The following is a 48388-nucleotide window of genomic DNA, read 5'->3' on the forward strand; positions in this document are numbered from 1 at the left end:
GGCATGGCGGTCCATGGGAGCCAGCCGGCTCCCGGTCTTCCCTGCGCCCTCTTTCATGAGGGTGAGGCGACGAAGCAAAGCTCGGGCGCAACAAGCCGCGAGGATGCGAAGGTGTGCCAGTTGAATAATACTCTCGTGCCCCGGACGCAGCGCAGCACGAAGTGATGCGCTGCAGAGCCGGGGCCCATGCTGCAGCGACCCGTGTGGCTTCCTGGGTCCCGGCTCTGCGGAGCGTCACTGCGTGCCGCACCGCGTCCGGGACACGAGAGGGGGCGGGTGCCATCACCCACACTCCGTCATTGCGAGCGCAGCGGAGCAATCCAGAATCTCTCCGTAGCGGCAGTCTGGATTGCTTCGCTGCTCTCGCAGTGGCGATGCTGATGCAGTTGCGCAGCCAACGCTGCGGTCTCGTGCCCCGGACGCAGCGCAGCGCCTCTTCGGCGGTGCGCTGCAGAGCCGGGGCCCATGCAGCAGCGAGTTGCGCGGCATCCTGGGTCCCGGCTCTGCGCAGCAACGCCAAGAGCGTTGCAGCGCGTCCGGGACACGAGAGATGCGAATGCCGTTCCTCCACACTCCGTCATTGCGAGCGCAGCGAAGCAATCCAGAAATGTATCCGCGGAAAGATTCTGGATTGCTTCGCTGCGCTCGCAATGACGATGTTGATGCAGCTGCGCGCGATATCTTCCAGTGCGCCGAATAAAACCGTCATAGTCTCTAACGCACGCTAACCAACACCCGACTTAAAACTGTCATAATCGCCGAATGGAACCCGCGCCTGTGTGCTTTTTACACGCCATTAAGCCCGGCTGCATTGGATGCGCGGGGAAAGCGCGTTGGGGACTGCAATGAGTGCCGCGAAGAAAGCGTCGGGAAAACCGGCCACCGAAATGTTTGACGACATCCCGGTGCTTCGGCGCAAATGGCGAGCGGCGTTGAAGCCGGGCGAACGGCTGCCGCGCTACGAGGACGTGATGCTCGGCAGCCTCGGACGGCTCGCCGATCACATCGCGCTGCTCAAGGGCGATGGCGCACTCGAACTGTCGCGCAGCGGACGCTACGTGCAGAAATGGCTCGGCGAGGAACGCTGGGACATTCCCGTCGCCGAACTGTCGCCCGATTGCGCGACAGCGCTGTCGGAAGCAGTGGCGAGCGCGCTTGAGAACGGACGGCCGCACCAGGCGAGCGCGCATTGCGTGCGCGACGGCATGGTCAGGACTTACGACTTGCTGGCGCTGCCGACCGCCTCGCGCTGGGGCGCCACGCTGGTCGGTGCCTATGTCAATGAGCGCGGCGCGCAGTATAATCTCCTGGACGCGATCTTCTCCTCGACCGATGACGCCGTGATTTCGCTGGCGACGCTGCGCGACGCAAGCGGCAAGCCGTTCGATCTCCAGATCGTGCACCACAACAAGAGCGCGGGCGCGCTGCTGAAGGTCGCGAACGCAAGCCTGCTGTGGCGCCGGATCGGCGAGGGGAGCACGCTGCTGGCCTCGTCCGAGATCATGGAATTCCTGCTCAAGGCCGTCTCGGGCGGTCGCGGCGAGCAACTCGAGATCGAGAGCGACGGGCGGCACCTCCGGCTGAGCGCCACCGCCTTCGCCGACGTGGTCTCGCTCACGATCTCGGATGTCACTGCATTGAAGCGGCGAGATGCCTCGTTCCGCTTGCTGTTCGACAACAACCCGATGCCGATGTGGGTGTTCGACGCCGAGACCAAGCGGTTCCTCAGTGTCAACGACGCCGCGGTCCAGCACTACGGCTACAGCCGTGCCGCCTTCCTGCGCATGAAGCTGCACGAGATCTGGCCGGAGGACGAGTGGGACAGCCATGCCGACGCGCTCGAACGTATCGGCGAAACCTATCAATCCTCGCGCAACTGGCGGCATCTGCGTGCCGATGGCAGCGAGATCGAGGTACTCACCTTCGGCCGCCGTGTCAGTTTCGACGATCGCGACGGCTATCTGGTCGCGGTGGCCGACATCACCGAGCGGCGCAAGGCCGAGGCGCGGATCGCCTACATGGCGCACCATGATGGGCTCACCGACCTGCCGAACCGCGAATATTTCCAGGATCGCCTGAAGCAGGCGCTCGACCAGGCCGGTGGCAAGCGGGTCGGCGTGCTCTACATCGATCTCGACCTGTTCAAGAACATCAACGATTCCTTCGGGCACCCGGTGGGCGACCGCCTGTTGAAGGAAGTTGCCGAACGTCTGACCACCGCGGTCCGCGGCGCCAATCTTGCGGCCCGGCTCGGGGGCGACGAGTTCGCCGTGATTCTGGCAGCCGACGTCTCGCCGAACGAGGCGAGCGCCTGCGCGACGTTGCTGATCGACATGCTGAAGGCGCCCTATGAGCTCGACGGCCAGGAGATGGTGATCGGCGCCAGCATCGGCATCGCGCTGTCGCCGGGTGACGGCACGACGTCGGAAGAGCTGATGCGCAATGCCGACATGGCGTTGTACCGCGCGAAGTCCGACGGCGGTGGCGTGCACCATTTCTTCGAGCGCGAGATGGACCTCCAGGCGCAGAAGCGCCGCGACATGGAGCTCGATCTGCGTCGCGCCTTCGCCAATGGCGAGTTCGAGCTGCACTACCAGCCGCTGGTGTCAATCGCCTCCGACCGCATCTCCGGCTTCGAGTCGCTGCTGCGCTGGTGTCACCCGGACAAGGGCATGATCTCGCCGGCGGAATTCATTCCGGTCGCCGAAGACATCGGCCTGATCTCCCAGCTCGGCGAGTGGGTGTTGCGCGAGGCCTGTGCCGAGGCTGTGAAATGGCCCGCCGAGGTCAAGGTCGCAGTCAACCTGTCGCCGGCGCAATTCCGCAGCCGGAATCTGGTTCAGGTCGTGATCTCCGCGCTGGCGCAGTCCGGCCTGTCGCCGAAGCGGCTCGAGCTCGAGATCACCGAGTCGATCTTCCTGGCCGAGACCGATGCAAATCTCGCGATTCTGCATCAGCTGCGCGAGCTCGGCGTCGGCATCTCCATGGACGATTTCGGCACCGGCTATTCCAGCCTCAGCTATCTCCGCAGCTTCCCCTTCGACAAGATCAAGATCGACCGTTCCTTCGTGAAGGATCTGGCGCAGCGGCCCGATTGCGGCGCGATCGTGCGCGCGATCTCGGGTCTCGGCCGCAGCCTCAACATCACCACGACTGCGGAAGGCGTCGAGACCGAGGATCAGCTCGACTGGTTGCGCGCCGAGGGCTGCAACGAGGTGCAGGGTTTTCTGTTCAGCGCGGCGCGGCCCGCTGCCGAGATCGCAAAACTGCTCGCCGATTTCGGCGAGCGCGCCTCACGGGCGGCGTAGCTCGGGTGGGTAGCAGTCGTAGACCAGCGCCTTGAAGGCGGGCGTGATGCGGCTGCGCTCGTTCTGGGTCTGCTGCATCATGAGGTAGACCATGTCGAGCTTGGGATCGACGCCGAAATAGGTGCCGCTGCCACTGTCCCATTTCAACTCGCCAAGCGAGCCGGGCGGGGGCGGCTTTGCGTTGCCGGGATCGGTGCGCACCGCGAGGCCGTAGCCATAGCCGAAGCCGTCACCTGGAAAATAGAAGTAATCGCGTCCGACGCCGGAGCCTGGGCCGATGTGATCGGTCGTCATGGCCTTGAAGGCCGCAGGGCTCAGATAGCGCCTGCCCTCGAACTCGCCGCCGTTGAGCAGCATCTGCGAGAATCGCTGGTAGTCGGTGATGGTCGAGAGCAGCCCGCCTCCGCCGGACTCCCATTCTGGATGGGCGAGGCGGTCGCGCTCGCCAGCGAGCAGGATCTGGTCGCTCGGCAGCGGCCGCGCCATCCGCGCGCGCTCCTCCGGAGCCTTGAGCACGAATTTGGTGCTGCTCATGCCGAGCGGATCGAGGATGCGCCGCTTCAGGAATTCGTACAGTGTCTGTCCCGAGATGATCTCGATGATACTGCCGAGCACGTCGGTGGAATGGCCGTAGCGCCACAGCGTCCCGGGCTGACGCGTGAGCGGCAGCTTGGCGACGCGGTCGGCGAATTGTCTGTTATTGAATGGCCCCTCGAAAATATTGGCGGCCGAGTAAACCTGCTCGACCCATGGGGCGCCGATATAATCGTAGCTTATGCCCGACGTCTGTCGCAGCAGGTCCTCGATGTTGACGGGGCGGACCGGCGGCACGAGGTCGAGCTCATGCTTGCCGTCCGGCTTGGTGATCTCGATACCCACCTTGGTGCCGGCAAAGAGGGGGATGTATTTCGAGGCAGGGTCGTTGAGCGCAAGCTTGCCCTCGTCGATCAGCATCATCGCGCCAAGACACGTGATCGGCTTGGTCATCGAGTGGATGGCGAAGATCGTGTCCGCCGTCATCGCAAGGCCGGTCCTGGTGTCGCGCACGCCGAAGGTCTTCAGATAGACCGGCTTGCCGTGCTGCTGGACCAGGATCACGGCGCCCGGCAGCCGGCCGCTCGTTACCTCGTTGTTGAAATACGCCGTGATGCGTTCGAGTCCGTCGGACGAGGGGGCGGGAATGTCGGCGGCGCGGCTTCGCGCCATCGTGCCGGCCAGCAGCGCGGCCCCGACCAGAAATTCACGGCGCTTCATTCCGGGCTTCCTCCCTCGCCGGGAACAAAGCCGCAAGCCGTCCGAGGCGTCAACAAGACTTCGATTAAAACCGGGTCACGATGTCAGAAAGGACCGGTCGCGGGCGATCCTCGCTCGGCTTGGTCGGCTTGCCGATATGCACGAAGCCGGCAAGTTTCTCGTCCGGCTTGAGGCCGAGTCCGTCCAGCACGTCGCGATCGAAGGCGAACCAGCCGGTCAGCCAGCAGGCGCCGTAGCCGAGCGCGGTCGCGGCCGTGAGGATGTTCATGGCGCTGGCGCCCGCCGACAATTGCTGCTCGAAGGCCGGCACCTTCGGATGCGGCTTGGTGAAGCTGACGATGCCGATCACCAGCGGCGCATCCGTGAGGCGCTTGCGCTCGGTCTCGATGTCGGCCGCCGGCGCGCCGGGATGCTTGCGGGCAAAAACCTTCGCGATCACCTCGCCGGCGCGCTGGCGCGCATCGCCCTCGAAAATGATGAAGCGCCAGGGCGCGAGCTTGCCGTGGTCCGGCACGCGCGTACCGATGGTGAGGATCGTCTCGAGCTCGGCCGGGGAGGGCCCGGGCCCGGTCATCTCGCGCGGCTTGACCGAGCGGCGGGTCTTCAGGAGTTCGATGGCGTCGGGCACTGCGATGTCCTCTTCAGCTGGTCGTCGGGCGTGCCATGCCTAGATAGGCATGCACGCCCGCAACCGAAAGCGCGTTTGGATCGATTTCAGGTTCAGACCGCGCCGCGGGCCCGGCGGACATCCGGCGGTGTCGCTTCGTCGACCAGGGCGGCGATCGCCTCCGCTGTCGTCATCACCGTCTGGCCGTCGCTGCCGAGCCGGCGGACCGAGACCGAATGCGTCTCGGCCTCCTTTTTGCCGACCACGAGCAGTGCCGGGATCTTGGCCAGCGAGTGCTCGCGGACCTTGTAGTTGATCTTTTCGTTGCGCAGGTCGATCTCGACCCGCAGCCCGGCGCGCCGCGCCTGCTCCAGGACCTGCTTGGCGTACTCGTCGCCTTCCGAGGTGATGGTCGTGACCACCGCCTGCACCGGAGAGAGCCAGAGCGGGAAGTTGCCGGCATAGTGCTCGATCAGGATGCCGATGTAGCGCTCCATCGAGCCGCAGATCGCGCGATGCACCATCACCGGCGGTTTCTTGCCGCCGTCATGGTCGATATAGAACGCGCCGAACCGCTCCGGCAGGTTGAAGTCGACCTGCGTGGTGCCGCACTGCCAGTCGCGGCCGATGGCGTCGCGCAGCACATATTCGAACTTCGGCCCGTAGAAGGCGCCTTCGCCGGGATTGATCTCGGTCTTGATGTGATTGTTCTGCGACTGGATCTCGCGCAGCACCGTCGCCATCACGCGCTCGGCGTGATCCCACATCTCATCCGTGCCGACGCGCTTTTCCGGCCGGGTCGACAGCTTCACGGTGAGATCGCCGGTGAAGCCGAAGTCCGCGTAGGTCGACAGGATGAGATCGTTGATCTTCAGGCACTCTTCCGCGAGCTGGTCCTCGGTGCAGAAGATGTGGGCATCGTCCTGAGTGAAGCCGCGCACCCGCATCAATCCGTGCATGGCGCCGGACGGCTCATAGCGGTGCACCACGCCGAACTCGGCAAGGCGCAAGGGCAGGTCGCGGTAGCTCTTCAGGCCATGCTTGAAGATCTGGACGTGACCGGGGCAGTTCATCGGCTTCAGCGCGAACCAGCGCTTGTCCTCGGCCTCGTCGCCGGCCGACTGCGCCGCGAACATGTTCTCGCGATACCAGCCCCAATGGCCCGAGGTCTCCCACAGCACCTTGTCGAGGATCTGCGGTGCGTTGACCTCGCTGTAGTCGCCGGTCAGGCGGCGCCGCATATAGGCGATCAGCTGCTGGAAGATGGTCCAGCCCTTCGAGTGCCAGAACACGACGCCCGGACCTTCCTCCTGGAAATGGAAGAGGTCGAGCTCGCGCCCGAGCTTGCGATGGTCGCGCTTCTCGGCCTCCTCGATCTGCTTGAGGTAAGCGTCGAGGTCCTCCTGCTTGGCGAAGGCCGTGCCGTAGATGCGGGTCAGCATCGGGTTGTTCGAGTCGCCGCGCCAATAGGCGCCTGCCACCTTCATCAGCTTGAAGGCGTTGCCGACCTTGCCGGTCGAGGTCATGTGCGGGCCGCGGCAGAGATCGAACCAGTCGCCCTGGTAATAGATCTTGATCGGCTCGTTGCCGGGGATGGCGTCGACCAGCTCGACCTTGAAGGCCTCGCCCTTGTCGCGGAACACCTGCTTGGTCTTCTCGCGATCCCAGACTTCCTTGGTGAAGGGTTTGTCGCGCGCGATGATCTCGCGCATCTTCTTCTCGATCGCGGCAAAGTCGTCCGGCGTGAACGGCTCGTTGCGGAAGAAGTCGTAGTAGAAGCCGTTCTCGATCACCGGGCCGATGGTGACCTGGGTGCCCGGCCACAGCGATTGCACGGCTTCCGCCAGCACGTGCGCGCAGTCGTGGCGGATCAGCTCGAGCGCGCGGGGATCGTCGCGATTGACGAACTCGATCTTCGCATCGGTCTCGATCGGGTCGTTGAGATCGGTGACCTCGCCATCCAGCGCCATTGCCACCGTGCGCTTGGCCAGCGACGGCGAGATGCCCTTGGCGATCTCGAGGCCGGTGATGCTCTGGTCGAACTGGCGCTGGGCGCCGTCGGGGAAGGTGAGGGTGACTTTCGGGGAGGGGGTCACGGGCTTCAGATTGCTGAGGCTGTACTGGAAGCCGGATTCGGACTTGGGTTGATCAGACTTGGCTTGATCAGACTTGGGCTGGTCGGACATTGCTTTCTCCTGAAGCTCACTCCTGCGAACGAGCGCAGGTAAGCGGGAACGAGCGATATATCAGGCGATTCGGCCTGTGCAATCCGGCATTTCCAAGAAAATGGCGCGCAAAAGCCGGGACAGTGCACCAACTAATTCGGTTCGTGCCCTTTAACAGCCCACGCGTCCGCTCTAGATGCAGCTGCATGGAAAATCCGCCAATCGCTGGCCGTTTCACGCCAACCGCCCTGATGCTTGGCAATATCGTCACCGGCTGCTCGGTGCTGGCACCGGCGGGCATGCTGCCGGAATTGTCGGCGGGGCTGGATGTCAGCATTCACGCGGCCGGGCTTTTGATCACGTTCGGCGCGATCACGCTGTGCATAGGCTCGCCACTGACGGCCTGGCTGACCAGCCGTATCGAGCGGCGGACGCTGCTCGCAACCACGCTCGCCGTGCTGGCCTTTGGCAATCTCGCCTCGGCCTTCGCGCCTGACTACACGAGCCTCCTTGTCATCCGCCTGGTGATGCTCGCAGTCGGCGCGCTCTATACGCCGCAGGCTGCCGGCACGGCGGCGCTGATCGTGCCGGCCGCGCGCCGTGGCAGCACGATTGCCTATATTTTTCTTGGTTGGTCGCTCGCTGCCGCAGTAGGCCTTCCGCTGATCACCTTCATCGCGAGCCGCTATGGCTGGCGCGCGGCCTATGGCGAGATCGGCGTGCTCGGTTGCGTCAGCTTCCTGTTGCTGCTGATGCGCCTACCGGCCGGCCTGAAGGGAACGCCCGTCGATCTCAGGACCTGGGCGGAGGTTGGCCGCAGCAGGGCCATTTTGCTTCTGCTTGCGATCACCATGCTGCAAATCTCCGGACAGTTCGTGGTGTTCACCTTCATGGGTCCGCTCCTGAAGAAGCTCACTGACGCCGGTCCCGATGCGATTGGCATGGTGTTCGGCATCTACGGCGTTTGTGGCTTCCTCGGCATCGTCATCGCGACCCGCATCGTCGACACCTGGGGGCCTTATCGCACCTCGCTGCTGTTCACATGCCTGCTGCTTGCGGGCATCGCGGGCTGGGCGTTTGGCGCCGGCACGCTGGTGTTGATGGCGCTCGCGGTCGCGATCTGGGGCCTTGGTTTTGCCTCGACCAATTCGATGCAGCAGGTACGTCTGGTCGCGGCCGCGCCGTCACTCGCGTCGGCGACCGTCGCGCTCAACACCTCCGTCCTCTATATCGGCCAGGCCGTGGGCTCGGCCATCGGCGGGATGCTGTTCGCCCGCGAACTCCTGTATCCGCTCGGCTTCGTTGCGACCGGCTTCGTCGTGCTGGCGCTGATCCTGGTGATCCTGACCCGACCCCGGCCGGCTGCTGCTTCAGCCTGAAGCCAGCGTTTTCCTGTGCGCAAGGCGCTTGGCAAACCGCGCGCGAGAGCGTTAGAAACGAGGCATGGGGACCAAGGAGAGCTGACTGAAATGAGGATAGTTCTGGCGGTTGTTGCGGTGCTCTATTCAGCCTCCGCGTTTGCGCAAACCGACAAGCCGCCGATGGTTGGGGACAAACCATTGGTGCAGGTGAAGCCGAAGGGGACCAAAGAGGCAGCGGCCAAGCCGGCCGCGGCGCCGAAGGGCAAGCCGCAATCGATCGCGGTTCGGCTCCAGGCCTGCCTCGACCTCGATGACGGCACCAAGGATCGTCTCAATTGCTACGACGCGGTGATTCCGCCGACGCCGAAGCCGAAGCCGCCGAAGGCCAAGGGTGTCGCCGATTGCCGCTTCCTCAAGGAAGAGGACGAACGGCTGGCCTGCTTCAACGGCTTTGCCGAGAGCATTCCGAAGCTGCCGAAAACCTGAGGTCGAAGGCCGGACGGCTAGAGCGTTTTCGAGCGAAGTGGAGGCCGGTTCGCGTAAAGAAAACGCGTCAAAACAAGAATCTAGAGCCCCGTTCCGATTCCATCGGAACGGAAATGGCTCTAGTCGGCGATCCGGCTCAGCACCGCTCTGAAGGTAACGCCCGGCCCTAGCGGCTCGATGCCGACGGATTGGTAGATGCAACGCGCGTCAGCGCCAGCGACGGCGTCGCCGACATCTTCACCAGCACGTCCTTGAGCGGATCCCGAGTCCAGGCGCGCGTCACATAATCACGATGTGTGATGCCGTCGCCGGTTTCGACGAATACCACACTGCCGGGCCGCAACGGCCCATCCATGTCCTCGGAGACTCCGATGCCCTTCCGCCGCAGCGCGCTCATCAGCTCGCGGTCGCGGCGCGCGGTGTAGTGGGTGTAGGAGCTGACGAAGAAGCCGGTGCGATGGCTCTCGATCCAGGAGGCGAACTTGTCGAGCTCGCCATAGACAGCGTCCAGCAGCACGACGCCGCGGACGCGGTCGCTGACGCCGCCGACCTCGAGACTCCAGGCCGTCGGCAGGAAGCCGCCGCTATAGCCGACGATCACGATCGGCATGTTGGCGAAGGCGCGCGCGCTGTCGGGATCGCCGGTCAGGCGAGCAAGGTGATTGGCCGACTCCTCCATGAAGCGCTTGAGGCCGCCCGGCTGCCAGAACTTGCCGGCGCTGGAATCGGCGGCATCGACGGCCATCTGCGGCGCGAGCAGAACGACGTTAGCGCCGGAATCGGTGATCTGCTTCGGCACCAGTTGCCGGTCGCGCACGTCGCGCTCGAGCGTGGCGCCATTGCCATGGAAGAACACCACGATCACGCCTGGCTTGCGCACATCGAAATGCTCGGGCACGTGCACCAGCACGCGACTGTCATTGTAGGTCTCGTCCTGCCAGAACACGCGGCCCGAGTAGCTGCGGTGGCCGCGCCGGTCGCCCTTGGAGATGTTGAGGAACGGCGCGTCGGAGGCGGGGTTGTTGCCGAAATAGGGAAAGGCGGACGACTTCATGCTGACGAGCGTCGTCAGGTCTTCACGTGCCGGACGCTTGAAGGGGACCTGCGGCTCGAGCGAGGCCACCTTGTAGGGGGCCTGTTCCGGCGCAGGCTGCTGCTGTACGGCGCGCTTGGGCGAGAAGTCCGACATCTGCCGTTGCAGGAAACTCTCGCTCGCCGAGGGAAAGCGTTCCTTGAATTGCGGGGCAGAGAAGCGATCCTCGAACGTGTCGCTACTCGCCACTTGCGGATTGGTCGCTTGCGGATTGGTCTTGCCGACCACCTGGACATTGGCCTGCGAGCTCGCCGCGAGCGCCGCCGGGCTCGGCGCCCTGCCGCATTGAACTAGCGTGAGCGACAGCGGCACCAAGGCCAGGCCGATCCGGAGCGCGCGACCGCGTGCACCGGACGGCGTCCGATATGCACGAATGTCAGCTCTCACGTTCGGAACGGCCCCGACCATCCACCCACGACCCCAAGTCATGTCCACAAGCCTATCGGCAACCCTTGAGACAATTGAGCCGACTGGCGTTTAGGTGACGTTAAGCGTCCGGAGAAACTTCCCCACATCCGGATTGCTTAAAGGGACCATGCAATCGTGTCCTGATTGTGGGGAGGGGAAATGGGATTCTCCAGTGTTCGCGCGGGTTTATTGCCCGAGAGCATGCATAAATGGTGCTTTAATACCTATATCGCCGCCTCATTTAACCCTTGTTAACACTGCTTGAATTGACTTCCCATGAAGCGTGACGCCTGAGGTTAAGGACCCGATGACGGCATCTGATGCGGGTACCGCGTCTTGGACTGGCCGGCTGACCGGGAGCGGGCCCGGGGTCTCCGCTCTGGTCGCGACCGCCATCGTCGTAGCCGACATGATCGGGGTCGGCGTCTTCACCAGCCTCGGCTTCCAGGTCAAAGACATCCCGTCCGGTTTCTCGATCCTCTTGCTGTGGACCGTCGGCGGCATCGTCGCGCTGTGCGGAGTGTTCTCCTATAGCGAACTCGGTGCGATGTTTCCGCGCTCGAGCGGCGAGTATAATTTCCTTGGCCGCGCCTATCATCCTGCCTTCGGCTTTCTTGCCGGCTGGGTTTCGGCGACGGTGGGCTTCGCAGCGCCCGTCGCGCTCGCCGCGATGGCCTTCGGCGAATACGCCAAATCGGTCGTCCCCGATCTGCCGCCGATCCCGCTTGCCATCGGCGTGGTGTGGCTGGTCTCGCTCGTGCAGCTGACTGGCGTCAGGCACTCCTCGACCTTCCAGCTGATCTCGACCATCCTGAAGGTCGTGCTGATCGTCGCCTTCCTGGTCGCCGGCTTCGTCATCGGCGTGCCGCAGCCGATCGCCTTCACGCCGCAAGCAGGTGACCTGGCGCACATTGTCAGCGCGCCTTTCGCGATCGGCCTCGTCTTCGTGATGTACTCGTTCTCGGGCTGGAATGCCGCGACCTACATCATTGGCGAGATGAACACGCCGCAGCGCAGCCTGCCGCGCGCGCTGCTCGCGGGCACGCTGATCGTGCTCGTCCTGTACGTCGCGCTGAACGCGGTGTTTCTGTATTCCACGCCGGTGAGCGCGCTGGCCGGCCAGCTCGACGTCGCCAGCGTCGCCGGCCGTGCCATCTTCGGCGGCGTCGGCGGCCGGATCGTCGGCGCGATGATCTGCGTCGGCCTGATCTCCTCGATCAGCGCGATGATGTGGATCGGCCCGCGCGTGATGATGACGATGGGGGGAGGACATTCCGGCCCTGCGCGTGTTCTCGACGAGATCGGTGAGCGGCGCGCCGGCCTATGCCATCCTGTTTCAGCTCGCCGTCGCCAATCTGCTGCTGTTCACACGCAGCTTCGAGGCGGTGCTCGACTTTATCCAGTTCGCACTGCTGTTCTGCTCCTTCTTCACCGTGCTTGGTGTCATCAAGCTGCGCATCACCGATCCCGACCTGCCGCGACCCTATCGCGCCTGGGGATACCCGTTCACGCCGCTGGTTTTCCTGCTCGTGACCGCGTTCATGATGTACTACCTGTTGACCGAGCGGCCGGTGCAGTCGCTCTCGGGGATGCTCGTCATGCTCTCGGGCCTGCTGATTTATGCTGCTTTCCGTAGGCGGCCGGTCGCCGCTGGCACTTCATCACATCGCGAATAGACATGTTTCGACCCATGAGAATCGCGGCCGTCGCTCTTGCCCTGCTGGTTGCGGTCGTCTCGTCCGCGCATGCCGCCGACGTCACCTTCGACGACACGGCGCGCTTCCTTGCGGGCATGCAGCCTTCGGCGGACTCGCCGCTGGTGCCGCTCACGAACGACCCGGGCTGGCAGCGCCATGCAAGATTTTTCGACGGCGCCTTCGCCCAGCTCGAGCAGCGGCAGCTCTCGAGGATCCGCGCCTGGGCCGACGTCAACCTGGCCGCGCCGAGGCCAACCATGTTCTACCTGTTCAGCGGCCCGGACTTCCTCTACGCCAACGCCTTCTATCCCAAGGCCAGCACCTACGTGCTCGGCGCGCTCGAGCCGGCTGGCGCCGTGCCTGACCTGACGCGGCTGCCCCGCGGTTCGGTCGGTGCCGCGCTCTACAATGTCGAGCGTTCGCTCGGCTCGATCCTGAGCTTTTCCTTCTTCATCACCAAGCACATGAAGGTTGATCTGCGCGCCAACCAGGTCAACGGGACCTTGCCGATCCTCTATGTCTTCCTCGCGCGGTCCGGCAAGACGATCCGCAACGTCGAGGCGGTCGCGCTCGACGCCCAGGGCGGGATGCACGTAGGGAACGACAATCCAGGACGGAACGCGACGCGCGGCGTCCGCATCACCTTTGCCGGCAGCGACGGTGAGGCACGCACGCTGTATTATTTCTCGACCGACCTTTCCAATCCCAGTGCGCGCGCCACTGGCTTCCTGAAGTTCTGTGAGACGCTCGGCCCCGGCAACAGCCTGATCAAGAGCGCGTCCTATCTGCTGCACTCCGGAAACTTCACCGTCGCCCGCGACTGGCTGCTCGCCAACAGCGCGACCATCATCCAGGATGATTCCGGCATTCCGCTCGCAAACTACAATTCGCGGCAATGGCGGTTCTTCCCGTTCGGCCGCTATCTCGGACCGATCGACGAATTCCCCGGCCGATACCAGGAGCGCTACGCCGAACTGTTCACCCGCGCCCAGCCGATCGATTTCGGCGTCGGCTATCGCTGGCGGATGCACGAGTCGAATTTGCTGCTGTCGGTGAAGGTGCCGGGGACCGAGACAGTGCCGACGGCGGAGACCACCTCATCCGCCGAGCCGCCGCCCAGAGCGCCGCACCCGAAGCGGCCGCGTCCGCCCGAGCCGGTCCCGCCGCCGCCCGGACGTTTCTTCTGGTTTCGCTAGCTACCAGTGCACACTCTGGCTCGGCACGATGAACCCTGTCGTGCTGGGCGGGGTGGCGAGGCTCGTTGCCAGATACCAGCCGGAGCCGGCCGCGATCGCCAGCAGGGCGATGATCGCGAGCAGATCGACGGTTCTGGGGTCGTGATGCCCCCTGGAACTAGGATTTGAACCAAGCCTGAAGTGAAAATGAGGGCTGATTTTCCAGCGCATTGTTGTTTCCTCCCGTGGGAGCATCACAACAACGCGAGGAGAGAGTTTAAGGTTCCGCTCAGGCCAGCGATGGGCAAAGCACCGCAGCAACGTGAGCATGATTCGGAAAAGTGTGCAGCGGTTTTCCCTCGCGACAAACGCGGAACGCGTTTGCGCGGAGATCATGAATCTAAGGCGCGAGCATCGCGCTTTAGGACGCGTTGACGCCGCGCCACCGGCCGTAGCGCCAGGGCAGATACCAGCGTGCGCCTTGCGGCGCGGTGACGGGCACGTTGTCGATGCCTGACGTGCCGAATGGGTTGCAGCGAAGCAGACGCGCCAGCGTCATCCAGCCGCCGGCCCAAAGTCCGAACCGTTCGATCGCCTCGTCGCCATAGACGGAGCATGTCGGCAGGTGCCGGCAATTGTAGCCCACCAATGGCGAGAGCGTGTGGCGGTAGAGCCAGATCAGCGCGCGGCCAAATCTGCGCGGGAGACGGAGCGCGCCCTCGACGGAAGTGGAACAATGCTCGCAGGCTGAATGCTTCATGTGCGCTTTGCTGCGATCGTGGGCGAGGTGCTGCACGGTTCCGGCGCAGGGAACAACGAGATGTTGTTTGCGCGCCATATTTTGCATGCTTTTTGGGAGCAGTGCAGCAAGTGCCTATGGACGATCTGTATTCCCCCGGATACCATTTTTATGACGTCCATGTGTAGACTTGTGGAACGCAAAACGGGGCTTGCCTGAATCACCTTGGGGCTTGGGGAAGGGACCAGTTTGAAACGTCTGAGGTCGCTCAATCTTCGCGGCTGGCTGCTGGTGGGAACCGCTGCCTGTGGAGTCGCGCTGGCTGGCGCCGTCGCGACCTTTGGGTCGTCGGCCCGAGCCGGTGGCGCCCTGGAAGAGCGCAAGCTGCCGATGAAGTTCAGCTGGGTTGCCTGCGAGCCGAACTGCCGCGGCTGGGTCAGCGCGGTCGGCATCATCACCTCCGATACGCCGAAGGATTTCGAGGATTTTGCGCGGGGACGCCAGCTTGGCGGCGCCACCGTGGTGCTCGATTCCAGCGGCGGTTCCGTCAACGACGCGATCACGCTCGGCCGGCGCTTCCGCAATCTCGGCCTTTTGACCACCGTCGGCATCAGCCTGCAGAATCGCGGCGGGCAGAGTGCCCGCCCAATGGTCGCGCCCGAAGCCTATTGCGAATCCATGTGCGTGTTCCTGCTGCTGGCCGGCAAGAAGCGTTATGTGCCGGACGCCGCTCATGTCCGGGTTCACCAGATCTGGATGGGCGATCGGGCCGACGATGCGAAGGCGGCGAGCTACAGCGCGCAAGACCTGATGATCGTTGAACGCGATATCGGCCGGCTCGCCAAATACACGTTCGACATGGGCGGCGCCGGCGACTTGCTTTCGCTCGCGCTCAGCGTGCCGCCTTGGGAAGACCTGCACGAGCTGGACACCGGGGAGCTGAAGCTCACCAACCTCGTGACGACCGATCTGGTGGCTGACGTGCTGCCGCATGTGGAGGTCACGGCGCCGGCGATGGCGGAGCTTGCAACGAAGACGCAGGCGCGGTTCGGCGCGGAACCCGAGCCGCAGCAACCAGCCAAGTCGACCAAGACGGCGGAAGCCATGGTGCCGACGGGCGCGGCGCCGAGCGCGAGCCCGCCGAAGTAACAGCAGATCTTGGAAGGGCGTTCCGGGGCGCGCGCCGGCGCGGACCGGCACGACTGAGAGGGATCAGCCCTGCGCCGCGGCCGGCTGCTTGGTCTTCCCCTCGATTTGACCAATGGCATCGACCACAGCATCGAAGGTCAGGAGCGTCGAGGCATGCCGTGCCTTGTAGTCACGGACCGGCTCGAGGAATTTGATCTCTTCCCACTTACCTTCAGGAGGCGCGCCGTTCTCCTTGAGCATCTTGCGAACGGTTTCGCGTAACTCACGGAGTTCGCTCGCAGTCGAGCCGACAACGTGACTTGCCATGATGGATGAAGAGGCTTGTCCGAGCGCGCAGGCCTTCACGTCATGTGCGAAGTCGGTGACGGTGTCCCCACTCATCTTGAGGTCGACCTTCACGGTCGAGCCACACAATTTGGAGTGGGCGGTCGCGGTGGCATCGGCGTCCGACAGCCGCCCGAGGCGCGGAATATTCCCGGCCAATTCGATGATCCGCTTGTTATAGATGTCGTTCAGCATGTGATGGAGTCCAGCACTTCCGGGCGGGATCGGCCTTGGCGGGCGCCGTCCACGGTCCTATATAGGGGCGGAACTGGCGGAAAAACAGTCCAGCGATGCGGCGGCGGTGATCCAGATCTGCGCGGCCCGCGTTTTGACCTTGGGGCCTTTTTCGCCAAAATTGTTCTCTTCAGGCGTCCGGCGGCTTGCCGCCCCGTCTGCCGGTGACACTCCGGCCGCAAGGCCGTCGAACGGAGTAGACATGGACGCTACGATTAAATCCATCCGCCCCAACAAGTCTGCCGACAAACAGCCCGAGACCCGCCCGGCGGAGCTTGATCCTGCCGAATTTCTCGCGGTCGCCGTCCGCGCCGACCAGCTGCGCCCGGCGCGCGCCGAGGCCGAGCAGGCGGTGAAAACGCTGCTCGCCTATATCGGCGAGAACACCGAGCGCGAGGGTCTGCTCGACACGCCGCGCCGCGTGGTCGAAGCCTTCGACGAGCTCTATCAGGGCTACCACCAGTGCCCGGCCGAGGTGCTCGACCGCACCTTCGGCGAGACCGCCGGCTATGACGATTTCGTGCTGGTGCGCGACATCGAGTTCACGTCGCAGTGCGAGCACCACATGATGCCGTTCTATGGCAAGGCGCACATCGCCTATACGCCGGTGGAGCGTGTCGTCGGCCTGTCCAAGCTTGCCCGCCTGACCGACATCTTCGCCCGCAGGCTCCAGACCCAGGAGCACCTGACCGCGCAGATCGCCGCCGCCATCGACGAAATCCTCAAGCCCCGTGGCGTCGCCGTGCTGATCGAGGCCGAGCATACCTGCATGTCGGTGCGCGGTGTCGCCAAGCATGGCGCCTCCACGTTCACCAGCCGTTTCACCGGCATGTTCCGCGACAATCCGGCGGAGCAGGCCCGTTTCCTGTCCCTGGTGCGAGGCCTGCAGCGCTGACCTCGCAAAGGCTCATTGTTTGAGCATGACCTTTTCGGAAAACCGCTGCACACTTTTCCGGGTCATGCTCTTGCGAGGTCGTTGTGTCCGCTCACTCCCATGAGATCGAGGAAGGGCTTTCCTTCCGGCCCCGGTTCGACGCCGCCGGGCTCGTAACCTGCGTGGCGACGGACGTCGCCACCGGCGACGTGCTCATGGTCGCGCATATGAACGACGAGGCGCTGCACAAGACGATTGCGACGGGCGAGGCCTGGTACTTTAGCCGCTCGCGCAATGCGTTGTGGCGAAAAGGTGAGACATCGGGTCAGACCCAGCGCGTGGTCGAGATGCGTACCGATTGCGACCAGGACGCGGTCTGGATCCGTGTCGAGCAGATCGGCGCCGCCTGCCACACCGGCCGCCGGTCCTGCTTCTACCGCAAGGTCGAGGCCGAGGGCGGCGGTTCGAAGCTGGTCTTCGTCGATGCCGAGCGGTTGTTCGATCCGGACACGGTCTACAAGAAGTAGCCTCCTGTCATTCCGGGGCGCGCGCAGCGCGAGCCCGGAATCCACCGCAAGGCACCGCGTGCGGTGGAATGGATTCCGGGCTCGCACCTGCGGTACGCCCCGGAATGACGGCGAGAGCCGAATTAACCCCGCGTTAACCATACCTGTCCCACGGTGAGACGACAGGGCGCCTAATTGCTGGCGTCGCTCAATGCCGCGCGGGGCGGGCACTCCATCATGTCGGTCGACAATTCCAGTGCCTCTCAGACGGCGGTTCTCGATCCGTCACGGGCACGCGTCGCCGGCGCGATTAAGCAGGTCTCCAACCGGACCGGCGTCAGCTTCCAATACATGCTGACCACCGCCAAGATGGAATCGGATTTCGATCCGACGGCGGAAGCCACCACGTCGTCCGCGCACGGGCTCTACCAGTTCATCGACCAGACCTGGCTCGGCACCGTGAAGGAGGCGGGCACCCAGTTCGGCTATGGCAACTATGCCGACGCCATCACCAGGAGTTCGTCCGGCACCTACACCGTCGACGATCCCGTGATGAAGCGGTCGATCATGAAGCTGCGCGACGATCCGGAGGCTGCCTCGAGCATGGCGGCAGCGCTGACGCTGTCGAACAGCTTCAAGCTCACCGGGCTGCTCGGGCGCAGGCCGTCTGACAGCGAACTCTACATGGCGCATTTCATGGGCATCGGCGGCGCCGCAAAATTGATCGCCAATGCGGAGGACAATCCGCAAGCGGTAGGCGCGCGGCTATTTCCCAATGCGGCGTCCTCCAATCGATCGATCTTCTACGCCAGCGACGGCCGCGCCCGCAGCGTCTCCGAGGTCTATTCGGTGCTGGACGCGCGCTACGCCAGCGCGGCAAATTCGAAGATAACCCGCAGTGCGATCGCGATGTATGGCGACAAGCCGTCGACGACGCAGGTTGCGAGTGCCAACGGCATGCAGCCCATAGCGCCGGTGATCGACAATGCCGCTTATCTCCAGACCTTTCCGGATACGCGCGGCGTGACGCCGGTGAGTGCGGCGTCTCCAACGACGGTCGCGGACAGTGCCTCGAGTACGCCGGCATTCCGCTCGATCTACCAGCCCGGCGATGCCACGCAGCCGGTCTCAGCCACCGTGCAGAAATTGTGGGGCAACAATGCCTCGCTCACGTCTGTGGCCTCCACGACGCCGGACGTGCGTCCGCCGCAGCCGCTCGATCTCTTCAGTGATCGCAGCGGCACGTTCTCGAGCTGACGTCTGCTTTCGTGTCCCGGACGCGCTGCAGCGTGAAACGCTGCTGCGCAGAGCCGGCACCCATGCCGCGCATTTCGCTGTTGCACGTGCACCGGCTCAGCAGCGCATCACTTGCGTGCTGCGCTGCGTCCGGGGCACGTAAGGCGAGCGGCTTTGTTCCCTTAACAAAACGTCAATAAAACCAGCCAGTTATGGTGAACGCTTTGTTAAGCGTCGTGGTTTATTTTGTGTTGCAGGTGACAAGCCGTCGCCATTTCGTCGGGTTGCGTAAGCCGGAAGCACCATGATCGTTCGGCAGTTCATCAATTGGATCAGAACGGCGCCCGCTGGCGAGCGGGCGGAGGCAACGCGGGCATTGGCGCGGGCCTGGCTGATCTCGGACCTTTCCCATGACGACCGCACCGCCGCCGAAGGCGCGCTCTTGATGCTGCTCGACGATCCGTCGCCGCTGGTGCGGCAGGCGATGGCCGAAGCGTTCGCGCGCAGCACCGAAGCGCCGGCATCGATCGTCCGGGCGCTGTCGGCGGACCAGCCGACCGTCGCGCTGCCCGTGCTCGAACATTCCCCGCTGCTGATCGACGCCGATCTTGTCGACATCGTCGCGACCGGCAATGACGAGGTGCAGTGTGCGGTCGCCCGTCGCATCGCGCTGCCGGTATCGGTCTGCGCCGCCATCGCCGAAGTCGGTTGCGCGGCGGCAGCGCTGGAGCTGATCGAAAATCCCTACGCCGAGCTCGCGCCGTTCTCCTGGAATCGTATCGTCGAGCGTCACGGCCATCTCGCCGCGATCCGCGAGGCGATGCTGGTGCTGGAGGATCTGCCGGCCGCGACGCGCGCCGCGCTGGTGGCAAAACTCTCGGAGACCCTGGCGCAATTCGTCGTGGCCCGGAACTGGCTGAGTGCGGACCGCGCCGACCGCATCACCACCGAGGCGCGCGACCGTTCCACCATGAACATCGCGTCGCGCTCGCGCGGCGAGGATATGCAGGGCCTGGTGCATCATCTGCGTGTCACGGGCCAGCTCACCGCGGGCCTGATCCTGCGCGCGCTGTTGTCCAGCAATCTCGAACTGTTCGACGCGGCGCTGGCCGAACTGGCCGACCTGCCGCTCGCGCGCGTCACCGCGCTTCTGCACGATCGCGGCGGCGCGAGCCTGCACGCGCTGCTCCGCCGCGCCGGGCTGCCCGAGGCGACGTTTGCGGCGTTCCAGGTCGCGCTCGATGCCTGCCACGAACTGGGTTTTGTCGACAGCGACGACGGTGCGGCGCGGCTGCGCCGGCGCATGGTCGAGCGCGTGCTCACCCATTGCGAGACCGACCGCGGCGCCACCGAGCCGCTGATGGTCCTGCTCCGCCGCTTCGCCACCGAGTCCGCGCGCGAGGAAGCAAGGCTGTACTGCGACGAACTCCTCGCGGACGAGGCGATCGATCCGGTCTATGACGATCTGATCGCGGCGTAACGAGGTGCCGTAGGGTGGGCTAAGGCGCACAGCGCCGTGCCCACCATCTATCCGCTTAGTTCAGGTCGATTGGTGGGCACGCTTCGCTTTGCCCACCCTACGCATTCTGATCGTGTCGATAGGGCAGGCTCGACGCCAAACACTCCGTCATTGCGAGCGAAGCGAAGCAATCCAGGCTGTCCCCCCGGGGAGGGATTCTGGGTTGCTTCGCTGCGCTCGCAATGACGAGCGGAGAATTACTGCGTCGGCACGATGCTTGGCGCCAGGATCATCTCGAGATGCTCGGGGCGGTCGCGGTTGACGTGGGTGAGATAATCGTCGGCGACCTTGCGCAGGCGGCGGCTGAGCTCGGCGGAGACGCTGATGCTGTCGAGCTTGGTGTTTTCGTGCACGATGGCGAGGATGGCGTTGATGTGATGCGTGAACAGCTCGGCCGGCACCTTCTCAATATCCGGCGCGTGCTCGATGACGCGGCACAGGCTCTCGGCGATTCCCGCCGCTGCCGGATAGCCGAACGTCGCGGCGTCACCCTTGATGTCGTGCGCGGCGCGGAACAGCTCGTCGCGCCTGTCCTTGGTGAAGCCGTCATTGCGGATGACGACGTAGGCGGCCGACAGCCGGTTGACCTCGGTTGTCATCCAGTCCTTGAACTCACCGGAGAGGCCGGCCAGAGCCTGTTCGGCGCGGCCGACCGGATCGTCCATGTCCTTCTCTTCGACCCGGCGCAGCACCTTGCGCAGCGGGTTGGGCTGCGTGATGACGTGATGCGTGGCGAAGGCCGTGACCTCGATGTCCCTTGCGCTGTTCTTCGCCATGATACCTGCCGCGATCGTGTGAGACGTTGCGCTAGATGGAGGAGCGGGCCTTGTCGAGCAGCGAGGGCTGCTGGAGCACCTCGTGCTTTTCGCCGACGCGGCGCTCGGGGCCCATATAGGCCGAGTTGGTGTTGCGGCGCCGGTCCGGCCCGAAATAGGTCTTGGTCTTGATGAAGGGGCGGGGATTGGCGACCACGTTGAGGATGCGCTGATACAGCCCCTTGGCCGAGATCGGCTTGGCCAGGAATTCGGTGACGCCGGCGTCGCGCGCGATCGTGACGCGGCGCTTCTCGGAATGGCCCGTCAGCATGATGATCGGCGCGTAAGGGTTGCCCTTGGATTCCGGCTGCCGGATCATCTGAGCGAGTTCGAGCCCGTCGAAGATCGGCATCGCCCAGTCGGTGATGACGATGTCGGGCACATAATGGCTGTACATTTCGAGCGCGGTCGCGCCGTCCTCGGCCTCATAAACTTCGCGCGCGCCGAAGGAGTGCAGCAGCGTCCGCAGGATGCGGCGCATGTGCGGATTGTCGTCGCAGACGAGGAAGCGCAGCTTGTTGAAATCGATGCGAAACATGACGCCTGGGCCAAAGCAGTCAACCTTCGTTAACCATATCGCGCCGGGAGTTAACGAAGGGTTGCCGCCGCACTTGGCGGCACATCGGCGGCGAGGGCACTTCAATATCGTAATTCCGCCATTATTTATCGTGAAACAATAAAAATACTCAATTGAACGGGAGCTAGTCCGATGAGCGTGATCGCGTTTCCTTATCCTGTCCCGGCTGAGCCGCGGTTGCGGCGCATCGGGCGAGTCGTGGCCGTCGGCGCGCTCGTCTGCGTCGCGGGCGCGGTGCTTGCGGTGCCGCTGCTCTGGTCGAGCGACGAGATGCTTCAGCACTGGATCGCGACCCAGTCCCCATTGGGGGCGCGGCCCTTCACGCTCAGCCTCGGCACCCGCTTCGCCGGCGCGCTGATCAACCTTGTCGGCCTTGCGCCCGTCATCTACGCACTGTTGCAGCTCTCGATGCTGTTCTCCCGTTTCGCGCGCGGCGAGGTCTTTGTGACCGACAACGCCTGGCGTATCCGCCGCATGGGCCTCGCGCTGATCGTCAACGCGTTGATGTCACCGCTGGTGCAGATGCTCACAACGATCAACCTGACGCGGGCCAACCAGCCAGGCCAGCTCGTCGTGATGTTCGGCATCGAACAGTCGCACGTGCTGTCGGTGCTGAGTGGCCTTGCGCTCGTCGCGTTCGCAACCGTGATGGCCGATGCGGTCCGCGCGTGGCACGAGAACAGCGAGATCATCTGACCATGCCGATCATCGTCAATCTCGACGTCATGCTCGCCAGGCGCAAGATCAGATCGCGCGAGCTCGCGGCGCGCATCGAGCTCACGGAGGCGAACGTCTCCCTGCTGAAGTCGGGCAAGGTGCGCGGCATCCGCTTCGACACGCTGGAGCGGATCTGCGCCGTGCTCGATTGTCAGCCCGGCGATATCCTCGAATACGTCCCGGGTAACGCCGACGACGCGTTAGAGCATCGCGCGACCGGCCGAAGATCGGCCTAGCCACTCCTCGATCTTGAATCGGAGAAGCCTGCGATGAACCGCTTTGTGCGCGTTCTTGCGACCGCGGCCGCGCTCATGCTTGCCGGTTGCAGCTCGGTGCCGCTGACATCGATCCCGCCGCTGGCGCGCATCGATGCCAAGACGACGGATCTATCGATGCTGCGCGTCGCCGTGCAACTGCCCGATGCGCTGCGGCCGCGTTCGGGCGGCGTCAAGCTCGACGTCGTCACCAAATTGGCGGGGGAGGCCGAAACAAAGGCAAGCTTCGCCATGGCGGAGATGAGCCAAACGCGAGATCGCGCCGACTTGCCGGCGCCGCCGCGGGGCTTTTCAACCTACGCCTATCGTTTGTCGCCGGCCGATGCGACGCGCTTCGAGGCGCTGCGCGCGTCGATGGTCGAGCAGGGGAGGAATGGCAAGCGCGGGTCGATGGGGCTCGGCGTGGCAGCCAAGGAATTTTGCCGCGCGGATGCGGCGCCGCAGGCGTCGCTGCTTGTCACGATCTACCTGATGACGTCGGAGACGAAGGGCTTCGTTCCCGTCGTCAGGGACTTCGATCTGCTCGGGGATCCCGCAGTGGCGGCAGGCCTGGAATCGCTTCAGCCTTGCGGCCAGTGATCTGCGCCTGGACTCAGTACCCGAACTGCTCGCGCAGGATACGCTCTTCCAGGCTGTGACCGGGATCGAACAGCATGCGCATCGAGATGGTCTTGTCGGAGAGGACCTCGACGCGGCGGACTTCGCGCACTTCGTCGTGGTCGGCGACCGCCGCCACCGGACGCTTGTCGCCCTCGAGCACCTCGATCACGACGTAGGCCGTGTTGGGCAGCAGCGCGCCGCGCCAGCGGCGGGGGGCGGAAGGCGCTTATCGGCGTCAGCGCCAGCAGGGCGGCGTTGATCGGCAGGATCGGTCCCTGCGCGGACAGATTGTAGGCGGTCGAGCCGGCCGGCGTCGCCACCATGATGCCGTCGGCGATCAGCTCGGGCATGCGCTCGCGCTCGTCGATCAGGATCCGCAGGCGCGCCGCCTGGTAGGTCTGCCGAAACAGGGCGACCTCGTTGATGGCGTGGTGCAGGTGGACGCGGTCGTTGACGTCGGTTGCCCGCATCAGAAGCGGGTTGATCTCGGATTCATGCGCCGCCTCCAGCCGCGCGCGCAGGTCGTGCGTCGAGTATTCGTTCATCAGGAACCCGATCGTGCCGCGGTGCATGCCGTAGATCGGCTTTCCCGTGTGCATGTTCTGGTGCAGCGTCTGGAGCATCAGTCCGTCGCCGCCGAGCGCGACCACGACGTCGGCTTCCTTCGGGTCGCAATTGCCATAATCCCTGGTGAGCTGGCCGAAGGCGATCTGCGCCTCGCTGCTCGGGCTGGCGACGAAGGCGATCCGGTCGTATCGCGATGGCTTGGTCATGGCTTCCGGGCAGGCCGCTGGCTCGAGAAAGTTCCGCCGGGCTCGTCTATACGACCTGGGCCTCCATTGTCGAGGATGACCGCGCGTCAAAGCAAACGGCCAATTGTCCATCCCGATTCAGGTCAAAACCGGGGCGATTTTGGCCCGATCGGCCTGTTGAGGTGCTGCCGGTCTTTGTGATCCCCCAAACCGTCGTAATTTCTCGCTAGCCTTTGGGTAAACGCCGGCTCTCATAGCCAGGCAGGGAGAACGATCATGGTCAAGAGTTTGCCGGCGCTTCGCCGCGCGACCCTGGTGCTGGCGGTGTCGGCGTTCGCGCTCGCAGGATTTGCGCGCGCGGACGATCCGCCGCGGCCGCGGTCCGAGGCGGCGGCGCCAACCGGACAAAAGGGTGGGCGCAGCGGCAATGCTCAGAACGCATCGCCGACGTCACCGTCGGCGGCCGAGCCGCACCGTCTGCCGTCGGATTCGACCACGAAGCACACGCTCGATCTGCCCGGCCGGACGCTTGCTTTCAGTGCGACCGCCGGCTCGATCCGCGTGTTCGACGACAAGGGAGAGCCGCTGGCCGACATCGCCTATACCTCCTATGAGCTCGACGGTGCCGACCACGCCACGCGCCCGGTCACGTTCCTGTTCAATGGCGGGCCCGGCGCGTCCTCGGCATGGCTCCAGTTCGGCTCTGCAGGTCCGTGGCGCCTGCCGCTGCACGGCGAAGCCCTGTCGCCGTCGGCTTCACCTGAGGTGAAGCCGAATGCGGAGACCTGGCTCGATTTCACCGATCTCGTCTTCATCGATCCCGTCAGCACCGGCTACAGCCGTTTTGTCGCCAGCGGCGAAGACGCGCACAAGCGCCTCTATTCCGTCGATGGTGACGCCAACTCGATCGCGCTCGTGATCCGCCGCTGGCTCGAGAAGCACGACCGGTTGGTTTCGCCGAAATACGTCGCGGGCGAAAGCTATGGTGGCATCCGCGGACCGAAGGTCGTGCGTCAGTTGCAGGTCCAGCATGGCGTCGGCGTCAGGGGAATGATCCTGGTGTCGCCGCTGCTCGATTTCCGCGAGTTCACCGGCACGAGCCTGCTGCAATATGTCGCGACGCTGCCGAGCTATGTGGCGGTGGCGCGCGAAGCCAGGGGACCGGTCACGCGCGCCGATCTCGCCGACGTCGAGGCCTACGCGCGAGGTGAATTCCTGGCCGACCTCGTCAAGGGCGCGGCCGACAGGGAGGCCACCAACCGGCTTGCCGACAAGGTCGCCGAGCTCACCGGCATCGACCAGGCGGTGAGCCGCAGGCTCGCCGGCCGCTTTGATGTCGGCGAATTCCGCCGCGAGTTCGACCGCAAGAACGGCAAGGTGACGGGACGCTACGACGCTTCCGTGCGCGGGTTCGACCCTTATCCGGATTCGAGCAGTTCGCGCTTCGGCGACCCTTCAGGCGATGGGCTCCAGGCGCCGTTGACGAGTGCCGCGGTCGATGTCCTGACGCGCAAGCTCAACTGGCGGCCCGATGGCTCCTATGAAATCCTGAACGGGGCCGTCGAAGGCCACTGGGATTTCGGCCGCGGCATCAATCCGCCGCAGTCGGTGTCGGATCTGCGCGAGATTCTTGCGACCGACGCGAAGCTGAACGTGCTGGTCGGGCATGGCCTGTTCGATCTCGCCACGCCCTATTTCGGAACGAAGCGGGTGCTCGACCAGTTGCCGGCCTTTGCGGCGCAGCGGATGAAATTCGTCGTCTATCCCGGCGGCCACATGTTCTATTCGCACGACGGCTCGCGGCAGGCGTTCCGCGGCGAGGTCGAGGCGCTCATCAGGGAGTAGGGCGCCTCTTGCGCGGTGGGTAGCGCCGCGCGATCTCGCGCGCCACGACGCTCGCAGGCTTGATATTGGCGCCCGCGAGCCAGATGTCGCTGACCTTGCCGCGCTTGTCGCGGACGCGGCGCACCGGCTCGCCATGACTGGAATAGCCGGCGGCCCAGGCGAGCTTGCCGGTGTCGCGGCCGGTGACCTCGATCTCGGCGGCATCCATAAACGGGTTGTTGAACTGCGGATTGGCGACGAGCACCCGGTTGCCGATCGGCACGAGGTCTGTAGCGCCCCAGATCGTCCACCAGCGGCCGGTCCAGTCGCGCACGCGCCGGTCGGGTGCACCGCGGGTCTGGAACACGCGCAGGATCTGCATCGCGCCGTCCATCCAGAACGGCGCTGCGCCGTCGATGGAGTTGCTGAGGATGCTGATCGCAAGCTCGCAGGCAGGGATGGAGCAGGTCCGGGAGATGTAGCCCTGGAAACCGCCACCATGGCCGAACCAGTCCCAGCCGTCGGTTTTGCCGGCGCTGACGCCCAAGCCGTAATAGCCCTCGAAGTTTTGCGGGATGCGCCAATGGTTTCGCGTCATCTCGCGGCGGCTCGCGACCGACAGCACGCTTTTCCTTGCGTTGGGCGCAAGCTGCGCGAAGAAGCGGGCCGTATCGCCGGCGGTCGCGACGAAGCCCGCGGCCGATGCCATGGCGTAGGCGGGATTGTCGCCGGGGACGACGCATCGCTCGCCCAGCGGCAGTTTTCGCGTGTGGCCGCGCGCGAAGGGCGTGCCTTTGGCAAGCGGCGCATTCGGCTCGGTCTCGCGCAAGCCCGCGGGTTCGATGATCTCGCGCATGATCCAGACGGTGTAGGGCTCCTTCGTCACGGCTTCGATCACGAGACCGATCAGCCCAAAACCGTGATTGGAGTACTTGAAGCGCGTGCCGGGTTCGATCGCGGTCGGCAGCTTCAATTCCGCGAGCAGCTCCTTGGCGTTGAGATAGGGGCGGCTGTCGATGAACTGGCCGGAATCGGCGCCGTCGCGCGTCAGCCCGGCGCTGTGCGAGAGCACTTGCGCAATCGTCGTCCCGGCGACGCGCGGATGCAGGCCGCCGACATATTGACCGATCGGGTCGTCGAGCCGGAGCTTGCCTTGCTCGCGCAGCTTCATGATGCCGGCCGAGGTAAAGCTCTTGGAGTGGGAGGCGATGCGGAAACGGTGGCGCGGGGTGAGCTTCTCGCCGGTGTCGAGATTGGCGAGGCCGAATGCATGCTCGGCGACGACCTCGCCGCGATGGGCGAATGCGACGATGACGCCCGGCTGTTGTAATGTTGTCAGCTGGAATTCGATCCAGGAGCCGATGTAGTCGATCGCGGATCGTAGCCACGTGTCCATTGCGCACCAATTTGCGAGGTGAGGATCGGTGCGTGAGGCTAGCCGAGAAAGCGGAACGGGCACAACCCTGAGGTTGTACCCGTTCGCTTCATTCAAAGATGCGATGTCTCAGTAGACGAGCGTCGCGCCGGTCGGCTTGTCGAGCGCAGCGGCAAGCGAGCGATACTCGGAGCTGTCGGTGCCGGCGAGCGAAGCGATCTTGTTCAGATGATACTGCGCCTGTTCGCGGTTGCCCTGCTCGAGCTGCCAGAGGCCGTAATACTGCCAGGTGCGAACATGGTTCGGATCGTCCTTCAGCGCCAGCTCGTAATAGACCTTCGACGACTGGTAGTTGCCGAGCTTGCGATAGGAGTAGCCGATCAGATTGGCGACGTCGGCGACGTCGTCGCGCTTGAGCGACTTCAACTGGTCGATCGCGCTCGTGTAGTCGTGGCTATCGTAGATTGTGGCGTAGGCGGTGCGATAGGCGGCGAGGAATTTGGGATCACTGATGGAGGAGCTCTTCTTCTTCCCCTTTTTGGTGGAGGTGTCCGACTTCGGCGGCGACGAGGGCTCGTCGCTGCCCGCGGCGTAGGCGCTGGTCAGCGCCGGCGCGGCCGCCAGCGTCATGGAGACGAGTCCCGGCACCAGAAGCATTGAGAGTCTGCGCATCTAAGTTCTCCCGTATGGAATGTGGCGATCCTACACGATTGCCCGAAGACCGGAACACCCATCGGGCCAAAACATTCCCGGCTGGCCGGTCTATTCGCCCTGCCGCAGATGACAAACTTGTCATCGAGATGAACGGAAGCTGGCAAGGAGCTTCAGACTGGGTTCAGTGCGCACTGCCTAGGCTCACACCTACGATCGAAGGGTAGGCGAGAGGGCGCCGCCTCGAGATCCTTCAAGAGGAGACCAACCATGTTGAAGACCTTTTCCGCAGCCTTGCTCGCAGCTTCCGTGATCGCAGCCCCGGCCTTCGCCGCCGAGGCCGGCAAGACCACCACGACCGCGCCGGTGATCAAGGCGGACCAGAGCCAGACCAAGGTGTCGAACACCGCCGCGAAACCCGATGCCGGCGTCAAGGCCGACGCGAAGGCTGCCGACGTCAAGGCGGATGCCAAGGTGGATACCAAGAAGGCGATGAACGCGCACGCCGCCGTCACGCCCGACGAGCACAAGACCGTGCGTACGCATCGCCATCACCACAAGCATCTGTCGGCCAAGAAGTCGCCGAAGGCGCAGCCGGACGTCACCAAGCCGGCGACCACTGACAAGCGCAGCTGACGACTGATCCCGCGCGGCGGCATCCCTGCATTGCCCCCGCTGCCGCGTGCGGAATTCAGGCCCGGCCCGTTCGCCATGCCTTGCGCGAAAGCTCGAGGTGTCGGTGGCGGGCCGGTGCGCCATTCGCGCCGGCGCGGAGGGCGCAAGCGAATTCCCTTGACGCAACCTTGGAGCTAGAACATCCCCAAGTCTGTTCGAGGGGAGAGCGCGACCTGTGGGGCGATTGGCGAAACGTGCGGTGATCCTGGCATTGCCGCTGGCGCTTGCGGCATGTTTCGGCAGCGATGGCGACCGTCCGTCCCTGATGGAGGGGACGCAGGCCGGAGGCCCGCAGCCCTTTCCCGACAATTTCCGCAGCGACACACTCGGCTTGATGCGCTCCTATCTCAACAATCCGGTCGCCGTGCGCGACGCCAGCATGGCCGAGCCGGTGCAGCGTGAGGTCGGCGGGCGACAGTTCTATGTGAGCTGCCTGCACTTCACGCCGCGTGAGACCGACGGCAGCTACAAGGGCATGCGCGAGCGCGCCGTGATCTTCGTGAACGGGCGGGCCGACCGCGTCGTCGATCGCGCCAGCGAGCTCTGCGCCGGTGCGGTTTACGCTCCCTTTCCGGAACTGGAAAAGATGACGCGGTAGCGCAAAGCCCGCCTTCATCGCCTGGTGCTAGGAGAGAGGTCGCCGGAGCCGCTGGATCACATTTTGGCGAGCTTTGAACGGGGCCGTTTTGCCTTGCGACTAATCGTTACGGCAGGCCTTGCGCAAGCGACAGAAACAGTCGGTGCAAGGCAACGTGACGGAACAAATCGCGTTGTTGCCACCCCCGTCACAGTAACGAACGATCAACGTTCCGGCATCGCCGCGAGGCAACCAAATTCACGCCACGTTGTTTGGTTTGCTGAGGGTCGATCTTGAAAGAACGGGGATGAACATGAGGACGATTTGGCTCGGCGCCGCCGCTCTGCTTGCGCTGGCCGCGCCGGCCGCGGCAGCCGACATGCAGCCGCGCACCTACACCAAGGCGCCGGTCTACACGCCGCCGCAGGTGATCTACAACTGGACCGGCTTCTACATCGGCGGCCATGTCGGCGGCGCTTTCGCCGGCGACAGCAGCTTCCAGTCGAGCGACGCGCGCTTCCTGGGCGGCGTGCAGGGTGGCTTCGACTACCAGTTCGCGCCCAACTGGGTGGTGGGTATCGAGGCCCAGTATTCCTGGCTGCCGACCAACAACAACGGTGTATTGTTCCCGCTGGGTACGCAGGTGACATCCAACACCGACCAGATCGGGTCGGTGACGGGCCGCATCGGCTACACCTGGGGGCCAACGCTGCTCTACGCCAAGGGCGGCTACGCCTGGCGTAACAACAATCTCGGCGTCAACATTGCCGGCGTGCCCCAGGCCTTCACCACCACCGGCAACAGCAAGGACGGCTACACGGTCGGCGCCGGCCTCGAATACATGTTCGCGCCGAACTGGTCGGCCAAGGCCGAGTACCAGTACTACAATTTCGGCAGCACGACTTTCACCTCCGGCCCGGCCGACATCGCCGGTGTCCGCGGCCGGGAGGACGACCATACCGTCAAGGTCGGTGTGAACTACCGCTTCGGCTGGGGCGGTCCGGCAGCCTCGCGCTACTGACGCACCGTCAACGACCACGATCTGAGAAAGGCCGGCCGCCGCCGGCCTTTCGTTTGCCAGCCCCTCGTTTGCCTTGCGTGAACCATCCGGCGCATCATTTGCAGGCAAACATTCAGGCGCGCCCCTTCTCACGCGCGTCATGGGGCCGGGGTAAAGCAAAAATAATTTTTGCCGCTTACGGAACTCGCGCTCCGGAACGCGTTATATGAGAGCTACGGGTTGGTGGGACGACGGACATGCGTATTCTTGTGTCGGCAGTAGTGCTTTCGTGCTTCATCTCCCTGCCGTGCTCTGCACAGACAATCCTCAAATCCGAGCCGTTGGTGCTGGCACCCTATGAGGTGGCCTTCGTCAAGGACGCCTCCTGTCCGTCGGGAAAGGTGCTGAAGGTCACCGGGGCAATCCGCGGGCTGCATCGCCGGAAGTCCTGTGTGGTGCTGACGGGCGAGCAGGCTTCGCTGGCGACCGCGACGCCCTGAGCCCCCCAGGCTTCCGGCCGGATTTCACGAATTCAGGTTCAGCTCCGTCCTGGACTGCCGCTCGGCCTCGGCCTTGTTCTGGGCCGGGTCCTCGCCTTGGGCTGCCGGGCAGGGCCTGATCTCGTAGTCGTTGTCGAGCACCCGGCGTGGTCCGGGACGCTCGTCGTCGGCTGACACATCCACGACCAAGCCACTCCGCTCGGCGAGTTTCCAGACGTCGGCCTCGCCCGGATAGGCTTTGCTGATTTGGGCGTCGTTGCAAAACAGGGCGTAGGGCATTCTTCCTGCTCCCGGAAAGCGCGTTAACGACTTCGCTGGGGAGGGAGTTCCGGCTGGCAGTGTGATCACGGAGCCGTGATCGGGGCGTTTGGTGTCCTGAGTCGTAAACGAGTCCTGAATCCCAGAAAAAAGAATCCCTGGGACTCTCCGGCCGGAATCAGCGGATGTTTTTGGCCATGACGAGCGACCTCAAAACCTCCTGCGGGCACATGCTCCTGCCGTTGACGCTGGCGCTGTTCGGCGCCTGCGCGGCCAATCTCTGGCTGGTGTGGTCCTGGCTGTGAGGCGCTAGCCGCCTCGCTTTTCCGCCGGCGGGCGGGGGGAGGCGTCGCGCATGTCGGCGCGGAGCCGCGCGAAGGTCGCCGCACAATATTCCTCACGTTCGCGCTCGAACCGTTCCTGGTGCTTGCGGAAATTGGCAATGCGGGCCTGCATCTCGCTGCGAACGTCGCTCATCCGCGGCGGCGGGACCTGGACGGGGTGAGGTTGGGCGAGCGGCGGGGACTCGGGTGGTGATACGGCCGCTGGAGGCTCGGGTGGCGATACGGCGGCCGGAGGCTCGGCTTCGACCGCAACGGCCCGGACGGTAACAATCTCCGTCGTGACTGCGAACGCGGTCGTGGAGGGCTCCTCCGGTGGATGGAAGGCACCCCTTTTGCCGGTTACCGATTGGACGAAGGCCATTGTCTGCGCGATCAGCGCGTCGCGTTCCTTGATCCACTTCATGGTGCACCTCGGTTGGAGCTATTCCAGCAAAGCTGGTCGGCCGAATCAAGGAGGTGACCCCGCAGGGGATTGCATATTTTTCCCGAACGCCTGACAGTAGGGCATGGGTGCCAAGACCAAGACAGAGCAGTCGGACGAAGCGCAGGGCCTGAGGCTCGTGCGCGCCTTCTTGTTGCTGCCGCCCGACAAGCGCGCGGAGGTAATCGCGTTCGTCGAGGAATTGGTGCGTGCCCATGGCCGGCCCGAGGAGGGCACCGAGGTGTCCCCGCGTTGAGCGCTATCGCTCGCGCGGGTTGACGTTGGGCACGAAGGGCGCGCCGACCACCCGGATCGGCTCCCGAGTTGCCACTTCCATCGGCCTGCTGTCGGCGAGCTGTTTCTCCGGCGCCTGTCCAAAGACAGGCTCGAACAATGCAAGCGTGGCGGCCACCACAGCGTCACCGCCCCCAACAGAAACGCGTTTCGATTTTCTTCTCTGATCCGCATCGGCCAAGAACGATCGGCCCGGGCCATTGGCTCCGGACCGCCGAGAGCGGACCAACGCTGCCAGAGATGACTGAAGCTTATGCGCGGGCCGCGAACGGTTATTTTTCCGTAAGACCACGAGCGTCATTTAGGATCAAATCTTAACGACCGCCGGTTCCAATGGCGCCGCTGCGACTGCTTCGGTCGCTGAAAATCATTGGGCGGCCGAAATGAGCTTTTTGAATAATTTGAAGATCGTCTGGAAGGTCGCGCTGATCGTGACCGTGATGGGTTGTGCGCTGGTCGGCGTCGCCGCCTTCGGAACGCGCGAACTCTCTGTAACCGTCGACGGATACAGCGAACTCGCCGCGGCGCAATCGTCGGCGCTTAACTTGACGCGAGCCTTGCGCCGCGTCGAGACGTATCACGCCGCGCTCTATGCGGTCTTCACCGAGGCGACCGAGGCAGGCAACGCCAATCGTCTCAAGACCGCAACCCAGAACCGCGACGAAATTCGTCAATTCCTGGAGGCGGCGGAGCAAGACGATCCGTCGCGCGCAAGCGAGATCAAGACCATGAGCAGCCAGTTGAAGACCGTGTTCATGGGCTGCGATCCGGTACTTCAGGCTGGCTCGCAGGCGAGCAGCCAGGAAGAGAATGCGAAGGCCGCCGATCGGGCGCACAAGGAGTGCGATCCACTGATCGAAGCGGCCCTGGTGCGCATCAATACATTCGTAGGCGAGACTGCCCGGGCGGTTGTCAAGCGCAAGGAAGCCATCGATCGTGACGCCAAATCCGCGACCTGGACCGTGATGGGCGTCAGCGCCTGCGGCCTGTTCGTCGGCATCGCGATCGCGCTGTTCATCGGCCTCAAGGCGATGTCGCAGCCGATCGCCCGGCTCAAGCTCGCCATGGAGGGGCTCGCGCGCAACGATCTGAAGACAGAGGTGCCCGAGAAAGACCGCCGCGACGAGATCGGCGACATGGCCAGGACCGTCGAAGTGTTCAAGACCAACGCGCTGGAAGTGGAGCGTCTCAAGGCTGCGCAGGTCGAGGCGGAGAAGCAGGCTGCCGAGCAGCGCCGCCGCGACATGTTCAACCTTGCCGACGGCTTCGAACGTGCGGTCGGCGAGATCGTCGAAACCGTCGGATCCGCCTCCACCGAGCTCGAGGCATCGTCCTCGACCCTGGCAACCACCGCGCAACGCGCGCAGGAGCTGACCTCGGTCGTCGTGACCGCTTCAGGCGAAGCCACCGGCAACGTGCAATCGGTCGCGACCGCCACGGAGGAGCTGTCCTCCTCGGTCAACGAGATCAGCCGGCAGGTGCAGGAATCGGCGCGGATGGCGGGCGATGCCGTTAGCCAGGCCCGCACCACGACCGAGCGGGTCAGCGAACTCTCGATCGCGGCGACGCGGATCGGCGATGTCGTCGAGCTGATCAATACCATTGCCGGCCAGACCAACCTCCTGGCGCTGAACGCCACGATCGAAGCGGCGCGCGCCGGCGAAGCGGGCCGCGGCTTCGCCGTCGTCGCCTCGGAGGTGAAGACACTGGCCGAGCAAACCGCAAAGGCGACCGGCGAGATCAGCCAGCAGATCTCCGGCATCCAGAGCGCGACCCAGGAATCGGTGAATGCGATCCGGGACATCTCTGCGACGATCGAGCGGCTGTCGGAGGTGTCCTCGACCATCGCCGCGGCTGTCGAGGAGCAGGGTGCCGCGACCCAGGAGATCGCACGCAACGTGCAGCAGGCCGCCCATGGCACCCAGCAGGTCTCCTCGAACATCACCGACGTGCAGCGTGGCGCCGTCGAGACCGGCTCGGCTTCGTCGCAGGTGCTCTCGACCGCCAAAATGCTGGCAAGCGACAGCAACCGGCTGAAGGACGAAGTCGGGAAATTCCTCCGGACGGTGCGCGCAGCGTAAGCCGGGCGACGCACAAGGTCCGGCGGCCTTGCGCCGCCGGCGAGCCGCAGTTCCTATTGCGGCAGCAAGAGAGCCATGGCGATTGCGAAAAGGAAGCCCGTCGCGACGATCGCCGCCGCGGCACCGGCGATGATCTTGGCGATCTCTCGGCTGGTATAGGGATGCATGCGATGTGCACTCTACCGCATGTTGAACTCTGATCCAATCTGTGGTCAGTAGCCGTCCCCGCGACGCGAGCGGTCAACTCCATTCCCGAAGGCAGAGACATGAGCGAGGACATCAGCGGCGGCTGGGCCGCGTCCGCGGCCGCCTGGATCGTCGAGCAGGGGCAAGACGGCGACTATGGCCGTCGCTTCGTGCTGGATGCGCCGATGCGGGCGCGGATCGAGGGACGCGGGTTTCGCAATGCGCTCGACGTTGGCTGCGGGGAGGGGCGCTTCTGCCGCATCATGCAGCGCGCCGGCATCCGCACGACCGGCGTCGATCCGACCGAAGCGCTGCTCGCGCGCGCCAGGGAATTGGACCCGCATGGCGACTATCGGCTCGGCAGGGCCGAGACGATGGACGCCGATGCGTCCTATGATCTCGTCGTCAGCTATCTCAGCCTGATCGACATGCCGGATCTCGCTGGGGCCATCGCGAAGATGGTGGCCGCGCTGCGGCCGGGCGGCACGCTGCTGATCGCCAACCTGACCAGCTTCAACACCGCGGGCCAGCCCGATGGATGGAAGCGCGACCGCGAGGGTATCCCGCGCTTCGCGATCGACCACTACATGGACGAGCGGCCGATCTGGGTCAGCTGGAACGGCATCCGTGTCCAGAACTGGCATCGTCCGCTCAGCACCTATATGACGCTGCTGCTCGATCACCGCCTCCAGTTGCGCCTGTTCGTCGAACCGCAGCCCACAGCCGGCGATCCCGATAGAATTGCCCATCATCGCCGCGTGCCCTTCTTCCACATCATGGAGTGGCAGAAGCCGGCTTGAGGGAGGAGGCTGATGATTTTGGACGCGACGCCACGTCTGTATAGTGAGCCCGCAACGGAATCTTGATGTGAGCCTCATCCCATGATCGCCAATCGTCCTTCCGTGCTTGCCCATGAGCGGTTCGTCGCGGACCGCGAGAACTTTGCCGGCCTCGATCTCGCCGCGCGGTTCGAGCGGATCGAGCGGACGAACCTTTGGGGAGCCGCGAGTTCGGTGTCCGGCCTTGGCTCAGAGGACCCCGCCACCGCCGCAATCCGGGAAGCACTCCCGGCACTGCTGCAACGGCTCGGTGCGCGCTCGCTGCTCGATGCGCCCTGTGGCGATGCCGGCTGGATCGGCCGCATGAAGCTCGATGTCGATTACATCGGCATCGACATCGTGCCGTCGCTGATCGAGGCCAACAACCGGCGCGCGGCGCGGGGTGAACTGGCCGGCCACTTTCGCGTTGCGGACATCACGCGCGATACGCTGCCGCCTGCCGACCTGATCCTGTGCCGCGACTGCCTGGTGCATCTGAGCTTTCAGAACATCGCTCGTACCATCACCCGGTTTCGCGACAGCGGCGCGCGCTTCCTGCTGGTCACGACATTCCCCGAATGGGACGGCAATCGCGATTGCGAAGACGGCGACTGGCGCGCGCTGAACATGGAGAGGGCGCCATTCAACTGGCCGGCGCCGCGCGCGTTGATCAACGAGCGTTGCGAGGAGGGCGGTGGCGGCTGGCACGACAAGAGCCTCGGGCTCTGGCGGCTGGACGAACTGCCCCATATCGCCGGCATTGCCATAGATATGTGACAAGCGCGGCGGAACATCCGTTGCTTCGGCGATTGCTGCCGCGGTACGCTTGGCGCAGTATACTTGGGCGCAATATACTTGGGGTTGTGTGAAGCCATCTCGCGTTACGGTATCGGTGCTGGAGCACGCCATGAGACCGGGTGTAGTGGTAGCTGCGATGCTGATGTGGTGCTGCGCGCCGGCGCTGGCGCAGCAGGGCGGCGCCGCCCTCTACGCAACGCACTGCGCGCAATGTCACGATGGCGGCGATGCCCAGAGCCGTGTGCCGGGCCGCAGCGCCATGCAGGCGATGTCGTTCGATCATGTGCTGGGGACGTTGACCTCCGGCAGCATGGCGGCGATGGCGAAGGACCGTAGCGACGAGGAACGCCGTGCGATCGCTTCCTTCGTCACTGGCAAGGCCGCGCCCGAGGCGAGCGCAGCCGACGCGCAGGGCCACTGCACGCAGCAGGTCATCGGCTTTCCGCAACCGCTCGACGGTCCCCGCTGGAACGGCTGGGGCGTCGACGTCAACAACGGCCGCTTCCAGCCGGCCGACATGGCCGGCCTGTCCGCGGAGCAGGTGCCGCGCCTGCGGCTGAAATGGGCCTATGCATTTCCCGGCGCCTCGCTGTCCTTTGCCCCACCGACCATTGTGGGCGGTCTGCTGTTCATCGGCGGCACCGACCGCAAGGTGCGCGCGCTCGACGCGCGAAGCGGCTGCACGCTGTGGACCTTCGCGACCGACGGCGCGGTGCGTGCCGCGATCAGCTTTGCGCCGCTTCCCGGCACCGATCAGTTCGCGATCTTCTTCGGTGATTTGCGCGCCAACGCCTATGCCGTGAACGCGCTGACCGGCGCGCTGATCTGGAAAACGAAAGTCGAGGAGCATCCGGCCGCGCGCATCACCGGCTCCCCGACGCTGCATTCCGGCGTTCTCTACGTGCCGGTGTCCTCGCTCGAGGAAGCCGCCGGCTCGCAAGTCAATTACGAGTGCTGCACCTTCCGTGGCAGCGTGGTCGCGCTGGAGGCTGCGACCGGCAAGCCGGTCTGGCAGGCCTACACGATCCCCGAGGTACCGCATCCGACCGGCAAGAATGCGAGGGGCACGCAGCTCTTCGGTCCGTCCGGCGCCGCGATCTGGTCGGCGCCGACGATCGATGCGAAGCGCAACGCCGTCTACGTCGCGACCAGCAATTCCTATTCGAATCCGCCGGCCGCAACAGCCGATGCGGTCCTCGCTTTCGAGCTCGCGACCGGGAAGATGCTCTGGAAGCAGCAGGCCACGCCGAAGGATGCTTTTGTCGTGGCGTGCTTCAGCGCAGACAAGACCAATTGTCCCGACGATCACGGGCCCGATCATGATTTCGGCCAGTCGCCGATCCTCGTGACCTTGCGCGACGGCAGGCGCATGCTCGTCATCGCGCAGAAATCCGGTGTCGTGCATGCGCTCGATCCTGATGATGGCGGCAAGATCCTGTGGCAGACCAGAATCGGGAAGGGGGGCCCGCTCGGCGGCAGCGAATGGGGCTCGGCCGCCGATCAGGACCGCGTCTATGTCGCGAACTCCGATGTGCGCTTTACGCGCGACGGCCCGCTGCAGCTCGATTCCACCCAGGGCGGCGGCCTGTTCGCCCTCGATCTCGCCAGCGGAAAAATCGCGATGGAGGTGCCCCCGGTCGCCTGCGGCGAACGTCTCCAATGCAGCCCCGCTCTGTCGGCAGCGGTGAGCCTGATCCCCGGCGTCGTGTTCTCCGGCAGCGTCAGCGGCTTCATGCGCGCCTACGCCGCCGCCGACGGCAAGCTGCTGTGGGAGTTCGATACCGCGCGGGACTTCAAGGCCGTGAACGGCGTTGCTGCCCATGGCGGCGCGATCGACGGCCCGGGGCCGGTCATCGCTGGCGGCATGCTCTACACCAATGCCGGCTACGGCCAATGGGGCGGCGTCGCCGGCAACGTGCTGCTGGCGTTCGAGGTGGGGCAGGAGTGAGGGGGAGACGTGGACTTGCGGCGAAGGCGGCATCGCGTCGTCAACGTCGTGATTTACGACGGGGCAGAACCGGCACGCTTGTTACGCGCTGTCCCACCACAGCCTCGATCGCCTCGGCGATGTGAGGGCTGAATTCGGCGCTCATGATCCTCGCCATGTACTCGCTTCTGGCGAAGGCGGTGATAACGCCATCTTGGCCCCGAGGATGAAATTGAGTTTGGCCTGAACGGCGAGATTTTCTTCGTCAGTCAGAACAGGCATGCAAGCTCCGGCTTCAGCGCCCCGAGATACGGACCAGAAGCTGCGCCGTTGTGCATGAGGCCATGCAGAACTCACCTGAACAAAGTGGCCCAAAGTCGGAACGATGAAAGCAGGAGTGCAATCGATGATCGATGCCAGATGCAGTTGCGGCGCCGTCGCGCTTTCACTTCCGGGGCAGTCCAGCCTCGTCGTTGCCTGCCACTGCATCGACTGCCAGCGACGCACCGGCGCGCCTTTCGGCGTCGGTGCCTTCTATCCGGCTGAGACGGTCACGATCTCAGGAACGCCAAGGGAGTTCGTCCGCGATGGCGGAAGCGGCGCCAAGGTGCGAAGCTTTTTCTGCCCCGACTGCGGTTCGACAGTTTATTGGAAGGCCGACAAACATCCCACGATGATTGGCGTTGCCGTCGGCGCCATCGCGGATCCAAGCTACCCGGCTCCCATCGCATCGGTTTTCGAGCAGTCGAAACACGGCTGGGTCGAAATCAACGGCGCTGGCGTCGCGCACTTTCAGCAAAGCGGCGCGGCGAAGAATTCAAAGTGAGACTGCGCGTCAAAAGCTGGTGCCGGCTGAGGGGATTGAACCCCCCGACCTTCGGTTTACAAAACCGCTGCTCTACCGCTGAGCTAAGCCGGCGACGCTGGAATGGGGCAGGGCCCGGCATGCGCCAGGGGTGTCGGCCCGTGCGCGCCGCATTACCAGACTTGATCGGAAAGTGCCAGAACCCCGCGATCATCCTCGCGGACATGAAACCGGCGGCCCTAAGGCCGCCTGTTCTGTTGCATTCGACCTGGATCAGCCTACTGGCAGATATGCCGGCGACCGTCTTCGCCCTTGAACCAGGTGCCGGGTCGGCAGACGATGCCGTTTCGGGCCGCGTAAGTATCCCAATTGCCGTACCAACCCATTTCTGCGTCACTTCGATGTGATCGCGCAGAAGATGCGTAGCTTGTGCCATGCATCCCGGCGTGGTTCGGGCGGCGCCGAGCATCGCGGCGGCCGCAAGGCGTTAACGCTTCGCTAGCTCGCTTCGCAGCATTTGAGCGGCGCGCGATCCCTACGTGTTAGGCTTACCGGAATTTGGTGAAGCGGCCTTAACCCTCTGCGGGCCGCAATCGGATAGGTTGTCGCCCGGATAACCGGGATCCTTCCATGCGCGCTCTGGCGCTCGCAGCCTTTCTGATCGGACTACCCGCGATGGCGTTTGCCGGCGGCGGCTTCGATATCGTCGTTCCCGGCCGTCCCGGCGTGCCGATCATCATCAACAACATCGACGCATCCTACACTGTCGTCGAGGGGGTCTGGGGCCTGGGCAAGAACGTCCAGGTGCAGCCAACGATTTATGGCGGGCGCTATATCGCCGAGCGGCAGCCCGCCGACGTCGGCCATTATTATCCGACGCTGGGCTTGCGGCCCGGCTACGGCCGCCTCGAGGTCGAGCCGCCCGCGAACCGCAAATTGCCGAAGCCGGCCGAGAGCTACCACCAGAGCTGGAGCGCGCAATCCGCGCCGCTGCCGCCGCAGATGGACGTGCCCGTCGATCCGCCGCCGGTGATCCTCGCGCCTGAGATCAACGACTATCCGCGGCGATATCGGCCGCGGCCGCATCCCGGGGTGCCCGGCAGGCCCCCCGGCTAAGAAACGTCAAAATCCAAACGAACGGAATTCAACAGGAGAGAGTAATGCGTCAAATGATTTCGGGCTTGGTCGCGGCGGCTGCCGTGATGTTTGCGGGGGCCGCGGTGGCCGCGGATTGCGGCTACACTGCTTGCGCGCCGGTTGCGCCGGTTGCACCGGTCTATTCCGGCTGCAACACGGGTTGTGGCGGTAGCTGGGGTTATGGCCCGGGCTATGGCGGTTGGGGCTTTGAGCAACTCGCCGAGCCGACGACGCAGTACTATTACGTCAACCAGGGTCCGACCTATACCGGCCCCGGCGCTTTCGCGCCGTATCCGACCTATAGCGAGGACGCGGTCATCGCGCCCGCCAACTATGGCTACGGCTATGGCTATCGCGGCGTGATTGCGGCCCCGGGCGCCTACCGTCCATATCGCTACGGCTACGGCCCCCGCTACGGCTATCTGCCGCGCACGCACTATGGCTACGGTCCGCGCTACGGCTACCGCGCGCCGTATTACGGCGGCCATCGCGCGGTGCGCCGCTATTACTGATCGTTTGATTGGCTGAGTTCAAGAAGTGCCCGTCCGCGATGCGGACGGGCATTTTGTTGCGCGCGATCCAGCGTTGCGGGACGTCGTCATCCCCGGCTTGTCCCGGGCATGACGAGCGGGATGGTCTTGCCGACGGTCAGAGAAGGTAAGGCGGCCCTACAGCCGCTTCTTAGCGAATGCGCGGCCCGAGGCCGACTTCAAGTATTTCTCGAATGCAATGGCCTGTTGCTCGTCCGAGAACGCGACGTACGTTTTGAGCTCCCACGGTGTAAACTTTGACGTGTGGGAAACTTCGCCGGCATTATGCTTTTTGAGACGGGCGCGAAGATCGGACGTCATGCCGACGTAGTAGCGATCAGGATCGCTCTTGCTCTTGAGAATGTACACGTAGAACATGCGAACACCCCGCCACGCCCGAGAAAGTTATCAGCTCTCTCAAGGACAATGACGGTGCTCCATCAGGTGGACAGCCCGCCTACGCCTGCCGGCTACGGCGTGGCAGCCTTCGCTAGCTTCGCGCTGTGACGTTCTGAGCTGTCCTGCCGAGCCGAAGCTCGCGAAGCGAGCGAAGGCTGGTGGGGGAGGCAGGACTCGAACCTGCGAAGCCATGAGGCGGCTGATTTACAGTCAGCTCCCTTTGCCACTCGGGACACTCCCCCGCTCGACGGCAGCACAATCGGGCCGGGCTTTGCCGGCGGACCGAAGACGGCCATGGAACGTGAAGGCCGCGACAACCCGGATCGGGGCGCGACCGGCGCGTTTATGGGCGAAGCAGTGGGGCAAAGTCAACCGAGGCGAACAGCTAAAATCGCCTCCATTCGCATCCAAATTGCCATATTCCGGCGCCCGTGACACAAGCGAGCCCATGAAGGATCGAAAATTTGCCCCCAGGGGGCCCCGCGGCGGGGCTAAGCCCTTCAACAGGCCCGGGAAATCGCCCGGACGGCCGGCCTGGCGCGATCGCGATTCGCAGCCCGACGGGCCCGTCATCCTCTACGGCTGGCACACCGTCACGATGGCTCTGGCCAATCCAGCGCGGCGGATCCGAAAGCTGACGCTGACCGAGAACGCCGCCCGGCGGCTGGCGGAAGAAAATATCGAGACCCGCGTCGCGCCCGAGATCGTCCGGCCCCAGGAGATCGACCGTCTGCTTTCGCCCGATGCCGTGCATCAGGGCCTGCTCGCGGAGGCCGACCCTCTGCCTTCGCCTGACATCGAGACCTTGAAGCAGGAAGGCATGGTGCTGGTGCTCGATCAGATCACCGATCCACACAACGTGGGCGCCATCCTGCGCTCCGCGGCGGCCTTCGCGGTCAAGGCGATCGTCACCACCGCACGGCACAGCCCCGAAGCGACCGGCGTGTTGGCTAAGGCCGCCTCCGGCGCGCTCGAGCTGGTGCCAATGGTGACCGTGCAGAACCTCGCCCGCGCGCTCACCGCGTTGAATGAGCGCGGCTTCCAGACCGTCGGCCTCGACAGCGAAGGCAGCGAGGACCTCTCGGACGTCACGCTGCGCGAGCCGCTAGCGCTCGTACTCGGTGCCGAAGGCAAGGGCCTCAGGCAACTGACCCGCGAGACCTGCAGCGTCGTGGCGCGGCTCGACATGCCCGGCGAGATCAAGAGCCTCAACGTGTCGAATGCAGCCGTGCTCTCGCTCTATGTCGGCGCAAGCAGGCTTGGGCTGATGAAGCAGGCGTAGCCCCGAAGGGCGTAGTCAGGCTGTTTCGGAGCGCTAGAGCGTTTTCGAGCGAAGTGGATACCGGTTCGAAGAAAACGCGTCAAAACAAGAATCTAGAGCCCCGTTCCGATTCCATCGGAACGGAAATGGCTCTAGCCCATCATCTCCCTGACCATCGGCACCACCTTCCGTCCGTAAAGCTCGATGCTCTTCATCAGCTTCTCGTGCGGCAACGGCCCCGCCGAATACTTCAGCTGAAACCGCTCGATACCAAGCGCCTTTGCCGTCTTGGCGATCTTGCGCGCGACGGTTTCCGGCGAGCCGACATAGAGCGAGCCGTGCTCGGCCTCGTTCACGAATTCATCGCGGCCCATCGGCGGCCAGCCGCGCTCCTTGCCGATGCGGTCGCGCATGGCCTTGTAGTCGGGCCACAGCTCCTCGCGCGCCTGTTCGTCGGTCGCGGCGAAATAGCCGGGCGAGTGCACACCGATTGGCTTGGCCTGGCGGCCGAACTCCCTAGAGGCGCGGTGATAGAGATCGACGTAGGGCGCAAAGCGCGCGGGATCGCCGCCGATGATCGCGAGCATCAGGGGCAGATCGTAATGCGCGGCGCGCACCACCGATTGCGGCTGCCGCCGACGCCGATCCAGGTTTTGAGCTGGCCTTTCTCGACCGGCGGATAGACCAACTGATCCCGCAGCGGCGGACGCAGCTTGCCTTCCCAGGTCACGGGCTTCTGCGACAGGAGCGCTGCGAACAGGTCGAGCTTCTCTTCGAACAGTGCCTCGTAAGCCCGCAGGTCGAAACCGAACAGCGGAAAGGATTCCGTGAAGGAGCCGCGGCCGAGGATCACCTCGGCGCGTCCGTTCGAGAGCGCGTCGAGCGTCGCAAAACGCTGAAAGACACGGATCGGATCGTCCGAGCTCAGCACCGTCACGGCCGAACCGAGATGGATGCGCTTGGTGCGCGCAGCGATCGCGGCGAGAACGGTTTCGGGCGAGGAGATCGCGAAATCGGCGCGGTGGTGCTCGCCGAGGCCGATGAAGTCGAGGCCGAGCTCGTCGGCCAGCACCGCCTCATCGACGACGTTGCGGATCACCTGCGCATGCGCAAGCATCGCGCCGGAGGCGTCCCTGGTGACGTCGCCAAAGGTATCCAGTCCGAATTGAAGCGGTGCGGTCATCGATCAGGTCTCTGAGGGGAGGATCGACGAGACTTAAGAGACGGCGGCCAGCCCGCAAGGCGGCTTTCGGAAATGCTCGGTTTCCGTTTTTGCGTCCTATCTCGAGATATGCACGACCATCTTGCCGAGCGCAGCGCTCTACCGCCACATCCCGCGCATCCGCGCGCCGATATCGATCTTCGGGCCTTGCGCAGCCGTGCGGGGCGCGCCCGCAGCGGCTTTCGGCCAGGCGGTGCGCTCGAACAAATAGACCAGCTGCTCCGGGATGAAGCGGGTGCGCGAGGCGTAGACGTGGCGGTCGCCCTTGGCGGCTTGGCCGTGGGTGAAGAAGCGCTGCGGCACGACGAGGTGCAGATCGTCCTTGGCGCGCGTCATCGCGACATAGAGCAGACGGCGCTCCTCCTCGAGCTCGGCGCTGGTGCCGGCTCCGAGATCAGAGGGCATGCAGCCGTCGACGACGTTGAGGACGAACACGGATTTCCACTCCTGGCCCTTGGCGGAGTGGATGGTGGAGAGGATCAGATAGTCCTCGTCGCGTAGCGGCGGACCGGACTTGTCGCTGGTCGCATCCGGCGGATCGAGCGTGAGCTCGGTCAGGAATTTTTCGCGCGAGGCATAGCCGCTCGCGATCTGCTCGAGCTGCATCAGGTCGGCGCGGCGCGTTTCGGAATCCTCGTGGATGCGGTCAAGATGCGGCTCGTACCAGAGCCGCACGCGTTCGAGATCGGCCGGCCATTCCGAATAGCGCAAATTCTGGGTCGTGCGGACGAAGTCGGTCCACTCAGTGCCGGTGCGCGGCGGCACCGGAAGCTGGCCGAGCGCGTGTAGCGGATCAGTGCTCTCCGCCATCTGGTCGAGCACGCGCTGCGCGGTTGCGGGGCCAATGCCCGGCAACAGATGCAGGATGCGGAAGCCCGCGACGCGATCGCGTGGATTCTCGGCAAAGCGCAAGAGTGCCAGCACGTCCTTGACGTGAGCTGCGTCGAGAAACTTCAGCCCGCCGAACTTGACGAAGGGGATGTTGCGGCGGGTCAGCTCGATCTCCAGCGGTCCCGAATGCGAGGAGGTGCGGAACAGCACCGCCTGGTGCTTGAGCAATGCGCCTTGCTCGCGATTGGCCAGCACCTGCTCGACAATGTAGCGCGCCTGGTCGGCCTCGTCGTGCACGGTGACGAGCTGCGGCTTATGCGGCGAGGTGCGGTCGGTCCAGAGGTTCTTGGTGAAGCGTTCGCGCGCAAGGCCGATGACGCCGTTGGCCGCCGCAAGCACGGCTTGCGTCGATCGGTAGTTGCGGTCGAGCGTGATCATGTCCGCACGGGGCGAGAAGCTCTGCGGAAATTCCAGGATGTTGCGCACGGTGGCTGCGCGGAAGGAATAGATCGACTGCGCGTCGTCGCCGACCACGGTGAGGCCGCGGCCATCAGGCTTCAGCGCCAGCAGGATCGAGGATTGCAGGCGGTTGGTGTCCTGATATTCGTCGACCAGCACGTGATCGAAGCGGCCGCCGATCTCTTCGGCGATCAGCGCATCGCTCATCATCTGCGACCAGTAGAGCAGGAGGTCGTCGTAATCGAGCACGTGCTGGGCCTGCTTGGCCTCGACATAGGCCGCGAACAGGCCCTTCAGCTCGGCCGCCCAGCCCGCGCACCAGGGATAATGCTGGCCGAGCACCTTCTCGATCTCCATCTCGGCATTGACGCAGCGCGAGTAGATCGACAGGCAGGTGCCCTTGGCCGGAAAGCGGCTCTCGGTCTTCGACAACCCGCGCTCGTGCCGGACCAGGTTCATCAGGTCGGCGGAATCCTCGCGGTCGTGGATGGTGAAGGCGGGATCGACGCCGATCCGCTCCGCATATTCGCGCAGCAGCCGTGCGCCGATGCCGTGGAACGTGCCGGCCCAGGTGAGCGCGTCGCGCATGATCGCGGCATTGTTTTCGCCGAGCACCTTTCGGGCGATGCGCTCGACCCGGCCGGCCATCTCGGCCGCCGCGCGGCGGGAAAACGTCATCAGGAGGATGCGACGCGGATCGGCGCCGGCGACGATCAAATGGGCGACGCGATGGGCCAGCGTGTTGGTCTTGCCGGAGCCGGCGCCGGCGATGACGAGCAGGGGGCCGCCCACAGTCGCGCCATCGGCCACGCCATGCTCGACGGCGCGGCGCTGCTCCGCATTGAGCGTGTCCAGATATGTCGCCACGAATCGCCCCGGTGAAAGGGTGAGAGTCGGCGATTTGCCAGCGAATCGCAATGCGGCTGGACGGAGCCGAGTTTAACACCTAGGGAATAGACGGCCCAAAGTTCCAGCCCGAAAAGCGCACCCGGTATGACCGAGCTCAAGCCCGAACAGTTCGAGATGCGGCGGCTGGAGTCACTCAGCAACACCATTTTTGGCGTCGCCATGACGCTGCTCGCCTATGACCTGCCCAAGGCTGCAGTCTTCACCAGCGCGCCCGACTGGAGCGATCTCGCCCGGGTCTATTCCGGCAAGCTCGGCGGTTTTGCGCTCAGCTTCATCATCGCCGGCCTGTTCTGGATCAGCCATCACCGGCGGCTGGCGCGCCAGCCTGTCGGTAGCCGCGGCGTGGTGATCCTCAATCTGTTCTTCCTGCTCTCGATCGTGCTGCTGCCGGTGACCAACGGCCTCTACACCAATTACGCCATGAGTAGCGCCGTCGCGGTGCTCTACGGCCTGCACTTGACTGCGATCGCCGGCCTCAATGCCTGGCTGTGGTGGACGATCCTCGGCGGCTGGCGCCGTGAGACCATGGCCTCGCTGTTTCCGCTGCTCGTGTTCGTCCCAGGTACGATCGCTGCGGCGTTCGCGCCGCATGTCGCGCCCTTTCTGTGGTTCATAGCCTTCGGTGGGCTCCTGATCCGGCGCTTCAATGCCGCACCGGCGGACCAGGATACGTAAAGCGCCCCGATCACCCTGATGTCGCGCCGAACCCATCGGCCGGCAGGAAAAGCTTGATGGGGCGGATTTCGTAGACCGCGCTCGGATTGGCCTTGCGCAGCTCGCGCGCCGCGGCGATCGCGCCGTCCTCGCTGTCGAACTCCATGATGTAGAAGCCCAGGAGCTGCTCCTTGGTCTCGGCGAACGGGCCGTCCAGAACCATCCCGGCGCCGGGCCCGCGCAGCGTGCGGGCCTTGCTGGTCTCGTCGAGCCGGGCGGCGGGGCCGAAATGGCCGTTGGCCCGCAACGGCTCGTGGGCAGCTCTCAGGTTCGTCATGACCGTGGCGTCCGCCTCCGGCGTCCAGGACATGACCTCGTCTTCCACATGATAGGCCAGGATGGCGTAAAGCATCGTCACCTCGCTGATTTTACTGCGCACACCCAAAGGACGTATCACCGCGGCCGCCGCCGACAATGGTTGAGCGGAAAATATTGCGTGGCCGGCCCAGCGACGAAATCGTCCTGAAACCCGATTGCCGCCTCGAGGGGTGAACGCCGCCCGAAATCGATTCGACTGATGGCCACCAAGAACACTGAGCCATTCGGAGGCGGCCATGTCGACCATCAGGATCATCTGCGACGCGCATCGGGCGGGACAATCCGAGCCGGCAGATTTGCACGATCAGAGCGGCCATCACCGCTATTACGGCAGCTCGGCCGAGAATGGCGGCGAGCGGATCGTCGAAAGCCGCCGCGGCAAGCAGCCACGTATTCTGAACGTCCGCGGCTTCTAAAGCCTTCGAACCGACGCGCGACATTGAGCGTCCTGCAAGTTTCGATCGCCGCGATGCCGTTCCTGCTCTCGATGGCGAGCCGGTCCAGCAAGGCGATCGCCCCGTGCCTGTTCGCGAGCATCTTGACCGTGCTCTTGAGTGACGAGCCGCACCGCGCCGTCATGACCTGGTGCGTCGGCGCGCTGATTGCTGCCGTTGCCATGCGCGAGCGGCTTCGAGTCATCTGAGCCGGCCCGCTCCTCCCGACCAGAACAAAATCCCAAAAGAAAAGGCGCGGCGGGCAGTCGCCCGTCGCGCCCAATTTCCTGCTCGCTGGTCCAGGGCCAAGACCGCCCCGACGCCAAGCCTCTGTTCAAAGCTTAGCGGGCGATCCCAGCGAGGTGACAGCGCTTGAGATAAGACACTGGATCACCTCCTTTCGTTGGTTTCGGGAGCCTCAATATAGGCAGCAAGCCTGCCGCTGTTAAGGGGAGGCGGGCCGGGCCGAACCGGACCTGTTGGCAAGCGGGAAAAGCCGCCGAAAGCCACTCCTTGGGCAGTTGAGACCGCCGCCCGGCCGTGTTAGGGAGCCCGTAACGCGGGTGTAGCTCAATGGTAGAGCAGCAGCCTTCCAAGCTGAATACGAGGGTTCGATTCCCTTCACCCGCTCCAGCGATATTTTGCTAACAGAAACAGCCTGTTGCCTCCGCATCGAGCGGGCTGAGTCGGATTTTTCGGCGATTTTCATACAACCTTCGTACAACAAGCGCCCAGAAACCACGGACCTAACGTCGGGAAGCTCGTAGCTTTCGCGACTAGACTGTGAGCAGATTTTCCGGGCCCATCCGGAGAGGCGACGGCAAGACTTGCCCGACTTGCTGAATGTTACTGTGCACCTTCGCGGCCTTGTCTTCGGGATTTCGTCAGCCGGGCTCCGGCCAGATCCACCGAGGCTCGTACCCCCAAAAACTCAATCCTTGCTCGCCGTCCCCAAGCTTGCGTCCTCGAATCCTTTTGTAGTCCGCAAAAAGAGGCAGGGATTCGAATCCTTCGGCGAGCCATTGCCTCATGCTTTGTCCCTTGGTGCTTGGTCCTCACTCGGCATGCCTGCAAGGCGCACGTAAGCGGACTTACGTAGTTTCTCACCCATGGGGCGGGATAGTTGGCCGTTTGCAATCTCTCTGGTGTGGTGCGCAGTCGTCGCGGGCACGATCGCGTTCGTTCTGCTCGCGCACTAAGATCGCCTCAGTTGGCGGCCTCTTATATCAATGCCAAGCTTGCGAATGTCGCCTCTTGGGCCCAAAGCGGCGGTCCAGGATTGTCTGCTCTCGCGCCGCTGTTGGGGCTAAGCAGACGCGCACTGCGGTGCGCTCGAGCTGCGACGGTTGGCATCGAGATTGCGATGATGCGTGAAACGCTAGCGCGAGACCCAGGGAGGGCGAACGCCATAAACGTTCGTATAGGGTACACTACCCTTTAGATGCCTGACGTTTACCGACGTTCAATTGAGCCGCCAATCGCGATCGTCTTCTATGGAGCATGCGATAGCGCTCCCTCGCGCTATCGCTGCCCACCTTGGGTATGACCTCCCTTGACCTTGGCCGCTTGTGGCAACGCAGGCGGCCTTTCTTTTGTGCGCCCAGCATGGACGCACTCTTATGGGTGTAAGTCCCATCGTTAGTTGATCACAACGAGCGAAGCGAAGCGCTCCTGCATGAGGGCGACCGAATGTGGGGAGGAAGCGCGGAGCGAAGCTGCGGGCCGATGAACAAGAACCGGATAGAAGGCGTTGCCGACCAGGGCGAGCG

The 48388-nt window shown here is 64.4% G+C and carries 46 protein-coding genes, 3 tRNA genes and 3 pseudogenes; 31 read left to right on the forward strand and 21 right to left on the reverse strand.

The features are described from left to right. Positions 1-845 precede the first annotated feature (845 nt). Entirely contained in the window at positions 846-3308 is a 2463-nt protein-coding gene (locus AC630_RS36985) for a putative bifunctional diguanylate cyclase/phosphodiesterase (protein WP_074123315.1), read from the forward strand. Here AC630_RS36985 and AC630_RS36990 read toward each other — a convergent pair. From AC630_RS36990 to thrS, 3 genes are all read right to left on the reverse strand, one after another. Beyond that, positions 3294-4562, reverse strand: a complete 1269-nt coding sequence (locus tag AC630_RS36990; protein ID WP_074123316.1) for a serine hydrolase domain-containing protein — start codon at positions 4560-4562, stop codon at positions 3294-3296. The genes AC630_RS36985 and AC630_RS36990 overlap by 15 nt on opposite strands. 64 nt (positions 4563-4626) lie before the next feature. Then, a complete protein-coding gene (locus AC630_RS36995; RefSeq protein WP_074123317.1) occupies positions 4627-5190 on the reverse strand; it encodes a nitroreductase family protein in 564 nt (187 codons plus the stop codon). Positions 5191-5282: 92 nt separating this feature from the next. Continuing rightward, on the reverse strand, positions 5283-7355 hold the full coding sequence (gene thrS, locus AC630_RS37000; RefSeq protein WP_074123318.1) for a threonine--tRNA ligase: 2073 nt from the start codon (positions 7353-7355) through the stop codon (positions 5283-5285). A gap of 185 nt (positions 7356-7540) precedes the next feature. Between thrS and AC630_RS37005 the strand changes: the two genes are divergently transcribed. Beyond that, complete coding sequence (locus tag AC630_RS37005) at positions 7541-8713, forward strand: MFS transporter (RefSeq protein WP_074123319.1); 1173 nt, start codon at positions 7541-7543, stop codon at positions 8711-8713. A gap of 90 nt (positions 8714-8803) precedes the next feature. Then, on the forward strand, positions 8804-9181 hold the full coding sequence (locus AC630_RS37010; RefSeq protein WP_074123320.1) for a hypothetical protein: 378 nt from the start codon (positions 8804-8806) through the stop codon (positions 9179-9181). Positions 9182-9347: 166 nt separating this feature from the next. Here AC630_RS37010 and AC630_RS37020 read toward each other — a convergent pair whose 3' ends face one another. After that, positions 9348-10682, reverse strand: coding sequence for an alpha/beta hydrolase (locus tag AC630_RS37020; protein ID WP_074123322.1), 1335 nt, complete (start codon positions 10680-10682; stop codon positions 9348-9350). A gap of 307 nt (positions 10683-10989) precedes the next feature. Here AC630_RS37020 and AC630_RS37025 point away from each other — a divergent pair. Continuing rightward, positions 10990-12358, forward strand: a pseudogene (locus AC630_RS37025) (APC family permease). Between the two features lie 14 nt (positions 12359-12372). Then, entirely contained in the window at positions 12373-13575 is a 1203-nt protein-coding gene (locus AC630_RS37030) for a hypothetical protein (RefSeq protein WP_074123323.1), read from the forward strand. Here AC630_RS37030 and AC630_RS37035 read toward each other — a convergent pair whose 3' ends face one another. Continuing rightward, entirely contained in the window at positions 13576-13785 is a 210-nt protein-coding gene (locus AC630_RS37035) for a hypothetical protein (protein WP_074123354.1), read from the reverse strand. It lies immediately after the preceding gene. Between the two features lie 190 nt (positions 13786-13975). After that, positions 13976-14314 carry a membrane protein insertion efficiency factor YidD gene (gene yidD, locus AC630_RS37040; protein ID WP_074123355.1) on the reverse strand — a complete coding sequence of 113 codons (339 nt, stop codon included), beginning with the start codon at positions 14312-14314 and terminating at the stop codon, positions 13976-13978. A 228-nt stretch (positions 14315-14542) separates the two neighbouring features. Between yidD and AC630_RS37045 the strand changes: the two genes are divergently transcribed. Further along, the gene (locus AC630_RS37045) at positions 14543-15442 is read left to right on the forward strand and encodes a COG3904 family protein (RefSeq protein ID WP_074123324.1); all 900 of its coding nucleotides are present in this window, start codon (positions 14543-14545) and stop codon (positions 15440-15442) included. Between the two features lie 63 nt (positions 15443-15505). Here AC630_RS37045 and AC630_RS37050 read toward each other — a convergent pair whose 3' ends face one another. Continuing rightward, positions 15506-15961: an iron-sulfur cluster assembly scaffold protein gene (locus AC630_RS37050; protein ID WP_074123325.1), complete on the reverse strand. Its 456-nt coding sequence runs from the start codon at positions 15959-15961 to the stop codon at positions 15506-15508. A gap of 241 nt (positions 15962-16202) precedes the next feature. Here AC630_RS37050 and folE point away from each other — a divergent pair, with 241 nt between their 5' ends. From folE to AC630_RS37070, 4 genes are all read left to right on the forward strand, one after another. After that, positions 16203-16895, forward strand: a complete 693-nt coding sequence (gene folE, locus AC630_RS37055) for a GTP cyclohydrolase I FolE (RefSeq protein WP_074123326.1) — start codon at positions 16203-16205, stop codon at positions 16893-16895. 83 nt (positions 16896-16978) lie between these two features. Beyond that, entirely contained in the window at positions 16979-17401 is a 423-nt protein-coding gene (gene hisI, locus AC630_RS37060) for a phosphoribosyl-AMP cyclohydrolase (protein ID WP_074123327.1), read from the forward strand. Positions 17402-17575: 174 nt separating this feature from the next. Beyond that, on the forward strand, positions 17576-18637 hold the full coding sequence (locus AC630_RS37065; protein ID WP_074123328.1) for a transglycosylase: 1062 nt from the start codon (positions 17576-17578) through the stop codon (positions 18635-18637). A gap of 283 nt (positions 18638-18920) precedes the next feature. After that, positions 18921-20096, forward strand: coding sequence for a DUF2336 domain-containing protein (locus tag AC630_RS37070; protein ID WP_074123329.1), 1176 nt, complete (start codon positions 18921-18923; stop codon positions 20094-20096). 236 nt (positions 20097-20332) lie between these two features. On the opposite strand, the gene AC630_RS37075 is transcribed toward AC630_RS37070, so the two are convergent. Then, entirely contained in the window at positions 20333-20911 is a 579-nt protein-coding gene (locus AC630_RS37075) for an Hpt domain-containing protein (protein WP_074123330.1), read from the reverse strand. Positions 20912-20942: 31 nt separating this feature from the next. Next, positions 20943-21488, reverse strand: a complete 546-nt coding sequence (locus AC630_RS37080) for a response regulator (RefSeq protein WP_074123331.1) — start codon at positions 21486-21488, stop codon at positions 20943-20945. A 171-nt stretch (positions 21489-21659) separates the two neighbouring features. Here AC630_RS37080 and AC630_RS37085 point away from each other — a divergent pair, with 171 nt between their 5' ends. From AC630_RS37085 to AC630_RS37095, 3 genes are read left to right on the forward strand one after another with little or no spacing between them, the layout of a single operon-like run. Then, positions 21660-22223: a DUF2975 domain-containing protein gene (locus tag AC630_RS37085; RefSeq protein WP_074123332.1), complete on the forward strand. Its 564-nt coding sequence runs from the start codon at positions 21660-21662 to the stop codon at positions 22221-22223. 2 nt (positions 22224-22225) lie between these two features. Next, positions 22226-22480, forward strand: a complete 255-nt coding sequence (locus AC630_RS37090; RefSeq protein ID WP_074123333.1) for a helix-turn-helix domain-containing protein — start codon at positions 22226-22228, stop codon at positions 22478-22480. Between the two features lie 33 nt (positions 22481-22513). After that, entirely contained in the window at positions 22514-23098 is a 585-nt protein-coding gene (locus AC630_RS37095; RefSeq protein WP_074123334.1) for a hypothetical protein, read from the forward strand. Between the two features lie 13 nt (positions 23099-23111). Here AC630_RS37095 and AC630_RS37100 read toward each other — a convergent pair. Further along, positions 23112-23892 (reverse strand): annotated as a pseudogene (locus tag AC630_RS37100) (NAD kinase). Positions 23893-24147: 255 nt separating this feature from the next. On the opposite strand from AC630_RS37100, the gene AC630_RS37105 reads away from it, so the two are divergent. Beyond that, complete coding sequence (locus AC630_RS37105; protein WP_074123335.1) at positions 24148-25716, forward strand: S10 family peptidase; 1569 nt, start codon at positions 24148-24150, stop codon at positions 25714-25716. Here the strand turns inward: AC630_RS37105 and AC630_RS37110 are convergent. Together AC630_RS37110 and AC630_RS37115 are read right to left on the reverse strand one after the other, a co-directional pair. Continuing rightward, positions 25706-27091 (reverse strand): serine hydrolase domain-containing protein, encoded by a 1386-nt coding sequence (locus AC630_RS37110; protein WP_074123336.1) that lies wholly within the window; start codon positions 27089-27091, stop codon positions 25706-25708. The genes AC630_RS37105 and AC630_RS37110 overlap by 11 nt on opposite strands. 108 nt (positions 27092-27199) lie before the next feature. Then, the gene (locus AC630_RS37115; RefSeq protein WP_074123337.1) at positions 27200-27742 is read right to left on the reverse strand and encodes a tetratricopeptide repeat protein; all 543 of its coding nucleotides are present in this window, start codon (positions 27740-27742) and stop codon (positions 27200-27202) included. A gap of 249 nt (positions 27743-27991) precedes the next feature. On the opposite strand from AC630_RS37115, the gene AC630_RS37120 reads away from it, so the two are divergent. From AC630_RS37120 to AC630_RS37135, 4 genes are all read left to right on the forward strand, one after another. After that, the gene (locus AC630_RS37120) at positions 27992-28357 is read left to right on the forward strand and encodes a His-rich protein BRANT (protein ID WP_074123338.1); all 366 of its coding nucleotides are present in this window, start codon (positions 27992-27994) and stop codon (positions 28355-28357) included. A gap of 241 nt (positions 28358-28598) precedes the next feature. Further along, a complete protein-coding gene (locus AC630_RS37125; protein ID WP_074123356.1) occupies positions 28599-28994 on the forward strand; it encodes a hypothetical protein in 396 nt (131 codons plus the stop codon). A gap of 286 nt (positions 28995-29280) precedes the next feature. Then, positions 29281-29994, forward strand: a complete 714-nt coding sequence (locus tag AC630_RS37130) for an outer membrane protein (RefSeq protein ID WP_143198609.1) — start codon at positions 29281-29283, stop codon at positions 29992-29994. Positions 29995-30230: 236 nt separating this feature from the next. Beyond that, positions 30231-30473 (forward strand): DUF6719 family protein, encoded by a 243-nt coding sequence (locus tag AC630_RS37135; RefSeq protein ID WP_074123339.1) that lies wholly within the window; start codon positions 30231-30233, stop codon positions 30471-30473. Positions 30474-30497: 24 nt separating this feature from the next. Here AC630_RS37135 and AC630_RS37140 read toward each other — a convergent pair whose 3' ends face one another. Beyond that, entirely contained in the window at positions 30498-30752 is a 255-nt protein-coding gene (locus tag AC630_RS37140; RefSeq protein WP_074123340.1) for a hypothetical protein, read from the reverse strand. 288 nt (positions 30753-31040) lie between these two features. Then, the gene (locus AC630_RS37145) at positions 31041-31478 is read right to left on the reverse strand and encodes a hypothetical protein (protein ID WP_074123341.1); all 438 of its coding nucleotides are present in this window, start codon (positions 31476-31478) and stop codon (positions 31041-31043) included. 103 nt (positions 31479-31581) lie between these two features. Here AC630_RS37145 and AC630_RS45930 point away from each other — a divergent pair, with 103 nt between their 5' ends. After that, the gene (locus AC630_RS45930; RefSeq protein WP_167561355.1) at positions 31582-31752 is read left to right on the forward strand and encodes a hypothetical protein; all 171 of its coding nucleotides are present in this window, start codon (positions 31582-31584) and stop codon (positions 31750-31752) included. A 3-nt stretch (positions 31753-31755) separates the two neighbouring features. On the opposite strand, the gene AC630_RS37150 is transcribed toward AC630_RS45930, so the two are convergent. Further along, entirely contained in the window at positions 31756-31971 is a 216-nt protein-coding gene (locus tag AC630_RS37150) for a hypothetical protein (protein ID WP_245330631.1), read from the reverse strand. A 202-nt stretch (positions 31972-32173) separates the two neighbouring features. Between AC630_RS37150 and AC630_RS37155 the strand changes: the two genes are divergently transcribed. From AC630_RS37155 to AC630_RS37175, 5 genes are all read left to right on the forward strand, one after another. Continuing rightward, positions 32174-33871 carry a methyl-accepting chemotaxis protein gene (locus AC630_RS37155; protein WP_074123342.1) on the forward strand — a complete coding sequence of 566 codons (1698 nt, stop codon included), beginning with the start codon at positions 32174-32176 and terminating at the stop codon, positions 33869-33871. 266 nt (positions 33872-34137) lie between these two features. Further along, positions 34138-34857, forward strand: coding sequence for a class I SAM-dependent methyltransferase (locus tag AC630_RS37160; protein ID WP_074123343.1), 720 nt, complete (start codon positions 34138-34140; stop codon positions 34855-34857). Between the two features lie 81 nt (positions 34858-34938). Continuing rightward, entirely contained in the window at positions 34939-35652 is a 714-nt protein-coding gene (locus tag AC630_RS37165) for a class I SAM-dependent methyltransferase (protein WP_074123344.1), read from the forward strand. Between the two features lie 130 nt (positions 35653-35782). Continuing rightward, positions 35783-37621 carry an outer membrane protein assembly factor BamB family protein gene (locus AC630_RS37170; RefSeq protein WP_074123345.1) on the forward strand — a complete coding sequence of 613 codons (1839 nt, stop codon included), beginning with the start codon at positions 35783-35785 and terminating at the stop codon, positions 37619-37621. A 385-nt stretch (positions 37622-38006) separates the two neighbouring features. Continuing rightward, entirely contained in the window at positions 38007-38426 is a 420-nt protein-coding gene (locus tag AC630_RS37175) for a GFA family protein (protein ID WP_074123358.1), read from the forward strand. A gap of 17 nt (positions 38427-38443) precedes the next feature. On the opposite strand, the gene AC630_RS37180 is transcribed toward AC630_RS37175, so the two are convergent. Continuing rightward, a tRNA-Thr gene (locus AC630_RS37180) sits at positions 38444-38519 on the reverse strand. 516 nt (positions 38520-39035) lie between these two features. Here AC630_RS37180 and AC630_RS37185 point away from each other — a divergent pair. Together AC630_RS37185 and AC630_RS37190 are read left to right on the forward strand one after the other, a co-directional pair. Further along, complete coding sequence (locus AC630_RS37185; protein WP_074123346.1) at positions 39036-39521, forward strand: hypothetical protein; 486 nt, start codon at positions 39036-39038, stop codon at positions 39519-39521. Positions 39522-39565: 44 nt separating this feature from the next. After that, entirely contained in the window at positions 39566-40054 is a 489-nt protein-coding gene (locus AC630_RS37190; protein WP_074123347.1) for a hypothetical protein, read from the forward strand. A 156-nt stretch (positions 40055-40210) separates the two neighbouring features. Here the strand turns inward: AC630_RS37190 and AC630_RS37195 are convergent, their stop codons facing one another. Together AC630_RS37195 and AC630_RS37200 are read right to left on the reverse strand one after the other, a co-directional pair. Further along, positions 40211-40450, reverse strand: coding sequence for a GIY-YIG nuclease family protein (locus AC630_RS37195; RefSeq protein WP_074123348.1), 240 nt, complete (start codon positions 40448-40450; stop codon positions 40211-40213). A gap of 177 nt (positions 40451-40627) precedes the next feature. Then, positions 40628-40713: transfer RNA gene (locus AC630_RS37200), tRNA-Tyr, on the reverse strand. Between the two features lie 206 nt (positions 40714-40919). Between AC630_RS37200 and rlmB the strand changes: the two genes are divergently transcribed. Then, the gene (rlmB, locus tag AC630_RS37205; RefSeq protein WP_074123349.1) at positions 40920-41753 is read left to right on the forward strand and encodes a 23S rRNA (guanosine(2251)-2'-O)-methyltransferase RlmB; all 834 of its coding nucleotides are present in this window, start codon (positions 40920-40922) and stop codon (positions 41751-41753) included. Positions 41754-41884: 131 nt separating this feature from the next. Here rlmB and AC630_RS37210 read toward each other — a convergent pair. Continuing rightward, positions 41885-42915, reverse strand: a pseudogene (locus AC630_RS37210) (LLM class flavin-dependent oxidoreductase). Positions 42916-43053: 138 nt separating this feature from the next. After that, positions 43054-45111, reverse strand: coding sequence for an ATP-dependent helicase (locus tag AC630_RS37215; RefSeq protein ID WP_074123350.1), 2058 nt, complete (start codon positions 45109-45111; stop codon positions 43054-43056). A gap of 126 nt (positions 45112-45237) precedes the next feature. Here AC630_RS37215 and AC630_RS37220 point away from each other — a divergent pair, with 126 nt between their 5' ends. Next, on the forward strand, positions 45238-45828 hold the full coding sequence (locus AC630_RS37220; RefSeq protein WP_074123351.1) for a TMEM175 family protein: 591 nt from the start codon (positions 45238-45240) through the stop codon (positions 45826-45828). 10 nt (positions 45829-45838) lie between these two features. Here AC630_RS37220 and AC630_RS37225 read toward each other — a convergent pair whose 3' ends face one another. Then, positions 45839-46219, reverse strand: a complete 381-nt coding sequence (locus tag AC630_RS37225) for a YciI family protein (RefSeq protein WP_074123359.1) — start codon at positions 46217-46219, stop codon at positions 45839-45841. A 202-nt stretch (positions 46220-46421) separates the two neighbouring features. Here AC630_RS37225 and AC630_RS37230 point away from each other — a divergent pair, with 202 nt between their 5' ends. The 3 genes from AC630_RS37230 to AC630_RS37240 all read left to right on the forward strand — a co-directional run bounded on the left by AC630_RS37230 (position 46422) and on the right by AC630_RS37240 (position 47252). Then, positions 46422-46601, forward strand: coding sequence for a hypothetical protein (locus AC630_RS37230; RefSeq protein ID WP_074123352.1), 180 nt, complete (start codon positions 46422-46424; stop codon positions 46599-46601). Between the two features lie 23 nt (positions 46602-46624). After that, on the forward strand, positions 46625-46828 hold the full coding sequence (locus AC630_RS37235) for a hypothetical protein (RefSeq protein ID WP_074123353.1): 204 nt from the start codon (positions 46625-46627) through the stop codon (positions 46826-46828). Between the two features lie 350 nt (positions 46829-47178). Beyond that, positions 47179-47252 (forward strand) — tRNA-Gly (locus AC630_RS37240). Positions 47253-48388: the final 1136 nt, after the last annotated feature.

The sequence above is a fragment of the Bradyrhizobium sp. AS23.2 genome, assembly GCF_001908185.1.
Classification (GTDB): domain Bacteria; phylum Pseudomonadota; class Alphaproteobacteria; order Rhizobiales; family Xanthobacteraceae; genus Bradyrhizobium.

Coding starts and splice junctions, on each gene's coding strand:
- AC630_RS37070 (WP_074123329.1), top strand. CDS start 18,921: ATGATCGTTCGGCAGTTCATCAATTGGATCAGAACGGCGCCCGCTGGC.
- AC630_RS37155 (WP_074123342.1), top strand. CDS start 32,174: ATGAGCTTTTTGAATAATTTGAAGATCGTCTGGAAGGTCGCGCTGATC.
- AC630_RS37135 (WP_074123339.1), top strand. CDS start 30,231: ATGCGTATTCTTGTGTCGGCAGTAGTGCTTTCGTGCTTCATCTCCCTG.
- AC630_RS37105 (WP_074123335.1), top strand. CDS start 24,148: ATGGTCAAGAGTTTGCCGGCGCTTCGCCGCGCGACCCTGGTGCTGGCG.
- AC630_RS36985 (WP_074123315.1), top strand. CDS start 846: ATGAGTGCCGCGAAGAAAGCGTCGGGAAAACCGGCCACCGAAATGTTT.
- AC630_RS37190 (WP_074123347.1), top strand. CDS start 39,566: ATGCGTCAAATGATTTCGGGCTTGGTCGCGGCGGCTGCCGTGATGTTT.
- AC630_RS37080 (WP_074123331.1), bottom strand. CDS start 21,488: ATGTTTCGCATCGATTTCAACAAGCTGCGCTTCCTCGTCTGCGACGAC.
- AC630_RS37175 (WP_074123358.1), top strand. CDS start 38,007: ATGATCGATGCCAGATGCAGTTGCGGCGCCGTCGCGCTTTCACTTCCG.
- AC630_RS37075 (WP_074123330.1), bottom strand. CDS start 20,911: ATGGCGAAGAACAGCGCAAGGGACATCGAGGTCACGGCCTTCGCCACG.
- AC630_RS37160 (WP_074123343.1), top strand. CDS start 34,138: ATGAGCGAGGACATCAGCGGCGGCTGGGCCGCGTCCGCGGCCGCCTGG.
- AC630_RS37050 (WP_074123325.1), bottom strand. CDS start 15,961: ATGCTGAACGACATCTATAACAAGCGGATCATCGAATTGGCCGGGAAT.
- rlmB (WP_074123349.1), top strand. CDS start 40,920: ATGAAGGATCGAAAATTTGCCCCCAGGGGGCCCCGCGGCGGGGCTAAG.
- AC630_RS37095 (WP_074123334.1), top strand. CDS start 22,514: ATGAACCGCTTTGTGCGCGTTCTTGCGACCGCGGCCGCGCTCATGCTT.
- AC630_RS37115 (WP_074123337.1), bottom strand. CDS start 27,742: ATGCGCAGACTCTCAATGCTTCTGGTGCCGGGACTCGTCTCCATGACG.
- yidD (WP_074123355.1), bottom strand. CDS start 14,314: ATGAAGCATTCAGCCTGCGAGCATTGTTCCACTTCCGTCGAGGGCGCG.
- AC630_RS37120 (WP_074123338.1), top strand. CDS start 27,992: ATGTTGAAGACCTTTTCCGCAGCCTTGCTCGCAGCTTCCGTGATCGCA.
- AC630_RS37195 (WP_074123348.1), bottom strand. CDS start 40,450: ATGTTCTACGTGTACATTCTCAAGAGCAAGAGCGATCCTGATCGCTAC.
- thrS (WP_074123318.1), bottom strand. CDS start 7,355: ATGTCCGACCAGCCCAAGTCTGATCAAGCCAAGTCTGATCAACCCAAG.
- folE (WP_074123326.1), top strand. CDS start 16,203: ATGGACGCTACGATTAAATCCATCCGCCCCAACAAGTCTGCCGACAAA.
- AC630_RS37145 (WP_074123341.1), bottom strand. CDS start 31,478: ATGAAGTGGATCAAGGAACGCGACGCGCTGATCGCGCAGACAATGGCC.
- AC630_RS37010 (WP_074123320.1), top strand. CDS start 8,804: ATGAGGATAGTTCTGGCGGTTGTTGCGGTGCTCTATTCAGCCTCCGCG.
- AC630_RS37130 (WP_143198609.1), top strand. CDS start 29,281: ATGAACATGAGGACGATTTGGCTCGGCGCCGCCGCTCTGCTTGCGCTG.
- AC630_RS37165 (WP_074123344.1), top strand. CDS start 34,939: ATGATCGCCAATCGTCCTTCCGTGCTTGCCCATGAGCGGTTCGTCGCG.
- AC630_RS37225 (WP_074123359.1), bottom strand. CDS start 46,219: ATGCTTTACGCCATCCTGGCCTATCATGTGGAAGACGAGGTCATGTCC.
- AC630_RS37035 (WP_074123354.1), bottom strand. CDS start 13,785: ATGCGCTGGAAAATCAGCCCTCATTTTCACTTCAGGCTTGGTTCAAAT.
- AC630_RS37005 (WP_074123319.1), top strand. CDS start 7,541: ATGGAAAATCCGCCAATCGCTGGCCGTTTCACGCCAACCGCCCTGATG.
- AC630_RS45930 (WP_167561355.1), top strand. CDS start 31,582: ATGGGTGCCAAGACCAAGACAGAGCAGTCGGACGAAGCGCAGGGCCTG.
- AC630_RS37185 (WP_074123346.1), top strand. CDS start 39,036: ATGCGCGCTCTGGCGCTCGCAGCCTTTCTGATCGGACTACCCGCGATG.
- AC630_RS37090 (WP_074123333.1), top strand. CDS start 22,226: ATGCCGATCATCGTCAATCTCGACGTCATGCTCGCCAGGCGCAAGATC.
- AC630_RS37085 (WP_074123332.1), top strand. CDS start 21,660: ATGAGCGTGATCGCGTTTCCTTATCCTGTCCCGGCTGAGCCGCGGTTG.
- AC630_RS37140 (WP_074123340.1), bottom strand. CDS start 30,752: ATGCCCTACGCCCTGTTTTGCAACGACGCCCAAATCAGCAAAGCCTAT.
- AC630_RS37230 (WP_074123352.1), top strand. CDS start 46,422: ATGTCGACCATCAGGATCATCTGCGACGCGCATCGGGCGGGACAATCC.
- AC630_RS37030 (WP_074123323.1), top strand. CDS start 12,373: ATGAGAATCGCGGCCGTCGCTCTTGCCCTGCTGGTTGCGGTCGTCTCG.
- AC630_RS37220 (WP_074123351.1), top strand. CDS start 45,238: ATGACCGAGCTCAAGCCCGAACAGTTCGAGATGCGGCGGCTGGAGTCA.
- AC630_RS36990 (WP_074123316.1), bottom strand. CDS start 4,562: ATGAAGCGCCGTGAATTTCTGGTCGGGGCCGCGCTGCTGGCCGGCACG.
- AC630_RS37020 (WP_074123322.1), bottom strand. CDS start 10,682: ATGGTCGGGGCCGTTCCGAACGTGAGAGCTGACATTCGTGCATATCGG.
- AC630_RS37170 (WP_074123345.1), top strand. CDS start 35,783: ATGAGACCGGGTGTAGTGGTAGCTGCGATGCTGATGTGGTGCTGCGCG.
- AC630_RS37110 (WP_074123336.1), bottom strand. CDS start 27,091: ATGGACACGTGGCTACGATCCGCGATCGACTACATCGGCTCCTGGATC.